At 64.7% G+C, this 52873-nt stretch carries 43 protein-coding genes; 20 read left to right on the forward strand and 23 right to left on the reverse strand.

What is annotated here, in order from left to right:
• Positions 1-314 precede the first annotated feature (314 nt).
• From CAG44_RS19270 to CAG44_RS19285, 4 genes are all read left to right on the forward strand, one after another.
• The gene (locus tag CAG44_RS19270) at positions 315-632 is read left to right on the forward strand and encodes a hypothetical protein (protein WP_025338810.1); all 318 of its coding nucleotides are present in this window, start codon (positions 315-317) and stop codon (positions 630-632) included.
• Between the two features lie 8 nt (positions 633-640).
• Positions 641-841, forward strand: a complete 201-nt coding sequence (locus CAG44_RS19275) for a DUF1289 domain-containing protein (protein WP_012271937.1) — start codon at positions 641-643, stop codon at positions 839-841.
• A 50-nt stretch (positions 842-891) separates the two neighbouring features.
• A complete protein-coding gene (locus CAG44_RS19280; protein ID WP_025338811.1) occupies positions 892-1533 on the forward strand; it encodes a LysE family translocator in 642 nt (213 codons plus the stop codon).
• 166 nt (positions 1534-1699) lie between these two features.
• Positions 1700-2488, forward strand: coding sequence for an ABC transporter substrate-binding protein (locus CAG44_RS19285; RefSeq protein WP_085591573.1), 789 nt, complete (start codon positions 1700-1702; stop codon positions 2486-2488).
• A gap of 132 nt (positions 2489-2620) precedes the next feature.
• Here the strand turns inward: CAG44_RS19285 and CAG44_RS19290 are convergent, their stop codons facing one another.
• The 4 genes from CAG44_RS19290 to CAG44_RS19305 form a co-directional block, all read right to left on the reverse strand.
• Complete coding sequence (locus CAG44_RS19290) at positions 2621-3640, reverse strand: XdhC family protein (RefSeq protein ID WP_085692796.1); 1020 nt, start codon at positions 3638-3640, stop codon at positions 2621-2623.
• Between the two features lie 146 nt (positions 3641-3786).
• Positions 3787-5130, reverse strand: a complete 1344-nt coding sequence (locus CAG44_RS19295; protein ID WP_075044980.1) for a cytochrome c — start codon at positions 5128-5130, stop codon at positions 3787-3789.
• A gap of 17 nt (positions 5131-5147) precedes the next feature.
• Positions 5148-7397 carry a molybdopterin cofactor-binding domain-containing protein gene (locus CAG44_RS19300; protein ID WP_085692797.1) on the reverse strand — a complete coding sequence of 750 codons (2250 nt, stop codon included), beginning with the start codon at positions 7395-7397 and terminating at the stop codon, positions 5148-5150.
• On the reverse strand, positions 7397-7852 hold the full coding sequence (locus tag CAG44_RS19305) for a (2Fe-2S)-binding protein (protein ID WP_003259224.1): 456 nt from the start codon (positions 7850-7852) through the stop codon (positions 7397-7399). The genes CAG44_RS19300 and CAG44_RS19305 overlap by 1 nt, the downstream gene beginning before the upstream one ends.
• A 347-nt stretch (positions 7853-8199) precedes the next feature.
• Between CAG44_RS19305 and CAG44_RS19310 the strand changes: the two genes are divergently transcribed.
• Both CAG44_RS19310 and CAG44_RS19315 read left to right on the forward strand, forming a co-directional pair.
• Positions 8200-10386: an OsmC domain/YcaO domain-containing protein gene (locus CAG44_RS19310; protein WP_085692798.1), complete on the forward strand. Its 2187-nt coding sequence runs from the start codon at positions 8200-8202 to the stop codon at positions 10384-10386.
• A 368-nt stretch (positions 10387-10754) separates the two neighbouring features.
• Positions 10755-11567: a class I SAM-dependent methyltransferase gene (locus tag CAG44_RS19315; RefSeq protein WP_085591563.1), complete on the forward strand. Its 813-nt coding sequence runs from the start codon at positions 10755-10757 to the stop codon at positions 11565-11567.
• Positions 11568-11584: 17 nt separating this feature from the next.
• On the opposite strand, the gene CAG44_RS19320 is transcribed toward CAG44_RS19315, so the two are convergent.
• The gene (locus CAG44_RS19320) at positions 11585-11884 is read right to left on the reverse strand and encodes a hypothetical protein (RefSeq protein ID WP_085591561.1); all 300 of its coding nucleotides are present in this window, start codon (positions 11882-11884) and stop codon (positions 11585-11587) included.
• A 166-nt stretch (positions 11885-12050) separates the two neighbouring features.
• Positions 12051-14183, reverse strand: a complete 2133-nt coding sequence (locus CAG44_RS19325) for a TonB-dependent siderophore receptor (protein WP_178076939.1) — start codon at positions 14181-14183, stop codon at positions 12051-12053.
• A 226-nt stretch (positions 14184-14409) separates the two neighbouring features.
• Here CAG44_RS19325 and CAG44_RS19330 point away from each other — a divergent pair, with 226 nt between their 5' ends.
• Positions 14410-14991, forward strand: a complete 582-nt coding sequence (locus tag CAG44_RS19330; protein WP_025338820.1) for a hypothetical protein — start codon at positions 14410-14412, stop codon at positions 14989-14991.
• A gap of 4 nt (positions 14992-14995) precedes the next feature.
• Here CAG44_RS19330 and CAG44_RS19335 read toward each other — a convergent pair whose 3' ends face one another.
• On the reverse strand, positions 14996-15760 hold the full coding sequence (locus CAG44_RS19335) for a hypothetical protein (RefSeq protein WP_085692800.1): 765 nt from the start codon (positions 15758-15760) through the stop codon (positions 14996-14998).
• A 204-nt stretch (positions 15761-15964) separates the two neighbouring features.
• Here CAG44_RS19335 and CAG44_RS19340 point away from each other — a divergent pair, with 204 nt between their 5' ends.
• Positions 15965-16483, forward strand: a complete 519-nt coding sequence (locus CAG44_RS19340) for a DMT family transporter (RefSeq protein WP_025338822.1) — start codon at positions 15965-15967, stop codon at positions 16481-16483.
• On the opposite strand, the gene CAG44_RS19345 is transcribed toward CAG44_RS19340, so the two are convergent.
• On the reverse strand, positions 16484-17392 hold the full coding sequence (locus tag CAG44_RS19345; protein ID WP_085692801.1) for a LysR family transcriptional regulator: 909 nt from the start codon (positions 17390-17392) through the stop codon (positions 16484-16486).
• A gap of 450 nt (positions 17393-17842) precedes the next feature.
• On the opposite strand from CAG44_RS19345, the gene CAG44_RS19350 reads away from it, so the two are divergent.
• Positions 17843-18817, forward strand: a complete 975-nt coding sequence (locus CAG44_RS19350; RefSeq protein ID WP_085692802.1) for a quinone oxidoreductase — start codon at positions 17843-17845, stop codon at positions 18815-18817.
• A gap of 41 nt (positions 18818-18858) precedes the next feature.
• Positions 18859-19779: a LysR family transcriptional regulator gene (locus CAG44_RS19355; protein WP_085692803.1), complete on the forward strand. Its 921-nt coding sequence runs from the start codon at positions 18859-18861 to the stop codon at positions 19777-19779.
• Between the two features lie 171 nt (positions 19780-19950).
• Here CAG44_RS19355 and CAG44_RS19360 read toward each other — a convergent pair whose 3' ends face one another.
• Positions 19951-20280 (reverse strand): hypothetical protein, encoded by a 330-nt coding sequence (locus CAG44_RS19360; RefSeq protein ID WP_023660807.1) that lies wholly within the window; start codon positions 20278-20280, stop codon positions 19951-19953.
• A 203-nt stretch (positions 20281-20483) separates the two neighbouring features.
• Between CAG44_RS19360 and CAG44_RS19365 the strand changes: the two genes are divergently transcribed.
• On the forward strand, positions 20484-21233 hold the full coding sequence (locus CAG44_RS19365) for a FadR/GntR family transcriptional regulator (RefSeq protein WP_024087290.1): 750 nt from the start codon (positions 20484-20486) through the stop codon (positions 21231-21233).
• Between the two features lie 169 nt (positions 21234-21402).
• Here the strand turns inward: CAG44_RS19365 and CAG44_RS19370 are convergent, their stop codons facing one another.
• The 11 genes from CAG44_RS19370 to CAG44_RS19425 all read right to left on the reverse strand — a co-directional run bounded on the left by CAG44_RS19370 (position 21403) and on the right by CAG44_RS19425 (position 34059).
• Positions 21403-22983 carry an aldehyde dehydrogenase (NADP(+)) gene (locus CAG44_RS19370; protein WP_085692804.1) on the reverse strand — a complete coding sequence of 527 codons (1581 nt, stop codon included), beginning with the start codon at positions 22981-22983 and terminating at the stop codon, positions 21403-21405.
• A gap of 165 nt (positions 22984-23148) precedes the next feature.
• Positions 23149-24702 (reverse strand): galactarate dehydratase, encoded by a 1554-nt coding sequence (garD, locus tag CAG44_RS19380; RefSeq protein WP_085692805.1) that lies wholly within the window; start codon positions 24700-24702, stop codon positions 23149-23151.
• A 77-nt stretch (positions 24703-24779) separates the two neighbouring features.
• Positions 24780-26141 carry an MFS transporter gene (locus CAG44_RS19385; RefSeq protein ID WP_085692806.1) on the reverse strand — a complete coding sequence of 454 codons (1362 nt, stop codon included), beginning with the start codon at positions 26139-26141 and terminating at the stop codon, positions 24780-24782.
• Positions 26142-26245: 104 nt separating this feature from the next.
• Positions 26246-27157, reverse strand: coding sequence for a 5-dehydro-4-deoxyglucarate dehydratase (gene kdgD, locus CAG44_RS19390; RefSeq protein ID WP_025338830.1), 912 nt, complete (start codon positions 27155-27157; stop codon positions 26246-26248).
• A gap of 386 nt (positions 27158-27543) precedes the next feature.
• Positions 27544-28353 carry a gamma-glutamyl-gamma-aminobutyrate hydrolase family protein gene (locus tag CAG44_RS19395; protein ID WP_015270696.1) on the reverse strand — a complete coding sequence of 270 codons (810 nt, stop codon included), beginning with the start codon at positions 28351-28353 and terminating at the stop codon, positions 27544-27546.
• A gap of 420 nt (positions 28354-28773) precedes the next feature.
• Entirely contained in the window at positions 28774-29556 is a 783-nt protein-coding gene (locus CAG44_RS19400; protein WP_025338831.1) for an amino acid ABC transporter ATP-binding protein, read from the reverse strand.
• Positions 29557-29578: 22 nt separating this feature from the next.
• Complete coding sequence (locus CAG44_RS19405; protein ID WP_085692807.1) at positions 29579-30823, reverse strand: FAD-binding oxidoreductase; 1245 nt, start codon at positions 30821-30823, stop codon at positions 29579-29581.
• A 16-nt stretch (positions 30824-30839) separates the two neighbouring features.
• A complete protein-coding gene (locus tag CAG44_RS19410; protein ID WP_025338833.1) occupies positions 30840-31550 on the reverse strand; it encodes an ABC transporter permease in 711 nt (236 codons plus the stop codon).
• On the reverse strand, positions 31547-32266 hold the full coding sequence (locus CAG44_RS19415; RefSeq protein WP_004376260.1) for an ABC transporter permease: 720 nt from the start codon (positions 32264-32266) through the stop codon (positions 31547-31549). Before CAG44_RS19415 ends, CAG44_RS19410 begins: the two co-directional genes overlap by 4 nt.
• Positions 32267-32411: 145 nt before the next feature.
• Positions 32412-33164 (reverse strand): transporter substrate-binding domain-containing protein, encoded by a 753-nt coding sequence (locus CAG44_RS19420; protein ID WP_085692808.1) that lies wholly within the window; start codon positions 33162-33164, stop codon positions 32412-32414.
• A 22-nt stretch (positions 33165-33186) separates the two neighbouring features.
• Positions 33187-34059: a MurR/RpiR family transcriptional regulator gene (locus CAG44_RS19425; RefSeq protein WP_085692809.1), complete on the reverse strand. Its 873-nt coding sequence runs from the start codon at positions 34057-34059 to the stop codon at positions 33187-33189.
• 143 nt (positions 34060-34202) lie between these two features.
• Here CAG44_RS19425 and CAG44_RS19430 point away from each other — a divergent pair, with 143 nt between their 5' ends.
• The 9 genes from CAG44_RS19430 (at position 34203) to CAG44_RS19470 (ending at position 50511) form a co-directional block, all read left to right on the forward strand.
• Positions 34203-35228 carry an Ldh family oxidoreductase gene (locus tag CAG44_RS19430; RefSeq protein ID WP_085692810.1) on the forward strand — a complete coding sequence of 342 codons (1026 nt, stop codon included), beginning with the start codon at positions 34203-34205 and terminating at the stop codon, positions 35226-35228.
• Positions 35229-35391: 163 nt separating this feature from the next.
• The gene (locus CAG44_RS19435) at positions 35392-36588 is read left to right on the forward strand and encodes an amino acid aminotransferase (RefSeq protein ID WP_085623421.1); all 1197 of its coding nucleotides are present in this window, start codon (positions 35392-35394) and stop codon (positions 36586-36588) included.
• A gap of 295 nt (positions 36589-36883) precedes the next feature.
• Complete coding sequence (locus CAG44_RS19440) at positions 36884-38164, forward strand: serine/threonine transporter (protein WP_085692811.1); 1281 nt, start codon at positions 36884-36886, stop codon at positions 38162-38164.
• Between the two features lie 166 nt (positions 38165-38330).
• On the forward strand, positions 38331-38831 hold the full coding sequence (tpx, locus tag CAG44_RS19445) for a thiol peroxidase (RefSeq protein WP_025338839.1): 501 nt from the start codon (positions 38331-38333) through the stop codon (positions 38829-38831).
• 348 nt (positions 38832-39179) lie between these two features.
• The gene (locus CAG44_RS19450; RefSeq protein WP_085665643.1) at positions 39180-40502 is read left to right on the forward strand and encodes an MdtA/MuxA family multidrug efflux RND transporter periplasmic adaptor subunit; all 1323 of its coding nucleotides are present in this window, start codon (positions 39180-39182) and stop codon (positions 40500-40502) included.
• Positions 40499-43597, forward strand: coding sequence for an MdtB/MuxB family multidrug efflux RND transporter permease subunit (locus tag CAG44_RS19455; RefSeq protein ID WP_085591522.1), 3099 nt, complete (start codon positions 40499-40501; stop codon positions 43595-43597). Before CAG44_RS19450 ends, CAG44_RS19455 begins: the two co-directional genes overlap by 4 nt.
• Positions 43594-46701, forward strand: a complete 3108-nt coding sequence (locus CAG44_RS19460; protein ID WP_085692812.1) for an efflux RND transporter permease subunit — start codon at positions 43594-43596, stop codon at positions 46699-46701. Before CAG44_RS19455 ends, CAG44_RS19460 begins: the two co-directional genes overlap by 4 nt.
• Positions 46698-48185 carry an efflux transporter outer membrane subunit gene (locus tag CAG44_RS19465; RefSeq protein ID WP_085692813.1) on the forward strand — a complete coding sequence of 496 codons (1488 nt, stop codon included), beginning with the start codon at positions 46698-46700 and terminating at the stop codon, positions 48183-48185. The genes CAG44_RS19460 and CAG44_RS19465 overlap by 4 nt, the downstream gene beginning before the upstream one ends.
• 247 nt (positions 48186-48432) lie before the next feature.
• On the forward strand, positions 48433-50511 hold the full coding sequence (locus CAG44_RS19470) for a bifunctional diguanylate cyclase/phosphodiesterase (protein WP_085692814.1): 2079 nt from the start codon (positions 48433-48435) through the stop codon (positions 50509-50511).
• Here the strand turns inward: CAG44_RS19470 and CAG44_RS19475 are convergent.
• The 3 genes from CAG44_RS19475 to CAG44_RS19485 form a co-directional block, all read right to left on the reverse strand.
• Positions 50508-50768 (reverse strand): DUF1652 domain-containing protein, encoded by a 261-nt coding sequence (locus CAG44_RS19475; protein WP_013972974.1) that lies wholly within the window; start codon positions 50766-50768, stop codon positions 50508-50510. The genes CAG44_RS19470 and CAG44_RS19475 overlap by 4 nt on opposite strands.
• Positions 50769-51046: 278 nt before the next feature.
• Positions 51047-51847, reverse strand: a complete 801-nt coding sequence (locus tag CAG44_RS19480; RefSeq protein ID WP_085692815.1) for an RHS repeat-associated core domain-containing protein — start codon at positions 51845-51847, stop codon at positions 51047-51049.
• Between the two features lie 79 nt (positions 51848-51926).
• Positions 51927-52574, reverse strand: coding sequence for a DUF1345 domain-containing protein (locus tag CAG44_RS19485; RefSeq protein WP_085665637.1), 648 nt, complete (start codon positions 52572-52574; stop codon positions 51927-51929).
• Positions 52575-52873: the final 299 nt, after the last annotated feature.

Genomic DNA, 52873 nt, shown 5'->3' on the forward strand with positions numbered 1-52873 from the left:
AATGATGAGGCCCCTTTCTGGCTTACCTGCAGGTGCAGGCTTGTTGTTGTGTGGGCTACCGAGTTCGATGACTGCCTCGGCCGGGAGATTGCTGGCGGGATTATCCTGTGCACGAAACGGCGGCTCCTGTCCCGATAACGCCCCGGGGCGTCCATTACGCGACCTGCCAAATACTTTTAGTTCTGGGGGCGATGGCCCTTTCTGCTTCGCGTTCTGGTACCCTGATGGGCATTCCCCGGGCCTGCACATCCGAGCACCGTAGAAGCGCTGCTGCTTGTGGGCCTGGCCGTACCAGGAAACGGAGATTCGTCCAAATGGCCACTGACCGTGTGAGCCTGATTCATTTCGATAAATTGAGCATGAGCCCTGCCGCTGCCGATCGGTTCCAGAAAGCCCTCGACGCGCTGGAAGCGCTCAAGCTGCAGGACCGTTACGTGTATCTCATCGCTCCTTATCTGGGTGATATCGCTGACGCCTCCGACCCCGAGCAACTGGCCACCGCCCTGGAACAGGGCTTGCGTGTGGTCGACGAGCTGCTGGCCGCCAGGTCGGTCAGCAAGGTCAAGGCCGAGGAAGTGCGCCAGGTGTTCCACGGCGCCGCCGAGCGTGCGCGGGCAGAAATGCCCGGCTGAGTGGCGGCATGGCCAAAGACATCGACAACCCTTGCGTCTCGCTGTGCCAGCTCAATAGCGAGCTGTGCGTGAGCTGCGGCCGCACCCGTGACGAAATCCGCAAATGGCGGGGCATGAAACGCCCCGAGAAGATGGCCACCGTGCAGCGGGCGGCAACGCGGATGAAGGCTATCGCCAAGAAGGCGGCCAAGCGGCAGAATGCCGACTGAACCTGCGCACCCTGTGCGCGGCCTTTCCTGATTGTCTGACGAGCCTGAAAATGGATTCTCACTCGCTGTTTGCCTTTACCCTGGTCGCTGCCATCGCGATCGCCAGCCCCGGCCCTGCCACCCTGATGGCCATCAACAACAGCCTGGCCCATGGCCAGCGCAGCGCGATCTGGTCGTCGCTGGGCAATGGTTCGGGCCTGTTCTGCCTTTCTGCTGCGGCCATGCTGGGCTTGGGCGCGCTGCTGGCCAGTTCCGAAATGCTGTTCAACGCCGTGAAGATCCTGGGGGCGGGCTACCTGTTCTACCTGGGGGCGCGGCAATTGCTGAAAAAGAGCCCGATGCTGGCGCAGGGCGCCGCAGAGGGTGTGGCCAAGGTCCGGCCCACGCCGCTGAAGCTCTACAAGTCGGCCTTCCTCACGGCAGTGACCAACCCCAAGGCGACCATGTTCTTCACCGCACTGTTCCCGCAGTTCATCGACCAGGGGGCGGCGCTGCTGCCGCAGTTCCTGATCCTGACCGGGATATTCGTGGCGTTGTCGCTGGTTTCGCTGAGCCTGTATGCCGCGCTGGCGGCGCGGGCCAAGGGCGTGCTGACCCGGCCGTCGCTGTCGCGCTGGGTCAGCCGGGTGGTGGGCACCACCTTCATCGGTTTTGGCGCGGCGATCCTGGCGATGCGCCGGCAGGGGGCCTGAAGTACGAGGGCCGCTCCTTCTGGCCGATAAAAGGCCAACCTGATGGCCATACATGGTCCAGACTGTCTACAGCACGCACAGATGGGTGCTGCAGTCGACCACAGGATGTGGCAGCCTTTGGCCACCGCTCCGGGTCTGCGGATGTTACATGTGCCGAGGGTTGTCGATGATCGAGCGCTGCTTTCGCCACGCCTTGTTGCTGTTGCCGTGCCTGCTGCTGCCGCTGGCGGCGGTAGCGCATGAGGAATGCCGGCGGCTGACTGCCACCGGCAACCCGGAATACCCCCCCTACCTGTGGCGCGACCCGCAGAACCCCGAGCAACTGATCGGTGCCAATGCCGACCTGCTCAAGTACCTGGGCAAGCAGTTGGGGCTGGAAATCGAGGTGGTCTACGGCGGGCCGTGGTCGCGCGCCCAGGAAGAAGTGCGCACGGGCCGGATCGACCTGATGGCTGGGTATTTCCTGACCGAGGCCCGCCGGCAACAGATGGACTTCATTGCCCCGGCATTCCTGCATACCCCCAGCGTTGTCTGGGTGCGCCAGGACAATACCTTTGCGTACAAGCAATGGGCCGACCTGAAGGGGCGCAAAGGCGGCACGCTGGTCAACAACAGCCACGGCCAGCAGTTCGACGACTACGCCAGGACCAACCTCACCCTCGAAGCGGTACCCGGTGCCAGGCAGGCATTCGAGAAGTTGATGCACAAGCGCAGCGATTATGTGGTGTACGAGCAGTATCCCGGCTTGGCGCTGGCGCGCACATTGGGGATTGCCGACACTTTGCAGGTGCTGGAGCCACCGATATCCAGCGAAGGGCTGTACCTGGCGCTGTCGCATGACTCGCCCTGCAACCAGCCGCAGCTGCGTGAGGCGCTGGCGAGGGAGATGGAAAAGATCGTTGCCGGGGCGTTGCCGGAGCAACTGCTGCAGCAAAACCTGGAGCGTTGGCAATAAATAGCAGCCTGGTATGCGGTCCTTGTAGGAGCGGCCTTGTGTCGCGATGGGGCGCGCAGCGCCTCCTGTTTTCAGCTTCGCCGCAGATATCGCCGGGGCCGCTTCGCGCCCCATCGCGACACAAGGCCGCTCCTACAAGGACCGGGCCAGCTGCTCGGCTTCCTTGGCCCGGGTCACGCTGACTGCGCCGGGCAGGGTGACATCGTTCTTCGCCGCTAGGATTTCGGCCATGACGCTGACGGCAATCTCGGCCGGGGTCTTGCTACCGATATAAATGCCGATAGGGCCGTGCAGGCGCTGCAACGACGCTTCGCTTTCGCCAAAGTGTTCGATCAGCCGCTCGCGGCGCAGCTGGCTGTTGCGCCGTGAGCCGATGGCACCGATATAGAACGCCGGGCTGTGCAGGGCTTCGAGCAGGGCCAGGTCGTCCAGCTTGGGGTCGTGGCTGACGGCGACGATGGCGCTGCGCAGGTCTGGGGCGAAGGCGCGGACCACGTCGTCCGGCATGCCGGCCAGGTGGTTGACGCCGGCAACGTTCCAACCTGCCGTGTACTCGGGGCGCGGGTCGCACAGTGAAACGCTGAAGCCATTGAACAGGGCCATGGTCGCCAGGTATTCGGCCAGCGCGCCGGCACCGATCAGCAGCAGGCGGTAGCCGGGGCCGAGGGTGCTGAGCATGTGCTGGCCATCGAAGCTGAACAGTTCGGGCGTGGTGGTGGCGGTGAGGCTGGCCTCGCCGCTGCGCAGGTCAAGCCCACGGCGTACCAGATTGCCGCCGTCGAGGCCGGCGAGCAGTTGCTCGAGGTGTGGCAGCGACGGGGCGAATTCCAGCACCAGTTCGAGGGTACCGCCACAGGGCAGGCCAAAGCGGTGGGCCTCGTCGGCGCTGACGCCATAGCGCACCACCTGGGGCAGGCCGCCGGGCATACCGGGGCCGCCGTAGGCACGGGTGTAGCGGTGAATGAGGTCGTCCTCGATGCAGCCGCCAGAGACACTGCCGACCACACGGCCGTCGCTGCGCAGGGCCATCATCGAGCCGACCGGGCGGGGGGAGGAGCCCCAGGTGCGGGCGACCGTGGCGAGCAGGGTGCGGTGGCCGGCGGCGAGCCAGTCTCGGGTGGTGCGCAGGACCAGCAGGTCGATGCTTTCCATGGGTACTCCATTAAACCTGATGTTGGCTGTGCCGGCCTCTTCGCGGGCTTGCCCGCTCCCACAGGGACCCCACAGTCCTGAAGAGCGGCGCCATACCTGTGGGAGCGGGCGTGCCCGCGAAGAGGCCGGTACAGCCACTACCCATTTCAGCGCATGTGCAAAATGATCGGGCTACTGCTGGCCGGGTCGGTATGCCCACGCAACTTGCCCACCGCCTGCGCATTCACCGCGCCGCCATTGTTCCCCCAGGCACTGCGCACGAAACCCAGCACATCAGCAATTTCCTGGTCACTCAACTGCTCACGGAAGGCCGGCATGCGATAGGCATCGGGCAACCCGGCCGTCACCACCCGCTGCGAACCATTGAGGGTGATATTGATCGCCGAGGCGTCTTCTTTGGCCAGTGCCGAAGTAGCGCCGGCCAAAGGCGGCATCCATTCGGCCTGGCCCTTGCCGTCCAGGCCGTGGCACGACGCACAGCGGGTTACATAAGTATGCGCCCCAGGGCTGTCGAGCCGCGCCGCCGTCGTTTCGGCCTGGTACTGCCACGGCTCACCGTCGCGTTGCGGGTCGCCGGGCAGCGACTTCAGGTAGCGGGCAATGGCGGCCAGGTCGTCGTCACTCATGAACTGCGTGGAGTTGTTGAATGCCTCGGTCATCGAGCCGAATACCACCGCATGCCGGTTGCGCCCGGTCTTGAGGAACTGCGCGATCTCGGCCTCGCTCCAGCGCCCCAGCCCGGTGTTGGGGTCGGCACGCAGGCTCGGTGCATACCAGCCATCGAGCAGGGCACCAGCGAGGAACGGCTTGCCGCTGTCATCCAGGGCCTTTTCGTTGAAGGCCAGGCCGCGCGGCGTATGGCAGCTGCCACAGTGGCCAGGGCCCTGGACGATGTAGGCGCCGCGATTCCACTGGGCATCCTGCCCGGCCTGGTCGGCGTATGGCGTGGTGGCGGCGAACAGGCCGTTCCACATGGCAATGGGCCAGCGCCAGTTCAGCGGCCAGGGAATGTCGCTGGCAAGGTTGGCTTGCTGCACGGGTTGTACGCGGTGCATGAAGAAGGCGTACAGCGCCTTTACATCGTCATCGCTGAGCTTGGCGTAGGACGGGTAGGGCATGGCCGGGTACAGCCGCCGGCCACCGGGCGCGACGCCCTGGCGCACGGCACGGTCGAAGTCGGCCAGGCTGTAGCCACCGATGCCGGTGTCGCGGTCGGGGGTGATGTTGGTGGCGTGGATCGCCCCCAGCGGGGTGGCCATTTCCAGCCCGCCGGCGAACGGTTTGCCGTCCGGCAGGCTGTGGCAGGCCACGCAGTCGCTGAGGCGGGCCACGTACTCGCCACGGCTGACCAGCGCCGGGTCGGCAGTGGTGGCCTGCGCATCGGCAAATGGCGAGGCGGGCTCGCGGGTGACGTACCAGGCCAGCAGGCCTGCCGCGACCAGGCACGGCAGCGCCAGCCAGCCAGCGGTTCTTGCGAAACGGTGGGTCATGGGGCGTCCTTGTGTGCTCAGCTGAAGGTATGGCGGCTCAATGGCAGGCTGCGCACGCGCTGGCCGGTCAGCTGCGCGACTGCGTTGGCCACCGCCGGTGCCACGGCGGGCAACGGTGGCTCGCCGATGCCGCCCATCTTCGCCCCGCTTTCGACAATGCGCACATGCACCCTGGCCATGCGCGACGGCGGCAGGATCGGGTACAGGTCGTAGTTGCGCGCGCGCGGCTTGCCATCCACGTACACCGCTTCTTCCAGCAGCGTCTGCGACAGGCCGAGGGCGACGGCGCCGTTGACCTGGTGCTCGATGATCGCCGGGTTGACGATGCTGCCCGGGTCGATGGCCTGCCAGATGTCGTGCACCTTGACCTGGCCATTCTCGATCGATACCTCGGCAATGACCGCTGCCTCCGAGCCGAACGGCGAGGCCATGGCCACGCCACGCGCTCGCTTGCTGCCATCCTCGGCGGTGAACGGCCCACGTTTCCAGCCGCCGGACAGTTCGGCGACGGCCTGTAACAGGTTGGTCAGGCGCTGGTTGTCGCGCAGCAGGTGCAGGCGTAGTTCGAACGGGTCCTTGCCGCCTTTGTCGGCCAGTTCGTCGAGGAACGACTCATAGAAGAAGTCGTTCAGCGAGTTGCCCACCGAGCGCCAGTAGCCGAGCATGGCCGGGCCTTTCACGTAGATCTGCGCGATGCGCTTGTTGGCGATGGCGTAGGACTTGCCCGACAGCCCTTCGAGCGCGGTCGGGTCGAGCTTTTCGCCTTGCTTGCCGGCGATGGCTTCGGTCGGGCCTTCGGTGGCGCTCACGGCTTCGAGGGCCACCGGCAGGCCGTCGGCATCCAGCCCGGCGCGGAACTTCACCACGGCGACCGGGCGCAGCACATCTCGGAGGAATTCCTCTTCGCGGCTCCAGATAAGTTTCACCGGCCGGCCGACCGCCTTGGCCAAGGCAATGGCCTGTGGGTAGGGGTTGGCCGAGTCGTACAGGAAGTGGCGGCCAAAGAAACCGCCCAGCAACGGCGAATGCAGGGTGATCTGCGCCGGGGCCAGGCCGGTGCGCTTGGCAATGTCGTCACGGAACATGTCCGGTGCCTGGTTGGGCAGCCACACCTCCAGGGTGCCGTCCGGGTTGAAGCGCGCCAGTGCCGACGGCGGTTCCAGCTGGGCGTGGTTGAGGTACTGGTTGTGGTAGGTTGCCTCGACCCGGGTCTTGGCACTGGCCAGCATGCCGGCCACATCGCCCTGGTTTTCGTCGTCGCGCGCCGGGCCCGTGACCGTGGCCAGGTGCTCGCGCCAGCCATCGCTGGAGAAGTCGGCCGGCATTGGCCGTACCGGGCTGTCGGCTGCGGGCTCCTTCCAGTCCACCTGGATGGCTTCGACCGCGCGCTTGGCGTGCCACCAGCGTTCGGCAACCACGGCCACGGCACCCGGCAGCTGATGCACCGAATGCACGCCCTTCATGGCCTTGACCTGGTCTTCGTTGCGCAGGCTGCCGACGGTCATGCCCAGGCGGGGCGCGTGCTGCACGGCAGCATGGAGCATGCCGTCGACCTTGATATCGATGCTGTACACAGCCTTGCCGGTGGACTTGTCGTAGGCATCCAGGCGACGTACCGGCTTGCCGATCCAGCGAAACTGGCTGGGGTCGCGCAGCTTGACGCTGGCCGGGTCCGGCACCGGCAGGTCCATGGCCCGCCCGGCCAGTTCACCGTAGGGGATGGAGCGGCCAGTCGTGGTATGTACCACGTGACCCGGCGTGGTGGAGAGTTCTTCGACCGGCACGCCCAGCTGCTCGGCGCCCGCCTGCAGCAGCATGGCCCGGGCGAGGGCGCCCAGGCGGCGCATGGTCGGGTAGCTCATGCGCACCGACATGCTGCCGCCAGTGATGCGCATGCCATTTTCCATCACTACATAGGCTTCGCCGGGCGGCGCGCTGTCGACCACGAAATTGGCCGGGTCGACGTCCAGCTCTTCACCAACGATCTGCGCCATGGCGGTGAAGGGGCCTTGGCCACCTTCCATGAACGGGCTGAGCAGGCGTACTTTGCCGTCCGGGCGGATCTCCAGAAACGCCGGCACCTGGGTACCGCGCTCCGGGGTTGCTGCGGCGGCTGCCTGTACGCGGGCCGACCCCATGGGCAGGCCGAAGCCCAGCACCAGGGCACCGACAGCCGTGCCGGCAAGAAAGCGCCGACGCGACAGGTTGACCGTTTCGCCCAGTTGCAGCTTGAGCAGTTCGGCGGGGGTATCGACAGGTGTGTTCATCAGGCCTTCTCCCCTTGGGCCAGCTCATGCACGGCGGCATGGATGGCGTTGTAGGTGCCGCAGCGGCACAGGTTGACCATGGCTGCCTCGATCTGCGCGTCACTGGGCTTGGGCGTGTGCTTGAGCAGCGCCGTGGCCGCCATTACCTGGCCGGACTGGCAGTAGCCGCACTGGGCCACCTGGTGCTCGACCCAGGCCGCGACCACCCGTTTGCCGACGGCATCGGCCTCGATCGCCTCGATGGTGGTCACCTCGCGCCCGACCACGCCGGCCACCGGGGTGACGCAGGCGCGCACCACGTTGCCGTCCACCAGCACCGAACAGGCGCCGCACTGGGCCAGGCCGCAGCCATACTTGGTGCCGGTCAGCCCCAGGTCATCGCGGATCACCCACAGCAGGGGCGTGTCGGCGTCTGCCTCGACCTGGTAGGTCTTCTGGTTGATGCGTAGTTCCATGGTTCACCTGCCCGTCAACGGTTGCTGTCGCTTGGTTTCTTCTGATCGGGGAATACGGTGCTCCCCAGTGCAGAAACGCTAGCACAGCGGGGTGACCGCTGGTCTGCTGGCGGGGGCAGGTTCAGAGGATCAGGCAAGCAATTCGGTGAAATGCGCAAGTCTGTGTCGGCCCTATCGCCGGCAAGCCGGCTCCCACCTCGCCCGTATCGACCGCAAGTCATGTGCAGTTCCTGTGGGAGCTGGCTTGCCGGCGATAGGGCCGGTACAGGCAAACAGGACTTCCGGCAGAAAAACCCGGATAATGCCGGCCAATTTCGTTTTGCACGCTTAAATCACGGTAATCCCGCATGGAAATCAAGGTCAATTTTCTCGACAATCTCCGTCTCGAAGCCAAGTTCGACGACTTCACGGTGATCGCCGACCAACCGATCCGCTACAAGGGTGATGGCTCGGCCCCGGGGCCGTTCGACTATTTCCTGGCGTCTTCGGCCTTGTGCGCGGCTTACTTCGTCAAGCTGTACTGCCAGACCCGCGACATCCCTACCGAAAACATTCGCCTGTCGCAGAACAACATCGTCGACCCGGAAAACCGCTACAACCAGGTCTTCAAGATCCAGGTCGAGCTGCCCGAGGACATTTCCGAGAAGGACCGCCAGGGCATCCTGCGCTCCATCGACCGCTGCACCGTGAAGAAGGTGGTGCAGACCGGCCCCGAGTTCGTGATCGAAGTGGTCGACAACCTTGATGCCGATGCCCAGGGCCTGCTGATGCCGGTGGCGGACACCAGCACCTACATCCCCGGCAAGGACCTGCCGCTGGAGCAGACCATCGCCAACATGTCGGGCATCCTCGCCGGGCTGGGGATGAAGATCGAGATCGCCTCGTGGCGCAACATCGTGCCCAACGTGTGGTCGCTGCATGTGCGCGACGCCCAGTCGCCGATGTGCTTCACCAACGGCAAGGGCGCGACCAAGGAGGCCGCGCTGGCCTCGGCGCTGGGCGAGTTCATCGAGCGGCTGAACTGCAACTTCTTCTATAACGACCAGTTCTGGGGCGAGGACCTGGCCAACGCGTCGTTCGTGCACTACCCGAACGAGCAGTGGTTCAAACCCGGCCCGCGCGATGCGCTGCCGGCCGAGATCCTCGATGAGCACTGCCTGGCAATCTACAACCCGGACGGCGAGCTGCGGGGCTCGCACCTGTACGACACGAATTCGGGCAACACCGCGCGCGGCATCTGCTCGTTGCCGTTCGTGCGCCAGTCCGACCAGCAGGTGGTGTACTTCCCGTCCAACCTGATCGAAAACCTGTTCCTCAGCAACGGCATGAGCGCCGGCAACACCCTGGCCGAGGCGCAGGTGCAGTGCCTGTCGGAGATCTTCGAGCGTGCCGTGAAGCGCGAAATCCTTGAAGGCGAGCTGTGCCTGCCGGATGTGCCGCAGGAGGTGCTGGCCAAGTACCCGGCCATCGTCGCCGGCATCCAGGGCCTGGAAGAGCAGGGCTTCCCGGTGCTGGTCAAGGATGCGTCGCTGGGTGGCGAGTTCCCGGTGATGTGCGTGACCTTGATGAACCCGCGCACCGGCGGCGTGTTCGCTTCGTTCGGCGCCCACCCGAGCCTGGAAGTGGCGCTGGAGCGCAGTCTCACCGAACTGTTGCAGGGGCGCAGCTTCGAAGGCTTGAACGACCTGCCGCAACCGACCTTCGAAAGCCACGCGCTGACCGAGCCGAACAACTTCGTCGAGCACTTCATCGACTCCAGTGGCGTGGTGTCGTGGCGCTTCTTCAGTGCCAAGGCCGACTTCGAGTTCGTCGAGTGGGACTTCTCCGGCCACGGCGAGGATTCCAACGTGCAGGAAGCCGCGACCCTGTTCGGCATCCTCGAGGACCTGGGCAAGGAAGTGTACATGGCGGTGTACGACAACCTTGGCGCCACCGCCTGCCGCATCCTGGTGCCGGGTTACTCGGAGATCTACCCGGTCGAGGACCTGATCTGGGACAACACCAACCGCGCCTTGTCGTTCCGCGCCGACATCCTCAACCTGCACAGCCTGGACAACCGTTCCCTCAAGCTGCTGCTCAAGCGCCTGGACAACTGCGATGTGGATGACTACACCACCATCACCACGCTGATCGGCGTGGAGTTCGACGAGAACACGGTGTGGGGCCAGCTGACCATTCTCGAGTTGAAGCTGCTGATCTGCCTGGCGGTACAGCGCTTCGAGGACGCCAAGGAGCTGGTCGAGGCGTTCCTGCAGTTCAACGACAACACCGTCGAGCGCGGCCTGTTCTACCAGGCGCTGAATGTGGTGCTGGAAGTGCTGCTGGACGACGAACTGGAAATGGACGACTACGAAGCTAACTTCCGCCGCATGTTCGGTAACCCGCGCATGGACGCGGTGCTGGGTTCGGTGGACGGCAGCGTGCGCTTCCATGGCCTGACCCCGACCAGCATGAAGCTCGAAGGCCTCGATCGCCACCTGCGCCTTATCGAAAGCTACAAGAAGCTGCACGCGGCCCGGGCCAAGTTCGCCTGATAGCCGCAGTGCTCCAATTCTGGCCTCATCGCCGGCAAGCCAGCTCCCACAGGTACAGCACATGACTTGAGGTCGATGCTGTCGAGGTGGGAGCAACTGTCTTGTGTTGTTCATCAGGGCCTTATCGCCGGCAAGCCAGGCTCCTACAGGTACTGCGGATGGTTTGAGGTGAATGCGGTCGAGGTGGGAGCTGGCTTGCCGGCGATTGGGCCGGTAGCCTTCATATAGCGCTTTGTTCTTGCCACTATCCCCAATCTGTCTTGCCGCTTTGCCTGCCAGGCGCGTAGCGTTTTGCTCCCATCCCCTCGATCCGTGGCGCGTTGACCGCCAGAAGGACCTCGGCCGCGCACAACAAGAAGGCGCAGACCATGAGCACCCCTTTGGATACCAATGCCCTCAAAGCCCGCCAGCAAGCCGCGTGGGCCAGTGGCGACTACGCGGTAATCGGCACCACCCTGCAACTGGTTGGCGAGCGCCTGGCCGAAGCCTGTGACCTGCGCTGGGACGAGCAGGTGCTGGATGTCGCCGCCGGCAACGGTAATGCCACCTTGGCTGCTGCCCGGCGCGGCTGCCGTGTCACCTCCACCGACTATGTGCCCGAGCTGCTCAAGCGCGGTGAAGAACGTGCGCGGGCCGAGCACCTCAATGTGGTGTTCCAGACCGCCGATGCCGAAGCGCTGCCATTTGGCGATGGAACATTCGATGCGGTGCTGTCCACCTTCGGCGTGATGTTCGCGCCCGACCAGGCCCAGGCCGCGCGTGAACTGGGCCGGGTGTGCCGACCCGGTGGCCGGATCGGCCTGGCCAACTGGACCCCGCAAGGGTTCGTCGGGCAGATGTTCAAGACCCTCGGGCGGCATGTACCGCCACCAGCCGGGGCTCTGCCGCCTTCACGCTGGGGTGATGAAGAACAGTTGCGCGTGATGTTCGAGGGGGCGCTGGGCGAATTGAAGGTCAGCCGCCAGCACTTCAATTTCCGCTATCGCTCGGCGGCGCATTTCATCGAGGTGTTCCGCACCTGGTACGGGCCGGTGCACAAGGCGTTTGCCTCGCTGGAGCCGGAGGCGGCCGGGGCGCTGGAGCGGGATCTGGCGCAACTGTTGAATGAAAGCAATGTGGGCGGCACGTCGTCGTTGGTGGTGCCGAGTGAGTACCTTGAAGTGGTGATCATTCGAGGTTGAGCCCACGGGCCAAGTGCTCAGTTCTTGCACTTGGCCATCACCACCTGGCACGTCTTCGGTGTGCCCCCTGACCGGCTTGCATAACGCACGCAGTTGTTTAGCGATTTCTGCCGGGCAATGCTCAGCGTATTGCCCCACGCGAGGCCGCCTTCGCCGGTGGTGGGGACGGCTTTGGCGAAGCAGTTGGAGCCCGTTGCGGGCGTCGCATACCTGGCCTTGCTGGCTTTGCTGGAGCAGCCGGCGGTGAGTGCCAGGCTGAAGGCGAGCAGGGTGGTCAGCGCCCAGGACATGTAGGGGCGAATCGGTTTACTGCTCATATGCTCTCCTTACCGAGGCGCATGACTCCCCGCCGCGAACACCGGCAAGGCCGGTGCCATACTCTGCACAGGATATTGCATTCAAGCGAAGCGGTGAACGCTTGCGTTGCACCAGATGCAGCGCAAGGCCTTGCACCATGGCAAGGCCTTGCGCCTGGGGCAACGATCAGAAGCGGTAGTTGAAGCTGGCTTCCAGCGTACGCGGTGCACCCGGGGTGATCAGGTCCACCGAACCGTGCGCGGAGGCATAGTAGTCGCGGTCGAACACGTTCTTCAGGCGCAGTGCGGCGTCCCACTGCGGCACGCTGTACAGCAGCGCGGCGTCGAAGGTGGTGTAGCCCGGCATCACCACCACGTTGTCGAGTGCGGTGTAGCGCTCGTCGACGTAGTTGGCGCCGGCGGCCACGCGCCATTCCGGGGTCAGGGTACGCACCAGCCAGACGTTGGCACTGTTACGCGGCGTCAGGGTAGGGGTCTGGCCTTCGTTGGCAATGTCGTTGGTCTTGCTGTTGGACTTGGTGATCTCGGCATCCAGGTAGGCATAGCCGGCGTAGATCTGCCACTTGTCCGTGAGCTGCCCGCTGACGGTGGCTTCGAAGCCGTCGGTGCGCTGCTCGCCGGCCAATATCGTCAAACCTGGGATGGTTGGGTCTGGGGTCTTCACATTGGTGCGTTCTAGGCGAAAGATGGCCGCAGTGATCGAGAGGCGACTATCAAGCAAGTCCCATTTGGCGCCCAACTCGTAGTTGGTGGTTTCCTCGGGTTCCAAGTCTGCGTTACCGGCGGTGACTGCAAACATCTCTCCTGAAGGTTGATAGCTGCGGCTGACCGAAACGTAGTAGGACTGGATAGCGTCCGGTTGATAGACCAGACCGGCGCGGGGACTCCAGGTTTTGTCGGTGCGGTCAAGGTCGACATTGTCTACGCGTTCGTCGTCATACTCCTGACCAAAGATGTCGTAACGTATGCCTACAAGAGCCTTCCAATGTTCAGCCAGCTCAATCATATCCTGTGCATACAGGCCGGTGGTCTGCTGGTAGTTGGTACCTTTCAGACGAAGCGTAGATGCGTGGTCGGGTACCGGCACTAATGCATCGCGGTAAACGGGAACACTGGCCACATTGTCTTGACTGAAAGAGCGCTGGTGCTTGTCCTGGAAGCCCACTTCCACGCCATACAGCAGGTTGTGCTGCATGCCGGCAAGCTGTGCCTGTTGCTTGAGTTCGGTCTGGTTGAATATGCCGTACTCGTCGCGGGCGACGTTGCCACGGTTGAGCTTGACCAGCAGTTCGCCGTCAGGCGCGGTGACGAAGCGCTTCAGGCTGCTGTCGGCCAAGGTGTTGTTGCGGTCCAGGTCGTAGCGGTAGTACCGGCTGGTGTTGGTCAGGGTGAAGTCGTCGTTGATGCGGTAGTCCAGGCTGGCTGTCAGCGAGAACACTTCGCTGCGGGCGTAGTCCTGGTCGGCATCGCCGGAGCCGAAGCGCTTGTCGCGGTCCACATCTACCGGGCGGTTGCCCAGCGCCGGGATGCCGAAGTCGATCAGGCGCTTGTCGTACAGGTAGGTGGCGCCCAGGTTCAGTTCCAGGTCGTCGGAGAGGCGGAAGTAGGCCGACGGCGCGATGGCCTTGCGGTCGATGTAGCCATCGTCGCGGAAGGTGTCGCTGTCTTCGAAGGCACCGGTCACGCGGTAGGCCTGGTTGCTTTGCGGGTCGGCCCAGCCGGTGTCGAACTGGGTACGGCGCTTGCCTTCGCTGTCGAAGCTCATGCCGACTTCGCGCTTGGGCGTGAAGCTCGGCTTCTTGCTGATGCTGTTGATCAGGCCGCCCGAAGAGCCACGGCCATACAGCACGGCGGCAGGGCCCTTGATCACCTCGACCCGCTCGATGTTGGACAGGTCGCGGAAGTACAGGGCGTCGTCGCGCACGCCGTCGATGTACATGTCGCCAATGGCGCTGAAGCCGCGAATGGTCACCTGGTCACGCTGGCCGTCGCCGTTGGACAGGCCGACGCCGGGCACGTTCTTCAGCACGTCTTCCATGGACTGCGCACCCTGGTCCTTGATCACGCTTTCGGGCACGACGTTGACGGTTTGCGGGATGTCGCGCAGCGGGGCGTCGATCTTCATGGCGCTGCGGCTTTCGCTGGCCTTGTAGCTTTGCTGCTCGTAGGCGCTGGTGACGGCAGTGGCGGGCAAGGCGAGGGAACCCTGCGATTCAGGTTGGACAGCCGCGTGAACAGCAGGCACAACCAGCAGGCCCAGCATGGAAATGGATGCTGGTGCAACAGACTTTTTTGCCATTACAGGTGACTCTTTGTTGTATTTGAAGGTCACGAATAGTAATGATTTGTAAATGTAAAGCAAGTGTAAAGAGTTCGCATTTGCTGTTGCAAGGGCGCTCGTGGCAAAAAAACGACAAAACGCGTCGCAAGGGGGAGGGCCGGCAATGTGCCAGGCAAGGGCTATGCTTGTTGGCGCGTGAACATTTCACGCCCCCATCCGGTCTTGATCACATGGAAGCAGGCCTATGAATCCAATTCGCTCTCTCGCTCGTGCTGTTGCCCTTGCCACCCTGGCGTCCGCCGCCAGCTTCACGGTGCAGGCTGCCGGTATTCCCATTGGTAGCGAGGCGCTGGAAAGCCACGTCACCACGCAGGTCACGGCCATCGACCTGGCCAGCCGCCAGGTCACGGTGAAAGGCCCTGACGCCAAGAAGGATGTGACCTTCCAGCTCACGGAAAAGGCCAAGGCGCTGCCCAACCTCAAGGTGGGTGACCAGGTCGACATCTACGTGACCCGAGCGGTGGCCTATGTGCTGAATCCCGAGGTGGGCGGTGCACCGAAGGCGACTGAGGAGTCCGGTACCATTCGCGCCACGGCAGACAACCCCAACCCGGGCGGCGAGGCGTTCCGCCAGGTCAAGGTGACCTCGCAGATCAAGAAGATCGACCTCGAGACGCATGAGGTGAGCCTGTTGCCGCCGGAGGGCAAGCTGCAGGTGGTCAAGGTCGAGAACCCTGACCTGCAGGCACGCATGAAGAACCTCAAGGTCGGCCAGACGGTCGACGCGATCTACACCGAAGTGCTGCGCGTCGAAACCTCGCGCTGACCCTTCATTGGGGCAGGCTACGGGTTGCCCGCGCATGGATCCGCCGTGATGCCTTGCATGACGGCGGATGTCGTTCGAACAGCTGCATCACCCAATCGGGCCGAGTCTTGCTGGCATCGTTGAGCCAATTGGCAACCGAGTCCTGGGCATACTTGTCTGCTTCGGCCAGGCGCGGCACCAACAGTGGCTCGGCCACTTCGGGCGCTTGCTTGAGTGCGGCGATGTGCTCGCACCAGACGCCACGTGGGCGCAGCACCTCGATACAGAAGCGTCGTACCAGTGGGTTGCTGTCGCCGGCATGTCGGGCAAGCAGGGCCAGGGCATCATCCAGCGCTTGAGCCAGGCGCGGGCGCAGGGCTATCCAGGCCCATTCGCGCACACCAAAATGTTCATCGCGAGCAAAACGCAGCTGGGCCAGCAATGCGGCTTCGAGATCGAGCGTGCGCGACAGGTGCGCCTGGGCGAAGGCCGCCCAGCTGCGCACCGTATCGGAGCTGTGTGCGCTGCACTGCTCCATCACCTGCTGGCGCTGGGGCGCAGGTACGGGTTCCAGCCACTGCCCAAGGGCAAGGCCGATTCCCGTGATTTTTTTTGACAGGCCCTGCGAGCATGTTTCTTCGGCGCAGGTAGCCAGCTGTTCGATCAGCTTGTCGGGCAACTGGCCCGCCAGTGCACGGACCAGGGTCCTTTGATCCACTGCCAGGCATTCGGCCAGGTTGCGGGTGGGCAACTGCCCATGGTCGATCAGGGTTGTACGTTCATCTGTCATCGAATGTGCTCCATCACATACGGTTTGGTCTGGCCTCAGCCGTGAAGCCGCCGGCTTAGGCCGCGGGCGCCGAGGCTGCGCAGCATCCTAGCCCAATTGGCTGGTATCCATGTGGCGAATAGCATGCGTGCACACTTTCGATTTCCATGGATAAAGGGAATTTTCCGATCATCGCCTGAACATCTGTCACGAATGAGGACTGCCATGTTCAGCAAGACCTTGTGCCTTCTGGTGCTTCCCTTTGCCCTGGCGTTGCTTGCCGGTGCCGTGCTGCCGTTCCAGGCTGCGGGTAATGCCGCCGTCGGCCGGGCGCTGGGGCACTGGTTGTGGGGTGCGTTCACGTCATTGACGGTAAGTTCGCTGGTAGTGATCGCCGCGCTGCTGATCCTCAGGGTGCCGGCGCCGGACATGGGCAAGGCCTTGCAGGGGCCCTGGTGGCTGTGGGTTGGCGGTGTGCTCGGGGCGTTGTACGTGGCCGGTGCCGCGGCGCTCACCCCCAGGCTGGGCGCCGCGGGTTTCCTGGTGCTGGTGGTGGCGGGGCAGATCATCACGGCGGTGGTCGCAGACCACTTCGGGGTGATGGGGTTGGGGGGCAAGCCGCTCAACCTGGCCAGGTTGGCGGGTGTGGTGCTGATCCTCTGCGGCGTGCTGCTGGTGCAGGGCACCTGGGCAGCAGGCACGCCGGCCAGTGCCACTGCTGTGGTGAAACAGCCGGAAGGCTGATCAGCGCCCCGGCTGGCTGCACGCCCACACGGTTTCCCGCAGCCAGCGATGCCCGGGGTCGTCGTCCTTGCGGCTGTGCCAGGCTTGTTGGTAATCAAACGAAGGAATCGCCAGTGGCGGCTCGAACTGGCGCAATGTCCTGTGCTGGTGCAGCGAGCCCACCGCGCGGCTGGCCACGGTCAGGATCAGGTCGGTGCCGGCCAGCACCTCGACCGCCGCACTCCAGTGCGGCAAGGCCAGGGCAATCCGCCGACGCAGGCCTTGCGCTGCCAGGGCGCGTTCGATTTCATCGAAGGCATCCGGGTGCATGGCCATCAGCACATGCGGGCGGGCCAGCCAGTCGGCCAGGGCCAGGCCGCCGCTGGCCGGCAGCACCTGGCGGTCGGCAACGCTGATGAAGCTGTCGGTGAACAGCGGCTGCGCAGTGATGGCCTGGGGCAAATCCGGGAAGATGCCCAGGGCCAGGTCCAGTTCACCATCGAGCAACTGGGCCAGCATGGTTTCGCGGCTGGCCTGGCTGATGGCCAGGTCCACCCCGGGCGCGACCTGGCGCAGATGGCGCAGCAGGGGTGGCAGGATGATCCGCGAGGAATAGTCGGACAGCGAGAGCCTGAAGCGACGCTGGGCCTTGGCCGGTTCGAACTGTGGGGCGGCCAGCAGGCCGTTGAGGTTGCCCAGGGCGTCGTGCAGCGGTTTGGCCAGCGATTGGGCGCGGGCGGTCAAGGCCATGCGGCCGTTCTGGCGCACCAGCAAGGGGTCGTCGAAGTGCTTGCGCAACTGCGCCAGGGCGTGGCTTACCGCCGGTTGGCTGCGGTGCAGGCGCAGGGCGGCGCGGGTCACGTGCTTTTCGCTCAGCAGGGCGTGCAGGGCGAGCAGCAGGTTGAGGTCGATCTTGCGTAGTTCATCCATGGTGTGAATGGTCTTGGTTGTGTCTGGCAGTTTTCATCAGCTTAACAAATGCCCAAGGCTGTCGAGGCCCCAGGATTTCGGCATCATGGCTGACATTGTCGGGGCCGCGTTGCGGCCCATCGCGACACAAGGCCGCTCACAAGGACCGTGTCAGTCGTTGGGGTTATACTCCCCACCCGTTTCACTGTTATCCGAGTATTCCTATGGGTCTTTCCGCAACCGCAACACCCGAGCCGCGTAGCCTGGGCGCCCCTATGCCGGCAACCTGATCGGCGTGCGCCTGCGTCCGCTGTTCTTTGCCGGCGAGCGTCGGCCTGTAGCGCTGACCGGGAGCTGAGGCACTGAGCGAATTGCTGCAAGGGGTGCAGAAATCATCTGCATCCCGCCTGATTGTTCAACTTTCCCCGCCTGATTAGCCTGACTCGAACACCCATCCAACAGGATTCGATCATGGCTACCCGCATCGTTCTCAACAGCACCGGCACCGCCGATGTCATGCAGCTTGAACACTTGCAAGCACAAGCCCCAGGGCCCGGCCAGGTCTGGCTGGAACAGACGGCCATGGGTGTCAACCCGCTCGACCTGTTGCAGCGCAAGGGCGGTGCCCCACTGGACTTGCCTTCCGGGCTGGGGCTGGAAGGGGCTGGGCGGGTCGCCGCCGTCGGCGAAGGGGTACATGACGTGCAGGTGGGCGACCGGGTCGCCTATGCCATGGGCCCGGTTGGCGGTTACGCCAGCGGCCGCCTGTACCCGGCCGAGCGCCTGATCAAGCTGCCGCCGCAGCTGGATGACCAGGCCGCTGCCGCCGTGCTGTTCAAGGGCATCACGGCGCAGTACTTGTTGAAGACCACCTATGCCGTGGGCCCGGGTAGCCAAGTGTTGTTGTACGGAGCCGCCGGTGCCTTGGGCCAGCTGATGGCGCCCTGGGCGCGGCACCTGGGGGCGACGGTGATCGGCGTGGTATCACGCCCGCAGAGTGTGGCAAGGGCGCAGGCAGCGGGTTGCCACCATGTGCTGGTGTTCGACGCGGCAACCTTGGCCGGCCAGGTCCGCGAGTTGACCCAGGGCCAGGGCGTGGACGTGGCCTATGACTGTGTCGGCAAGGTGTCGCTGCAAGCCTCGCTGGACAGCCTGCGGGTGCGTGGCTTGCTGGTGTCGTTCGGCGGCACCTCCGGCGCACCGGCGGCCATCGAGGTTGCCACGCTCAACGCCAAGGGCTCGCTGTACCTGACCCGGCCCTCGCTGGCAGCACACACCCGCACGGTCGACGAGTACCAGCAGCGCGCCGCCGATGTGCTGGCGGCGGTCGCCGAGGGTATCATCCAGCCTCGGGTCTGGCGTGCCTACCCGCTGGCCGACGCGGCCAGGGCCCACGGGGACCTGGAGCAAGGGCAGTCGGAGGGCGCGCTGGTCCTTACTGCCTGATACCCGACTTCCACCCCTACTGCCTTGTGCCGAGCCTTGCCATGGATGCCTTCGACAGCCGCCGCGCCGATGAACTTGCCACCTTGCTGGCGCTGCACGAGCAGGGCTCGTTTGCCGCTGCCGGGCGGCAGCTGGAGCGCCACCCCACGGTGCTGTCGAAGCGCCTGAGTGCACTGGAGGTGCGCCTGGGCATTCGCCTGGTGGAGCGCAGCACGCGGCAACTGCGCTTTACCGATGAAGGCGAGCGGCTGGTGGCCAAGGTGCGCGAGGCCAGCCGGCTGATCGCCGAGGCCGAACAGGAAGCGGCCGAAGGGGCGGCGACAGTACGTGGACGCCTGCGCCTGGCATTGCCGGCAGCCATGGGCCGGCGCTGGTTGAGCGGGATGCTGGCCGATTTCGTGCTGGCCTACCCGCAGGTGATGGTGGAGGCCGAGTATGCCGATCGTTTCGTCGACCTGATCGGCGAGGGTTTCGACGCCGCCATCCGCATTGGCGAGCTGGCTGACAACCGCCTGGTGGCCAGGAAGCTGTGCGATCACCTGCGCATCCTGTGTGCGTCGCCCGAGTACCTGGCCCGGCATGGCGCACCTGGGCAACCGGAGGATCTTGCTGGGCACAATTGCTTGGGTTTCAGTGGCTTGCGAAGCTTTCCTGAATGGCGACTGATGAGTGGTGGGCAGCAGGTGAGTGTCAAGGTTGCCGGCAGCCTGCGCAGCAATGACAACGAAGCCCTGCTGGAGGCGGCGCGGCGTGGCGTTGGCATCCTGGCGGGAGGGGACTGGCTGATGGGCGAGGACCTCGCCGCCGGGCGCTTGGTGCGGGTGCTGCCGCAATGGCAGCTGGATGTGGCGGCAGGCATTTACCTGGTACGGCCGACCGCGCGCCTCAACACTGCCGCCCTGGTGGCTTTCAAGGCGTGGCTGGAAGCACGCTTCGAGGCCGGCGCACCATGGCGGCTATAGAATTGCACATAACCAATTGAATTAGCAGGGCACCTGTGGGAGCGGGCATGTCGAGGCGTCGAACCGCCGCGAACACCGGCGGAGCCGGTGCCATACACCGCGTTGTGGCATTCGCGGGCACGCCCGCTCCCACAGCGTACCCCAAAGGGCTGGGCAATCTCCTGCAGAGCTTTATCGCCTTGCTACAGCATGCTGCACGCATTGCTCGTAATAGGTCTGCTTGATCGCTGCAGGCTTGAGCCGCGAGCGGCTGTTGTAGGTTTGTTCGGTAATGCCGAAGGCGGTCATGCGCATCCACGGTTTGGGGAATTTGCGCGCCTGCAGCTTCTTGCGCGTGGCATACAGGGTTACCCCGGAAAGCTTGGCCTGCTGCGCCTCGGCGGCTATCTGCGCGCCCCAGCCGCAAGTGTGGCGATCGTTCTGGCTCAGCGCCCGTGCCTGGGCGCCGAAAGCGAGCGTGGCCAGCAGGCAGCCTGCCATCGTTGCTAGAAGTACTCGCATGTTGCTGTCCTAAGCATCTGAAGGAAAACGAAGTTTGCCTTCACAAGCAGGCACTGGGGGCCAGCAATTTGCCGTCAGACCATGGTCGCTCGCAATCGACTGGTGGCGTGCAAACCAGCGAATAAATACCGCACTGCGTGTATGTGATCGTACAACCGCTTGCGCTATGATGAGCGCTGTCTTTCAAGGTGAAATACAGGGCAATGACAGAGCAGCAGGTACAGGCAAAGACCCGGCGCAAGCCGCGCAGTCTGGCCCAGGAACTGGTCACGGTGCTGACCGAGCGCATTCGCAGCGGCCAGCTCAAGCGCGGCGACAAGCTGCCGACCGAATCGCAGATCATGGCCGAAGAGGGTGTCAGCCGCACGGTGGTGCGTGAAGCGATCTCGCGGCTGCAGGCCGCCGGGCAGGTCGAGACCCGCCACGGCATTGGCACCTTCGTGCTGGACGCGCCGGCCACGGGTGGTTTCCGTATCGACCCGGCGACCGTGGTCACCCTGCGCGAAGTATTGGCGGTGCTGGAGTTGCGCATTGCCCTGGAGATCGAATCGGCGGGCCTGGCGGCGCAGCGGCGCAGCGATGAAGAGCTGACCGGCATGCGTGCGGCGCTGGACGAACTCAACGAAGGGGCTGCCCACGCCACGGATGCGGTGTCGGCGGATTTCCAGTTCCACCTGCGCATTGCCCAGGCCAGCGGCAACCACTACTTCGCCGACATCATCAACCACCTGGGCACCAGCATCATCCCGCGTACCCGGTTGAACTCGGCGCGGCTGGCCCATGATGACCAGGCGCACTACATGAGCCGGCTGATGCATGAGCACGAGGCGATCTACGAAGCCATCGCCCGGCGGGACAGTGAAGGCGCGAAGATGGCCATGCGCATGCACCTGAGCAACAGCCGCGAGCGCTTGCGCCAGGCGCATGAAGAGGCCGAGGCGCAGGGGGCCTGAGGCCTTCGTCGCTTGTGCCGGCCTCTTCGCGGGCGCGCCCGCTCCCACAGGGATCACCTTATCTTGAGGGTGCAGCAATACCTGTGGGAGCGGGCGTGCCCGCGAAGAGGCCGGTACAGCCAAAAGAAAAGCCCCGCCATGTGCGGGGCTTTCTGGTTTCAAGGGGCGATCAGATCGCGCCCTCATTCCACTGGCCATTCACCAGACGACGCAGCCCAAGCGGGTTGCCGTCGCGCAGTGCTTCAGGCAACAGCGCCTGCGGGTAGTTCTGGTAGCACACCGGGCGCAGGAAGCGGTCGATGGCCAGGGTGCCGACCGACGTGCCGCGCGCATCCGACGTGGCCGGGTAAGGCCCGCCGTGCACCATCGCATCACACACCTCGACACCGGTCGGGTAGCCGTTGACCAGGATCCGCCCGACTTTCTCCTCCAGCAGCGGCACCAGCCAGGCGAAGGCCTGCAGGTCTTCCGGCTCGCCGATCAGGGTCGCGGTCAGCTGGCCACGCAGGCCGAGCAGGGCGGCGCGCAACTGGTCGTTGTCCTGCACTTCCACGGCAACAGTGGTCGGGCCGAACACTTCTTCCTGCAGCAGCGGGTCAGACTCCACCAGCAGGCGGGCATTGGCCTTGAACAGTTGGGCGCGCGCCTGGCTGCCTGCCTGCGCCTGGCCGGCCAGGTGCTCGATACCGGCATGGGCGTGCAGGTGCTCCAGGCCACCAACGTAGCTGCGCAGGCCACCGGCGTTGAGCATGGTCTGGCCGGCTTGCTGGCTCAGGTGCTGGCCAAGCTCGGCCAGCAGTTGGCTGTACTGCGGCGACTGCAGGCCGATCACCAGGCCCGGGTTGGTGCAGAACTGGCCTGCGCCCAGGCACACCGAACCGGCCAGTTCTCGGGCGATGGCTTCGCCACGCTTGGCCAGGGCGCCCGGCAGGATGATGACCGGGTTGATGCTGGACATCTCGGCGAACACCGGGATCGGCTGCGGGCGCTCGGCGGCCATGCGGCACAGGGCGTCACCGCCTTTCAGCGAGCCGGTGAAGCCGACGGCCTGGATGGCCGGGTGCTTGACCAGCCACTCGCCGACGCCGCCACCGAACACCATGTTGAACACGCCCTTGGGCATGCCGGTGCGCTCGGCGGCGCGCTGGATGGCGCAGCCGACCAGGTCGGCGGTGGCCATGTGGCCGCTGTGGGCCTTGAACACCACCGGGCAACCGGCGGCCAGGGCCGCGGCGGTATCGCCACCGGCGGTGGAGAAGGCCAGCGGGAAGTTGCTGGCGCCGAACACGGCGACCGGGCCGACGCCGATGCGCATCTGGCGCAGGTCTACGCGCGGTAGGGGCTGGCGCTCGGGCAGGGCCAGGTCGATGCGTGCACCGAGGAAGTCACCACGGCGCAATACCTGGGCGAACAGGCGCATCTGGCCGCTGGTGCGGCCGCGCTCGCCCTGGATACGGGCGGGGGGCAGGGCGGTTTCACGGCAGACGATGGCGACGAAGGCGTCGTCCAGTTCGTCCAGCTCGGCGGCGATGGCGTCGAGGAATTCGGCGCGCCGCGCCGGGGCCAGCTGGCGGAATTCGGCGAAAGCGGCGGCCGCGGCCTTGGCGGCCTGGTCCACTTCGCTTTCGGTGGCTTGGGCGAAGCTGTAGGGCAGGGCCTCGCCGGTGCTGGCGTCCAGGCTCTGCAGGCGCTGCGGGCCAGCGGCGCTGCGCTGGCCGGCGATGAAGTTGTGGCCGAGGATTTCAGGCATGGGGTGCTCCTGTAGGTTGAGAGAAAATCTGGCAGGTTGTCGCATGACCTGTGGGAGCGGGCGAGCCCGCGAACACCGGCGCAGCCGGTGCCATACACCGGGTTGCCTGCTTCGCGGGCTCGCCCGCTCCCACAGGGATCGCGACACTGTCGAGAAGCCGGGTCATCAGGTAATCGGTGCCGGGTTGAACAGGGTGATGTCGTTGTGCAGGCGATGCTGTTCGGCCCAGGTCTGCTTGCGGCCGCTGGCCACGTCCAGGTAGTAGTGGAACAGCTCCCAGCCCAGCTCCTCGATGGTCGAGCGGCCGCTGGCGATGCGCCCGGCGTCGATGTCGATCAGGTCGGGCCAGCGCTGGGCCAGCTCGCTGCGGGTGCATACCTTGACCACCGGCGCCATGGCCAGGCCGTACGGGGTGCCGCGGCCGGTGGTGAACACATGCAGGTTCATGCCGGCAGCCAGTTGCAGGGTGCCGCAGACAAAGTCGCTGGCCGGGGTGGCGCAGAAGATCAGGCCTTTGCGGTTGACCCGCTCGCCCGGGCCGAGCACGCCCTGGATGGCGCCGCTACCGGACTTGACGATCGACCCCAGGGACTTCTCGACGATATTCGACAAGCCGCCTTTCTTGTTGCCCGGCGTGGTGTTGGCGCTGCGGTCGGCGGCGCCTTGCTGCAGGTAGCGGTCGTACCAGTCCATTTCGCGCACCAGGGCGTCTGCGACCTCCTGGTTTTCCGCCCGCGAGGTGAGCATGTAGATGGCGTCGCGCACTTCGGTCACTTCCGAGAACAGCACGGTGGCGCCGGCGCGTACCAACAGGTCGGCGGCGTAGCCCAGTGCCGGGTTGGCGGTGATGCCCGAGAAGGCATCGCTGCCCCCGCACTGCATACCCAGGATCAGTTCGCTGGCCGGCACGCTTTCGCGGCGGCGCTGGTCGAGTTTCTTCAGGCGGGTCTCGGCCAGCTCCATGATCTGTTCGATCATTTCCACAAAGCCCAGGCTGGCGTCCTGCAGGCGGTACAGCCACGGGTCGCTGAGGTCCACCGACGGGTCGTTGTCGTGCATCACCTGGCCGGCCTGCAGCTTTTCGCAGCCCAGGCTGATGACCAGGGCCTCGCCGCCCAGGTTGGGGTTGCGCGCCAGGTTGCGTACCGTGCGGATCGGGATGTAGGCATCGCGCGCGTTGATCGCCACACCGCAACCATAGCTGTGGGTGATGGCCACCACGTCATCGACATTGGGGTACTTGGGCAGCAACTCGCTGCGAATGCGCTTTACCGCATGCTCCAGCACGCCGGCCACGCACTGCACGGTGGTGGTGATGCCGAGGATGTTGCGGGTGCCGACGGTGCCGTCGGCGTTGCGGTAGCCTTCGAAGGCGAAGCCTTCGAGCGGCGGCAGCGGCTGCGGGACGGCGTCGCAGCGTGGCAGGCTGTCCAGCTCCGGCGCGGCCGGCATGGCCAGCTGGCTCTCCTGCACCCAGCTGCCCTGGCGCAGGTCTTCCAGCGCGTAGCCGATGATCTGCCCGTAGCGGCGCACCGGTTCGCCCTTGGCGATGGCTACGGTGGCCACCTTGTGGCTCTGTGGCACGCCTTCGACCAGGGTCAGGCCGTCGGCGAAGCGGGCGCCTTCGCCCAGGCCGCCATCGTTGACCACCACCACGACATTGTCGTCGTCGTGCAGGCGGACGTAGCGGGGCGAGTCGGAATGTTCGATCAACTGCATGTTCGGGCCCTACTTGTCAGGTTCTCAGGCTTTTGTACATCCGCCCGCGGCGGGTTGGCCGACGCGGGCGTGTTCACTCAGTGGCGCGAGCCGGCCAGTTCGCTGCCGGCCGCTGGCTCGGCGTCAGGCTTTGGGCTTTCACGCAGCTCGATGCGCTTGATCGGGCCGACGATCACCAGGTAGCTGAACACCGCCACCAGGGCGTTGGCGCCGACATACACCAGGGCCCACTTGAACGAGCCGGTGGCACTGATGATGTAGCCGATCACGATCGGCGTGGTGATCGAGGCGATGTTGCCGAAGGTGTTGAACAGCCCGCCCGACAGCCCGGCGATCTGTTTCGGCGAGGTGTCGGCGACTACCGCCCAGCCCAGTGCGCCGATGCCTTTGCCGAAGAACGCCAGGGTCATGAAACCGACCACCATCCACTCGGCGTCGACGTAGTTGCAGAACACCATGGTGGTCGACAGCAGCAGGCCGCAGACGATCGGCAGCTTGCGCGAGAAGGTCAGCGAGTTGCCGCGGCGCAGCAGCCAGTCGGAGATCACCCCGCCCAGCACACCACCTATGAAGCCGCAGACCGCCGGCAGCGAGGCGATGAAGCCGGCCTTGAGGATGGTCATGCCGCGCTCCTGCACCAGGTACACCGGGAACCAGGTGAGGAAGAAGTAGGTGATGGCGTTGATGCAGTACTGGCCCAGGTACACGCCCAGCAGCATGCGGCTGGTCAGCAGTTGCTTGATGTAGCCCCATTTCGGGCCGTCGTTGCTGCGCTTCTGGTCCATGTCCACCAGGCCGCCGTTCTGCTCGATGTGCTCGAGTTCACCTGGGCTGATGCGTGGGTGTTGGCGCGGGTTGTAGATGGTCTTCAGCCACACCATGGAGAACACGATGCCCAGTGCGCCCATGACCACGAACACGTGCTCCCAGCCGAAGCTGAATACGATCCAGCCCATGATCGGTGCGAACAGTGCGGTGGCGAAGTACTGCGCCGAGTTGAAGATGGCCGAGGCGGTGCCGCGTTCCTGGGTCGGGAACCAGGCCGCGACGATGCGCGCATTGCCCGGGAACGACGGGGCTTCGGCAAAACCGACCAAAAAGCGCAGGGTGAACAGCGTCACCACCGCCCAGGCCACCGGCAGGCCACCGACAAAGCCCTGCAGCAGGGTGAACAGCGACCAGGTGAAGATGCTGAAGGCGTAGACGTTCTTGGAACCGAAGCGGTCGAGCAGCCAGCCACCAGGAATCTGGCCAGCCACGTATGCCCATCCGAAGGCGGAGAAGATGTAGCCGAGGGTCACGGCATCGATGCCGAGGTCTTTCTGCAGGCTGGAGCCCGCGATTGCAATGGTGGCGCGGTCAGCGTAGTTGATCGTGGTCACCAGGAACAGCATGAACAGGATCAGGTAGCGCACATGCGTCTTCTTCGTCGCTTGCATGCTGGTAGTACTCCCACTAGTTATTTTTGTGCGGGCTCACGAATTGTAACCGGAGTGGGGCTGGCCCACTCCGGGCGCGGCATCTGGCAGGCCGCGGGCGGCGCTTACTGCGGGCCCATCTTGTCCATCAGCGCGGCGAGTTTTTCGTACTCGTCGGCGGTGAGGTCGGTAAGCGGAGTACGCACCGGGCCGGCGTCGTAACCGGCGATCCTGGCACCGGCCTTGACGATGCTCACGGCGTAGCCGGCCTTGCGGTTGCGGATGTCCAGGTACGGCAGGAAGAAGTCGTCGATCAGCTTGGCCACGGTGGCGTGGTCGTCACGGGCGATGGCGTTGTAGAAGTCCATGGCGGTCTTCGGCACGAAGTTGAACACGGCGGAGGAGTACACCGGCACGCCCAGGGCCTTGTAGGCAGCAGCATACACCTCGGCGGTCGGCAGGCCACCCAGGTAGCTGAAGCGGTCGCCCAGGCGGCGACGGATCGACACCATCAACTCGATGTCACCGAGGCCGTCCTTGTAGCCGATCAGGTTCGGGCAACGCTCGGCCAGTTTTTCCAGCAGGTCGGCGTTCAGGCGGCAGACGTTGCGGTTGTAGACGACTACGCCGATGTTTACCGATTTGCACACTGCTTCGACGTGGGCGGCGACACCTTCCTGGCTGGCTTCGGTCAGGTAGTGCGGCAGCAGCAGCAGGCCCTTGGCACCCAGGCGCTCGGCTTCTTGCGCGTATTCGATGGCCTGGCGGGTGGAGCCGCCGACGCCGGCGAGGATAGGTACCGACTTGGCGCAGGTGTCGACTGCGGTCTTGATTACCTGGCTGTATTCGCTGGCAGCCAGGGAGAAGAACTCACCGGTGCCGCCGGCGGCGAACAGGGCGCTGGCGCCGTACGGGGCCAGCCATTCCAGGCGCTTGACGTAGCCAGCCGGGTTGAAGTCGCCCTGGGCGTTGAAGTCGGTGACCGGGAAAGACAGCAGGCCGTGGGAGAGGATGGATTTGAGTTCTTGTGGAGTCATTGTTGTTGGCATCCTGTGGCGCTTGGGTGAAGGGTGTTGTTTTGCGTTGGAGGTAAGTTATCGTACAACTTGTACGATGACTAGTCCCTTTGGGAGATTTTTTTGTGGAGGGGCTGAAGGAATGTTATTGCCTGGCCCGGCCTCTTCGCGGGCGTGCCCGCGAAGAGGCCGGCACAGGCGACAACAAGAGATGTATAAGACACAGATGGCAGACTAGCTGCGATCAGTCATCGTATCTCTTGGTGAGGTAGGAAAAAACGATCGCGGAGACAGGCACAAGCCCGCCGCCCGTTTCCACGGGAAGTGTTCTGGGACCAGCAGAGGGTGACCGGGGAAAACGGGGGCGGCCTTGCGCCGCCCCGCGATCAAAGCAGAGGAAACTGGGGTCAGGCAGCGTGCTGGCGCTTGATCTGCGCCTTGCGTACCTGGGCCCGGCAAGCGTCGCCGAAAGCCTGGAAGATCTTGATCGAATCCGGGTTCTTCGCCGCTTGCCACTCCGGGTGCCACTGCACGGCGAACAGGAACGGCGAGATGCTCGGGGCATGGATCGCCTCGACCAGGCCGTCTTCGGCGTGGGCGATGGCCTCGATGCCGGCGCCGAGCTTGTGCAGGCCTTGGCCATGCAGCGAGTTGACGCGAATCTCGTCGGTACCCAGGGTGTCGCGCAGCCAGCTGTCCGGCTTGATCTTCACGCCGTGCACCTGGGCGTATTGCACCTCGACCGGGTCTTCCGGGTTTTCCCGGTGGTCGTTGAAGCCAGGCTCGGCGTACACCTTCTGGTAGATGTCGCCACCCAGGGCCACGTTGATTTCCTGCATGCCACGGCAGATGCCGAAGATCGGCAGGCCACGCTTGATCGCGGCCTTGACCAGCGGGATGTCGAACAGGTCGCGGTTCTGGTCCTGGCCTTTGCCGGGGGTCTCGTTCTCCTGGCCGTACAGGGCCGGGTCGATGTTGCTGCCGGCGCCGGTCAGGTACACGCCGTCGGCCATGTCCAGATAGGTCTCGAGGTCTTCGATGCCGCAGCAGGTGGGCACCAGCACCGGGACGCAATCGGAAAACTCGACCAGCGGGGTGATGTATTTGTGGGTCATGACCTGGTAGTCATGGCCTTTGCGCTCTTGGCTGCCCATGGTCATCAGGACGACGGGTTTGCGCAGGGAGGGTTGCTTGTTGCCAATGTTGCTGTTGGACATATGTCACCTTGGGACAGGTTCGGCCTGTCGTTGTTGTGCAGGTGCACGGCGCGGGGCCATGGGTGCAACCTGTAGCCCCGAGCACTGCCGGCTCGTCGGAGGCGACGATTCCGGTCGGGGCTTGTAGATAGCTTGCCAGAGCCGTTCGATATGTCAAACGACGGAGCAGGGCTTGATGGCCGGGAATGTACCGGTTTTTGGGGGCTGAAACCGATGCGGGCCTGTGGTGGCGTGGGTTTGGCGGGGGTTAAGGTCAATAATATTTAACGATGCAGTTGGGTCTTTGCAGCGGTGCAATGAAGGTGTCGCCTGTTCCGGCCTCTTCGCGGGCATGCCCGCTCCCACAGGTTGATCACCGGTCCCGAAGGCCGAGGTGATCCTGTGGGAGCGGGCGAGCCCGCGAAAAGGCCGGAACAGGTGTCAGTGCAGTATCTGCGCCAGGAACCCCTTGGCCCGCTCGGTACGCGGCTGGTTGAAGAACACCTGCGGCGGGCTGTCTTCGATGATCTGCCCACCCTCGAGGAACAGCACCCGCTCGGCCACCTGGCGGGCAAAGCCCATTTCATGGGTGACGCAAAGCATGGTCATGCCGGTGCCAGCCAGCTGCACCAGCACATCCAGCACCTCGGCGACCATCTCCGGGTCCAGCGCCGAGGTGGGCTCGTCGAACAGCATGATCCGCGGCTTCATGCACAGCGCCCGGGCAATCGCCACGCGCTGCTGCTGGCCGCCGGACAGCTGGCTGGGGTACTTGTGCGCCTGGCTTTCGATACCGACCTTGCTCAGGTACATGCGCGCCCGCTCCTCGGCGTCCTTGCGCGACAACCCGCGCACGCTGGTGGGGGCCAGCAGGCAGTTGTCGAGCACGCTCATGTGCGGGAACAGGTTGAAGTGCTGGAACACCATGCCGATGTCGCTGCGCACCTGCGCCGCTTCGCGGGTGGTGGATGCCAGGTCGATGCCATCCACCTTGATGCTGCCCTGCTGGGCCACTTCCAGGCGGTTGATGCAGCGGATCAGGGTCGACTTGCCCGAGCCGGACGGCCCGCACAGCACGATGCGTTCGCCTTCGCGCACCTGCAGGTCGATGTCGCGCAGCACGTGGAACGCGCCGTAGTGCTTGTTCAGGCCTTCGATGCGGATCAGCACCGGGCGTGGGTCGGGTTCGGGGGCAAGGGTGGCAAGGCTCAGTGGTGCGGTCATCTTGTTGTTCTCCCGCAGGGGTTCAGTCGAAACGAGTCGCGCTGTAGGGCGCGGGGTCGGTGAAGGGGCGTTCGCCGGTGACCAGTTCGGCCACCAGCCGGCCGCTGACCGGGCCCAGGGTGAGGCCGTGGTGGGCGTGGCCGAAGTTGAACCACAGCCCCGGGTGGCGCGGCGCCGGGCCGATCACCGGGCGCATGTCGGGCAGGCACGGGCGGCGGCCCAGCCAGGGGGTGTCGTCCAGGCGCTCGCCCAGGGCCGGGAACAGCTTGCGCGCCAGGGCTTCGCAGCGGCCCAGCTGGATCTGGTTGCCCGGCGCGCTGCTGGCGTCGAACTCGATGCCGGTGGTCAGGCGCACGCCGCGGGCCATTGGCGCCAGCACGTAGCCGCCCTGGGTGTCGCAGATGGAATGCTCCAGTTGCGCGCCGTCACGGGTGCTGTAGTGCATGTGGTAGCCACGCTTGATCGCCAGCGGGATCTGGTAGCCCAGGCCGCTGAACAGGTCAGCCGACTGCGGGCCGAGGCAGGCCACCACCTCGTTGGCGGTGATCGGGCCGCGGCGGCTGTCTACCCGCCATTGGCCGTCGACCTGGCGCAGGCTGCGCGCATCGCCATGCAGGAACTGCCCGCCGCGCTGCGTGAACAGGGTGGCGTAGCCGCGGGTGAGGGCGCCGGGGTTGTTCACGGTCTTGGGGTCGAGCCAGTGAATGCCGCCGACCACGCTGGCGTCCAGCTGGTGCTCGCGGGCCTGCAACTGCCCGCATTCGAGGATTTCGAACTGCAGGCCATAACGGCTCAGGCCCTTGGCGTCGGCCTTGGCCTGCTCGAACAGCGTCGGGTCACGGAACACTTCGATCCAGCCTTTGGCCTGCACCAGCCCTTCCAGGCCGGCGGCAGCAATGAATGCGTCGTGCTCCTCGACGCAGCGCTGCACCAGCGGCAGCATGTCGGCGGCGGCCCCGGCCAGGCGCCCGGGGGCCGACTGGCGCCAGTAGCGCCATAGCCAGGGGGCGGCCTTGGGCAGGTGCAGCAGGCTGTAGCGCACATCGGGCTGGCGGTTCAGGCCGTAGCGCAGCAGCGCGCCCAGTTGCCGCGGGAAGGCATAGGGGATCACGCTGGAGCGCTCGATCAGCCCGGCGTTGCCGTGGCTGGTGCCGCTGCCCGGTTCGTCGCGGTCGATCAGGATCACCTGGCGCCCGCGGGCCTGCAGGTGCAGCGCGGTGCTGACGCCGACGATGCCGGCGCCGAGGACAAGGGTCTGGCAATGCATGGAACGTATCCTTCGGTCAGTTCAGGTGGCGGCCCAGGCGGGCTTCCAGGTGTTTCAGCAGGCGCCGCACCAGTTCGACGATCAACAGGTAGAGCACGGCGGCCCACAGGTAGATCTGGAAGTCGAAACTGCGCGAGAAGGCCAGTTTGGTCACGCCCATCAGGTCGTAGATGGTCACCAGCGAGGCGATCGCGCTGGCCTTGATCATCAGGATCAGTTCGTTGCCCAGCGGGCCGATGGCCACCAGCAGCGACTGCGGCAGGATCACCTTGAAGAAGGTGGTCGAGCGCTTCAAGTTCAGCGCCCGCGCCGCCTCATGCTGGCCGGGGGCGACGGCCATCAGGCTGCCGCGGAAGATCTCGGCCTGGTAGGCGGCGGTGTTCAGAGTGAACGCCAGCAGGGTGCAGAACCACGCCTCGCGGAAGAACCACCACAGGCCGACGTCCTGCCAGAAGCCCTTGAGCGAGCCCAGGCCGTAATACAGCAGGAACAGCTGGGCCAGCAGCGGCGAGCCGCGGAAGAAGTACACGTAGCCGGCGGCCATGCGCTGCAGCAGCAGGCTGCGCGACATGCGCGCCAAGGCCAGCAACAGGCCGAGCACGGCACCCAGGCTGAAGGAAATCGCCACCAGCTTGGCCGTTACCAGCAGGCCATCGAGGAAGCGCGGGCCGTAGCGGTCCAGCAGGTCGGGGTCGAGGACCAGCGCCAGCAGTTGTTCGAAGCTCATGCGCGTGCTCCTTGCAGGTGGCGGTTGCTGCGCCGTTCGATGAAGGCGAACACACGCCCGGAAATGGCGGCGAAGAGCAGGTAGCCCAGGCAGGCCACGCCATAGAAGAACATCGGCTCCTTGGTCACGCTGACGGCCAGGTTGGTCTGGCGCATCAGGTCGACCAGCGAGATGGTGGAGACCAGCGAGGTGTCCTTGAGCAGCGACAGCCAGTTGTTGGACAGGCCGGGCAGGGCGATGCGGGTCAGTTGTGGCAGCAGCACCTTGAAGAAGCCGGTGCGCTTGCTCAGGCCCAGCGCCGAGCAGGCTTCCAGTTGGCCCTTGGGCAGGGTCTTGAAGGCTGCCAGCCAGATCTCGCTGGAGAACGCGGCGAACACCAGGCTGAAGGCGATCATTGCGGCGAGGAAGGTATTGATCAGGAACTCACCCTGGTAGCCCATGGCTGCGAGAATCTTCTGTGCGGCGATCTGGCAGCCGTAATAGATGATCAGCAGCGTCAGCAGTTCGGGCAGGCCACGGAACACGGTGGAGAAGGTGGTGGCCCAGGCGCGCGGCAAGCGCTTGCGCGAGCGCGCTGCAAGGGCGACGACCAGGCCCAGCGGCAGGCCGATGGGCAGGCAGGCCAGGGCCAGGGAAACGGTGACCAGCGCGCCGGCCAGCAGCGCCTGGCCCCAGCCTCCACTGGCGAAGGACAGCAAGGATAATTGATCGAGCATGACGAACACCTTGTGTTGACCTCACCGGCCTCATCGCCGGCAAGCCAGCTCCCACAGGTACACCGCTGTTCTTCAGGTCAGTGAGCAACCTGTGGGAGCTGGCTTGCCGGCGATAGGGCCCGGTCAGGCAATGAGGGCTTGAAGATCAGTTGTAGATATCGAAAGCGAAGTATTTGCTGGCGATCTTCTGGTAGGTACCGTTGGCGACGATCTGCTGCAGCGCGGTGTTCAGGCGCTGGCGCAGGGCTTCGTCGTCCTTGCGCACGGCAATGGCGGCATCGGCCTTGGTGTCGGCCACGTCGCCGAGGATCTTGCAGCAGTCCCCGCCGTTCTTGGTCATCCACTCGTTCAGTGGGAATTTGTCGGCAATCACGCCATCCAGGCGGCCCGCGGCCAGGTCGGCGTTGGCTTCGTCCATGGTCGGGTACAGCTTCACGTCGGCACCGGCCTTGGCGTAGACGTCTTCGGCGTAGATGGCCTGGGTGGACGACGACTGGGCGCCAACGGTGTAGCCGTCGAAGTTGGTCTGGGCGTCGTTGATCTTGCTGTCCTTGGCCACGGCAACGGTCAGCGGGGTGCGGTAATAGTGGTCGGTGAAGGCGATTTTCTTGCGCCGTTCTTCGGTGTTGATCATCGACGCGACCACCGCGTCGTACTTGCGTGCCATCAGCGCCGGGATGATGCCTTCCCAGTCCTGGGCCACCAGCGTGCACTCGACTTTCATCTGCTCGCACAGGGCGTGGGTGATGTCGACGTCGAAGCCGTGCAACTGGTTATTGGCGTCGACATAGTTGAAGGGCGGGTAGGCGCCCTCGGTGGCGAAGCGCAGGGTTTCGGCACTGGCGGCACCCGACAGCAGCAGGGCGCACGCACCCACCAAGGCCATGGTCTTGTTCATCTCGCACCTCATTGCACTCTTGCTATTGTTGTTTTCCCGTCGACCACGAGGTGTAGCCGACGAATTCGTTATGTAGAGCGGCAGTTGCTTCCAAGCGTTTTTCAACATCCGGTCCGAGCTTCTTGCAGACCTCGTTGACCATCAGGTGCACCCACGACAGCATGGTCGAGGTGGACTCCCAGAACAGGTTGAACTCGGTGGGGATGCGGAACACCTCGTCGGCGTTGGCATCGGCCCAGTCACAGAAGGGGTCGGTCACCAAGGTGACCGCAATGCCAGCCTCGCGTGCCTTCTGGCACAACAGCAGGGCATGGCGGGAATAACGGCGGGCTTCGAACACCACCAGGGCGCTGTCTTCGGCGCGGCCCAGCAATACTTCGCCAAAGTGCCCGGCACTGATATCCACCAGCTGCACGCCATCGCGCAGGTACTGCAGCAGGTGGCTCATGCACATGGCAATGCCGCGCTCGGTCTGGAAGCCGGCGATGAACACCCGCTGCTTGCTCGCCAGGCGCTGGGCGACGCTGTGCCAGGCGCTGCTCTGGCGATACTCGTGCACGCGCACCAGGGCGGCGATTTCCAGTTCCAGGCTGCCGGCGTTGTCGCTGGCGTCCTGGTTCTGGCGGTAATCTTGCAGGCGGTCGCCGACCAGCCACGGGCCATCGCCCAGGTCGTTCTGCAGGTCTTGCTTCAACGCCTTGAGATGGGCATAACCCAATGAGCGGCAGAAACGGCCGACGCTGGATTCGCTGACGCCCAGCTTGACGGCAATGCTGGCCGAGGTCTGGAACGGCAGTTCATGCAGGTTGGCGAGCATGTAGCTGGCGATCTTGCGGCCCGAAGCAGCGGCCCCTTCGAGGCTGTTTTCCAGGCGTTGCTTGATCAGTTGGCTCATGCTGCGGCTCCAGGGGTAAGGCTTGCGAAAGAAAATGGCTGTTTTCTGTCATCAAGTCAACATTTGACAGATAGCTGTCACATGCAGGAAAGTTTTTGTCGTTGCAACGCTGTAGCCATTCCAATTCCAACAAGGAGCTTCAGATGTCCGCACTTTCCACCGGCACCGTCGTGCGTGTGCCTTTTACCGAGCTGCAGGGCCTGTTGCAGAGCATTTTCCAGCGCCATGGCTGCAGCGAAAACGTGGCGCGGGTGCTGGCCCACAACTGCGCCAGCGCCCAGCGCGATGGTGCCCATAGCCATGGGGTGTTCCGCATGCCTGGCTATGTTTCGACATTGGCCAGTGGCTGGGTCGACGGCCAGGCCACGCCGAAGGTCAGCGATGTGGCGCCCGGTTATGTTCGCGTCGATGCCGCAGGCGGCTTCGCCCAGCCGGCGCTGGCGGCGGCCCGTGAACTTCTGGTGGCGAAGGCGCGCAATGCTGGTATCGCCGTGCTGGCGATCCACAACTCGCACCACTTCGCCGCGCTGTGGCCGGATGTGGAGCCATTCGCCGACGAAGGCCTGGTAGCCCTGAGCGTGGTCAACAGCATGACCTGCGTGGTGCCGCACGGCGCCCGCAAGCCGCTGTTCGGCACCAACCCCATCGCCTTTGCCGCACCTTGCGCCGAACATGACCCGATCGTCTTCGACATGGCCACCAGCGCCATGGCCCATGGCGACGTGCAGATTGCCGCGCGCGCTGGCCAGCAATTGCCGGAGGGCATGGGGGTGGATGCCAATGGTGAGCCGACCACCGACCCCAAGGCGATTCTGGAAGGCGGCGCCTTGCTGCCATTTGGCGGGCACAAGGGCTCGGCCTTGTCGATGATGGTCGAGTTGCTGGCGGCGGCGCTGACCGGCGGGCATTTTTCCTGGGAGTTCGACTGGTCGGGGCACCCGGGGGCGAAGACGCCGTGGACCGGGCAGTTGATCATCGTCATCGACCCGAACAAGGCCGAGGGCGAGCGGTTTGCCCAGCGCAGCCGCGAGCTGGTCGAGCAGATGCAGGCGGTAGGGCTGACGCGCATGCCGGGCGAGCGGCGTTACCGCGAGCGCGAGGTGGCCGAGGAGGAGGGGGTGGCGGTGACCGAGCAGGAGTTGCAAGGCCTGAAAGAGCTGCTTGGCTGACCCGGCCTCTTCGCGGGCGCGCCCGCGAAGAATCCAGCGCCAATCCTCAGCCATGCAATGTTGCATAGACAACCTTGCACAATAGTTGATGTTCCTGAGCCCGCACTCCGGGTATGCTCAGGGCTGCCTTTTCGAACTGTCCTGATCCAAGGAGCTGCACGCTGTGTTCAAACATGTCGATGCCTATGCCGGCGACCCGATCCTCTCGTTGATGGAAACCTTCAAGGCCGACCCGCGCGCCGACAAGGTCAACCTGAGTATCGGCCTGTACTACGATGAGGCCGGCGTGGTGCCGCAACTGGCGGCTGTGGATGCGGTGGAAAAACGCATCGCCGGCCAGGACCACGAAGCCTCGCTGTACCTGCCGATGGAAGGCCTGGCCAGCTACCGCCAGGCGATCCAGGCACTGCTGTTCGGTGCCGATCACCCAGCCGTGACCGGCGGGCGCGTGGCCACCGTGCAGACCGTGGGTGGTTCCGGCGCCCTCAAGGTCGGTGCCGACTTCCTCAAGCGCTACTTCCCGCAGTCCGAAGTCTGGGTCAGCAACCCGACCTGGGACAACCACCGCGCCATCTTCGAAGGCGCCGGCTTCAAGGTGCACACCTACCCGTACTTCGACCAGGCCACCCGCGGCGTGGACTTCGACGGCATGCTGGCCACCCTGCAGACCCTGCCGGCCAACAGCGTGGTGCTGCTGCACCCGTGCTGCCACAACCCCACCGGCGCCGACCTGGAACAGCACCAGTGGCAACAGGTGGTTGAAGTGGTCAAGGCACGCCAGCTGATTCCGTTCCTCGACATCGCCTACCAGGGCTTCGCCGAAGGCCTGGTGGAAGACGCCTACGCCATCCGTGAAATGGCCCGCGCCGGCGTGCCGTGCCTGGTCAGCAACTCGTTCTCGAAGATCTTCTCGCTGTACGGCGAGCGTGTCGGCGGCCTGTCGGTGGTCTGCGACGATGACGCCACTGCCCAGAGCGTGCTCGGCCAGCTCAAGGCTACCGTGCGCCGCAACTACTCCAGCCCGCCCAACTTCGGCGCCCAGCTGGTTGCTGGCGTGCTCGGCGATGCCGCCCTCAATGCCCAGTGGGCCGAGGAAGTCGAAGTGATGCGCAAACGTATCCTCGACATGCGCCAGGCGCTGGTCGATGCCCTGGCAGTGCTGCTGCCAGGCCAGGACTTCCAGTTCTTCCTGCGCCAGCGCGGCATGTTCAGCTACACCGGCTTCAGCGTCGAGCAGGTGCGCCGCCTGCGTGACGAGTTCGGCGTGTACCTGATCGACAGCGGCCGCGTATGCATGTCCGGCCTGCGCCCGGCCAACCTGCAACGGGTTGCCGAAGCGTTCGCTGCCGTCCAGAAGTAACACCGCACGGGGCCGCTTTGCGGCCCTTTCGCCGGCAAGCCGGCTCCCACAGAGATAGCGCAAGGCTCAAGCGCTGCGCGGTCGGTGTGGGAGCCGGCTTGCCGGCGATCAGGCTGCATGCAGCCTCTGGTTGCAATCCGCTTGTAAAGACAAGTGCAACCGCTCCTCGGAAAAGGGCTTCGCAAGTGCAACCTTTCCGTGCACAATCGCGCTCCCTTTTTCGGTTGAGTTGGGCGAAACGTCTATTTCGCCATTCTCAGCCTGTTGCAGTCTTGCGAGTGGAGCTTCACCCGGAATGAATGAGCAGGCCCCAAGCGTTGAACAACGCTTTGCAGAATCGACCCCCGCCACCCTCGGCAGCTGGTCGCGTCACGACACCACCTGGATGCTGGGCCTGTTCGGCACAGCGATCGGCGCCGGAACCCTGTTCCTGCCGATCAACGCCGGCCTTGGCGGCTTCTGGCCGTTGCTGATCCTGGCCATACTGGCCTTCCCGATGACCTATTTCGCTCACCGCGGGCTGACCCGTTTCGTCCTTTCCGGGCGCAATGACGGCGATATCACCGAAGTGGTCAAGGAGCACTTCGGCATTACCGCCGGCGCCTCGATCACCGTGCTGTACTTCTTCGCGATCTTCCCGATCCTGCTTATCTATAGCGTGGCGCTGACCAACACCGTGTCCAGCTTCATGGAGCACCAGCTGCACATGGAGCCGCCGCCACGGGCCATCCTGTCGTTCGTGCTGATCCTCGGCCTGCTGGCCATCGTGCGCTGCGGCGAGCAGGCCACGGTCAAGGTCATGAGCCTGCTGGTCTACCCGTTCATCGTCGCCCTGGCATTGCTGGGCCTGTACCTGGTGCCGCACTGGACCGGTGGCATTCTCGACAGCGCCACCCAGGTGCCACCGGCCTCGGCCTTCCTGCACACCCTGTGGCTGGCGATTCCGGTGATGGTGTTCTCGTTCAACCACTCGCCGATCATCTCCGCCTTTGCCGTCGACCAGAAGCGCCGCTACGGCGAGCATGCCGATGAGCGTAGCGGCCAGATCCTGCGCCGTGCCCACCTGCTGATGGTGGTGATGGTGCTGTTCTTCGTGTTCAGTTGCGTGCTCACCCTGAGCAGCGCCCAGCTGGCCGAGGCCAAGGCGCAGAACCTGTCGATCCTGTCGTACCTGGCCAACCACTTCAGCAACCCGACCATCGCGTTCGCTGCACCGCTGATTGCTTTCGTGGCCATCGCCAAGTCGTTCCTCGGCCACTACATCGGCGCCAGCGAAGGCCTGAAGGGCATCATCACCAAGGCCGGTGCTCGCCCGAGCGCCAAGGCCCTGGACCGCGTGGTCGCCGCGCTGATGCTGGTGGTGTGCTGGATCGTCGCCACCCTCAACCCAAGCATCCTCGGCATGATCGAGTCGCTCGGTGGCCCGATCCTCGCGGTGCTGCTGTTCCTGATGCCGATGTACGCCATTCGCCGCGTGCCATCCATGCGCAAGTACAGCGGTGCTGCCTCCAACGTGTTCGTGGTGGTAGTCGGCCTGGTTGCGCTGACCTCGGTGGTATACGGCCTGCTGGGCTGATACGCCATCTGCAACAGTAATGCCCGGGTCGCTTGTTGCCACCCGGGCATTTTTTTGTCCACAAGAATTGTCCGGCAACAGAACAATTTCACCTGCCCCCATAGGCACCCGGCCGCCTTCATGCTTAACTCAGTGTCCTTTTCAAACCCCGCATAAGGATTTCGTCATGGCTCAAGTGACTCTCAAAGGCAACCCGGTTCAGGTCAACGGCGAACTGCCGAAAACCGGCGCCCAGGCTCCGGCTTTCTCCCTGGTAGGTGAAGGCCTGGCTGACAAGTCGCTGAAAGACTACGCCGGCAAGCGCAAGGTGCTGAACATCTTCCCGAGCGTCGACACCCCGACCTGCGCTACCTCCGTGCGCAAGTTCAACGCCCAGGCCAACGATGTGGCCAACACCGTGGTGCTGTGCATCTCCGCTGACCTGCCGTTCGCCCAGGCACGCTTCTGCGGCGCCGAAGGCCTGGACAACGTGAAGAACCTGTCGACCCTGCGTGGCCGCGAGTTCCTCGAAAACTACGGCGTGGCCATCGCCGATGGCCCGCTGGCCGGCCTGGCTGCCCGTGCCGTGGTGGTGCTGGACGAAAACGACAAGGTGCTGCACAGCGAGCTGGTTGGCGAAATTGCTGATGAGCCGAACTACGATGCAGCGCTGGCTGTGCTGAAGTAAGGGTTGTGTGGGGCAGGGCGGGCGTCTATCGCCTGTACCGGCCCCTTCGCGGGCTTGCCCGCTCCCACAGGGATGTCACAGCCTTTGAAACCTGTGCTGTACCTGTGGGAGCGGGCAAGCCCGCGAAGAGGCCGGCACAGGCAACCGAAACCTTTCAGCCCGCCACCGCTCCAAGCAACACCCTGTAAACGGCCCGGAACGCGTTCCGGGCCGTTTTCATTTAAAGTTCAACCCCTTGGCAACGTCAGGCAAAGGTAAACCTCTGGTAAAGGCGCTTTGCTAAAACGATGCCAGTGCTTATCGTTCATCCTCCCCAAGTCGTCATTCCGAACAAGGTTCGTTCAACCCATGCAAGCGTCCAATTCCCGTTCCCCTCGTCGCTGGCTCGTAGGCCTGCTGATCCTGCTGCTGGTGGCTGCACTGGCCTGGTGGCTGTGGCCCGCAGCAGCGCCTGCGCCTAAAGAAGCCGGTGGCGGGCGCGGTGGCAAGGGCATGGGCATGATGGGCGGTCGCCCGGGCTTCGGCGGCTCCAGCGACCCGGTGCCGGTGCGCGTCGAGCCGGTGCGGGTGGGTGACTTCCCGCTGTACTACAAGGCCCTGGGCACCGTCACCGCGACCAACACCGTCAACGTGCGCAGCCGCGTGGCTGGCGAGCTGGTCAAGATCCACTTCAAGGAAGGCCAGCAGGTCAAGGCCGGCGACCTGCTCGCCGAGATCGACCCGCGCTCGTACCGCATCGCCCTGCAACAGGCCGAAGGCACCCTGGCGCAGAACCAGGCGCAACTGAAGAACGCCCAGGTCGACCTGGCCCGCTATAAAGGCCTGTACGCCGAGGACAGCATCGCCAAGCAAACCCTCGACACCGCCGAAGCGCAGGTGGCGCAGTTCCAGGGGCTGGTGAAGACCAACCAGGCGCAGGTCAACGACGCCCGCCTGAACCTCGACTTCACCCAGATCCGCGCGCCGATCAACGGCCGCGTGGGCCTGCGCCAGCTCGACCTGGGCAACCTGGTGGCCGCCAACGACACCACCGCGCTGGTGGTGATCACCCAGACCGAGCCGATCAGCGTTGCCTTCACCCTGCCGGAAACCGAGTTGAGCACCGTGCTGGAACGCTACCGCAGCGGCGCCAGCCTGCCGGTCGAGGCCTGGGACCGCAGTGACAGCAAGCTGCAGTCCACCGGCGTGCTGGGCAGCATCGACAACCAGATCGACACCACCACCGGCACCCTCAAGTTCAAGGGCCGCTTCGAGAACAAGGACCTGGCCCTGTTCCCCAACCAGTTCGTCAACGTGCGCCTGCTGGCCGACACCCTCAAGCAGGTGACCATGGCCCCGGCGGCGGCCATCCAGTTCGGCAATGACGGCTCCTTCGCCTACGTGGTCAATGACCAGAACACGGTCAATATCCGCAAGCTCAAGGTTGGCGCCAGCGACGGCGAGAACAGCGTCATTCTCGAGGGCCTCAAGGCCGGCGACCGCCTGGTGCTGGAAGGCACCGACCGCCTGCGCGAAGGCACCAAGGTGGAAGTGGTCGAAGACAGCTCGCAGGTGCCGACCACCCCGGGCCAGCACCTGCAAGGCCAGGAAGCCAAGGGTTCGGCAAGCACTGGTGATGTGCAGCCCGGTAAAGCACAGCCTGGTAGCGCAGCAGGCAAGGCGGGCGCATGAACCTCTCGCGTCTGTTCATCCTGCGGCCGGTTGCCACCACGCTGAGCATGCTGGCCATCGTCCTGGCCGGCCTGATCGCCTACAAGCTGCTGCCGGTTTCCGCCTTGCCGCAGGTGGATTACCCGACCATCCGGGTCATGACCCTGTACCCCGGTGCCAGCCCGCAGGTCATGACCAGCGCCGTTACCGCGCCGCTGGAACGCCAGTTCGGCCAGATGCCGGGCCTGGAGCAGATGGCTTCGACCAGCTCCGGCGGCGCCTCGGTGCTGACCCTGCGCTTCAACCTCGACATGAACATGGACGTTGCCGAGCAACAGGTGCAGGCCGCGATCAACGCCGCCAGCAACCTGCTGCCCAGCGACCTGCCGGCGCCGCCGGTGTACAACAAGGTCAACCCGGCCGACACCCCGGTGCTGACCCTGGCCATCTCCAGCAAGACCATGCCGCTGCCCAAGCTCAACGACCTGGTCGATACCCGCGTGGCCCAGAAGCTCGCGCAGATCAGCGGTGTGGGCATGGTCAGCATCGCCGGCGGTCAGCGTCAGGCGGTGCGGATCAAGGTCAACGTCGATGCCCTGGCCGCCAACGGCCTGAACCTGGAGGACGTACGCACCCTGATCGGCGCCTCCAACGTCAACCAGCCCAAGGGCAACTTCGATGGCCCGACCCGGGTGTCAATGCTCGATGCCAACGACCAGCTGCGCTCCCCTGAGGAATACGCCAACCTGATCCTGGCCTACAACAACGGTGCACCGCTGCGCCTGAAGGACGTCGCGGAAATCGTCGACGGCGCGGAGAACGAGCGCCTGGCTGCCTGGGCCAATGAAAACCATGCGGTGCTGCTGAACATCCAGCGCCAGCCGGGCGCCAACGTCATCGAAGTGGTCGACCGTATCAAGGAACTGCTGCCGTCGATCACCGACAACCTGCCGGCCGGCCTCGATGTTTCGGTGCTCACCGACCGCACCCAGACTATCCGCGCCGCGGTCAAGGATGTGCAGCACGAACTGCTGATCGCCATCGCCCTGGTGGTTATGGTCACGTTCGTGTTCCTGCGCCGTTTCAGTGCCACCCTCATTCCGTCGATCGCCGTGCCGTTGTCGCTGATCGGCACCTTCGGCGTGATGTACCTGGCCGGCTTCTCGGTCAACAACCTGACGCTGATGGCCCTGACCATCGCCACCGGTTTCGTGGTCGACGACGCCATCGTCATGCTGGAGAACATCTCCCGGCACATCGAGGAGGGCGAGACGCCCATGCAGGCTGCGCTCAAGGGCGCCCGGCAAATCGGCTTCACCCTGATCTCGCTGACCTTCTCGCTGATTGCGGTACTGATCCCGCTGCTTTTCATGGCCGATGTGGTCGGCCGCCTGTTCCGCGAGTTCGCCATTACCCTGGCGGTGGCCATCCTGATTTCCCTGGTGGTATCGCTGACCCTCACGCCGATGATGTGCGCGCGCCTGCTCAAGCGTGAGCCCAAGGAAGAGGAACAGGGCCGGTTCTACCGCGCCAGTGGCGCCTGGATCGACTGGCTGATCAGGCACTACGGCAGCGCCCTGCAGTGGGTACTCAAGCGCCAGCCGCTGACGCTGCTGGTGGCCGTGGCCAGCCTGGCGCTCACCGTATTCCTGTACATGGTGGTGCCCAAGGGCTTCTTCCCGGTGCAGGACACCGGGGTGATCCAGGGCATTTCCGAAGCGCCGCAGTCCACCTCGTTCGCCGCCATGAGCGAACGCCAGCAGGCCCTGAGCAAGGTGATCCTGCAGGACCCGGCGGTGCAGAGCCTGTCGTCCTACATCGGTGTCGATGGCGACAACGCCACGCTCAACAGCGGCCGCCTGCTGATCAACCTCAAGCCCCATGGCGAGCGTGATGTCACTGCCAGCGAGGTGATCAACCGCCTGCAGCCGCAAGTCGACCGGCTGGTGGGTATCCGCCTGTTCATGCAGCCGGTGCAGGACCTCAGCATCGAAGACCGGGTCAGCCGTACCCAGTACCAGTTCAGCCTGTCGTCGCCGGACGCCGACCTGCTGGCGCAGTGGAGCGGCAAGCTGGTGCAGGCGCTGCAGCAGCGCCCGGAACTGGCCGACGTGGCCAGCGACCTGCAGGACAAGGGCTTGCAGGTGTACCTGGTGATCGACCGCGACATGGCCAGCCGCCTGGGCATCAGCGTGTCGCAGATCACCAACGCCCTGTACGACGCCTTCGGCCAGCGCCAGATCTCGACCATCTACACCCAGGCCAGCCAGTACCGCGTGGTGTTGCAGTCGCAGGATGCGGCGGTGATCGGCCCGCAGGCGCTGGAGTCGATCCACGTCAAGGCCACCGATGGCGGCCAGGTGCGCCTGTCGGCGTTGGCGCGCATTGAGCAGCGCCAGGCCCAGCTGGCCATTTCCCACATCGGCCAGTTCCCGGCGGTGACCCTGTCGTTCAACCTGGCCCACGGCGCTTCGCTGGGCGAGGCGGTGCAGGTGATCGAGCAGGTGCAAAAGGACATCGGCATGCCGCTGGGCGTGCAAACCCGCTTCCAAGGTGCGGCGGAAGCCTTCCAGGCATCGCTGTCGAGCACCTTGCTGTTGATCCTGGCGGCGGTGGTGACCATGTACATCGTGCTGGGCGTGCTGTACGAGAGCTACATCCACCCGGTGACCATTCTATCGACCCTGCCGTCGGCGGCGGTCGGCGCCTTGCTGGCCTTGCTCATCAGCGGCAACGACCTGGGTATGATCGCCATCATCGGCATCATCCTGCTGATCGGCATCGTCAAGAAGAACGCGATCATGATGATCGACTTCGCCCTCGAGGCCGAGCGCCAGCAGGGCATGAGCCCGCGCGATGCCATCTACCAGGCGGCGCTGCTGCGCTTCCGGCCGATCCTGATGACCACCCTGGCCGCGCTGTTCGGCGCTGTGCCGCTGATGCTCGCCACCGGTTCCGGCGCCGAGCTGCGCCAGCCGCTGGGCCTGGTGATGGTCGGCGGGTTGCTGGTCAGTCAGGTGCTGACGTTGTTCACCACCCCGGTCATCTACCTGTACTTCGACCGCCTGGCCCGCCGCTGGCGCCCGGCCACTGACGTGAAGCAGGCCGAGGCATGAACCTGTCCGGTCCTTTCATCCGTCGCCCGGTGGCGACCATGCTGTTGAGCCTGGCGATCATGCTGCTGGGCGGGGTCAGCTTCGGCCTGCTGCCGGTGGCGCCGCTGCCACAGATGGACTTCCCGGTGATCGTGGTGTCGGCCAACCTGTCCGGCGCCAGCCCGGAAGTGATGGCCTCCACCGTGGCCACGCCGCTGGAGCGCAAGCTGGGCAGCATTGCCGGGGTGACCACCCTGACCAGCAGCTCCAACCAGGGCTCCACACGGGTGATCATCGGCTTCGAGATGGGCCGCGACATCGACGGTGCGGCGCGCGAGGTGCAGGCGGCGATCAACGCCACCCGCAACCTGCTGCCCAGCGGTATGCGCAGCATGCCCACCTACAAGAAGATCAACCCGTCGCAGGCACCGATCATGGTGCTGTCGCTGACTTCGGACGTGCTGCAGAAGGGCCAGTTGTACGACCTGGCCGACACCATCCTGTCGCAGAGCCTGGCCCAGGTGCCCGGGGTAGGGGAGGTGCAGATCGGCGGCAGTTCGTTGCCGGCAGTGCGCATTGCCGTGGAGCCGCAATTGCTCAACCAGTACGGCCTGTCGCTGGATGAAGTGCGCACTGCGGTGTCCAACGCTAACCAGCGCCGGCCGATGGGCTTTGTCGAGGACGCCGAGCGCAACTGGCAGGTGCGCGCCAATGACCAGCTGGAAAGCGCCAAGGACTACGAGCCCGTGGTGATCCGCCAGCAGAACGGCACCATCCTGCGCCTGTCCGACGTGGCGACCATCACCGATGGTGTCGAGAACCGCTACAACAGCGGCTTCTTCAACGACCAGAGCGCGGTGCTGCTGGTGGTCAACCGCCAGACCGGCGCCAACATCATCGAAACAGTCGACCAGATCAAGGCGCAGTTGCCGGCCCTGCAGTCGCTGCTGCCGGCCAGCGTGCAACTGAACGTGGCCATGGACCGCTCGCCAGTGATCAAGGCAACCCTCAAGGAAGCCGAGCACACCCTGCTGATCGCCGTGGTGCTGGTGATCCTGGTGGTCTACCTGTTCCTCGGCAGCCTGCGGGCCTCGCTGATCCCCAGCCTGGCGGTGCCGGTGTCACTGGTGGGCACCTTCGCGGTCATGTACCTGTGCGGGTTCTCGCTCAACAACCTGTCGCTGATGGCGCTTATTCTTGCCACCGGCCTGGTGGTGGACGACGCCATCGTGGTGCTGGAGAACATCTCCCGGCACATCGAGGACGGCCAGCCGCCGATGAAGGCGGCCTTCCTGGGTGCCAAGGAAGTGGGTTTCACCTTGCTGTCGATGAACGTGTCGCTGGTGGCGGTGTTCGTCTCCATCCTGTTCATGGGCGGCATCGTGCGCAACCTGTTCCAGGAGTTCTCCATCACCCTGGCGGCGGCGATCATCGTGTCGCTGGTGGTGTCGCTGACCCTCACGCCGATGCTGTGCGCCCGCTGGCTCAAGCCGCACCAGGCCGAGCAGAACCGCCTGCAGCGCTGGAGCGGCCAGTTGCACCAGCGCATGGTCGATGCCTATGACCGCAGCCTGGGCTGGGCCTTGCGCCACAAGCGCCTGACGCTGATCAGCCTGCTGGCCACCATCGGCATCAACATCGCCCTGTACGTGGTGGTGCCCAAGACGCTGATGCCGCAGCAGGATACCGGCCAGCTGATGGGCTTCATCCGTGGCGACGACGGCCTGTCGTTCAGCGTGATGCAACCGAAAATGGAGATCTATCGCCGCGCATTGCTGGCCGACCCGGCAGTGCAGAGCGTTGCCGGCTTCATCGGGGGCAACAGCGGGACCAACAATGCCTTTGTGCTGGTGCGCCTGAAACCGATCAGCGAGCGCAAGCTCGACGCCCAGAAGGTGATCGAACGCCTGCGCAAGGAAATGCCCAAGGTACCCGGCGGGCGCCTGTTCCTGATGGCCGACCAGGACCTGCAACTGGGCGGCGGGGGCCGTGACCAGACCTCCTCGCAGTACCTGTATTCCCTGCAGAGCGGTGACCTGACGGCGTTGCGCGAATGGTTCCCGAAAGTGGTGGCGGCGCTGCGTGCACTGCCGCAGCTGACTGCCATCGACGCCCGCGACGGTGCCGGCACCCAGCAGGTGACCCTGGTGGTCGACCGCGACCAGGCCAAGCGCCTGGGCATCGACATGGACATGGTCACCACGGTGCTGAACAACGCCTACAGCCAGCGCCAGATCTCCACCATCTACGACAGCCTCAACCAGTACCAGGTAGTGCTGGAGATCAACCCGAAGTACGCCTGGGACCCGAGCACCCTCGAGCAGGTACAGGTGATTACCGCCGACGGTGCCCGCGTACCGCTGTCGACCATCGCCCACTACGAGAACAGCCTGGCCAACGACCGGGTCAGCCACGAAGGCCAGTTCGCCGCCGAAAGCATCGCCTTCGACGTCGCCGAAGGCTACAGCCCCGACCAGGCCATGGCGGCGCTGGAGCGTGCGGTGGCCAAGCTGGGCTTGCCCGAGGAAGTGATCGCCAAGCTTGGTGGTACCGCCGATGCCTTCGCCAAGACTCAGGAAGGCCAGCCGCTGATGATCCTTGGCGCGCTGGTGCTGGTCTACCTGGTGCTGGGCATCCTCTACGAAAGCTACATTCACCCGCTGACCATCCTCTCGACACTGCCCTCGGCCGGCGTCGGTGCCTTGCTGGCGCTGTACGTCACCGGCGGCGAGTTCAGCCTGATCTCGCTGCTGGGGCTGTTCCTGCTGATCGGCGTGGTGAAGAAGAACGCCATCCTGATGATCGACCTGGCCTTGCAGCTGGAGCGCCACCAGGGCCTGACACCGGAAGAGTCGATCCGCCGGGCCTGCCTGCTGCGCCTGCGGCCGATCCTGATGACTACCCTGGCGGCCATCCTCGGTGCCTTGCCGCTGCTGCTGAGCCGCGCCGAAGGCGCGGAAATGCGCCAGCCACTGGGCCTGACCATCATTGGCGGCCTGGTGTTCAGCCAGATCCTCACTCTTTACACGACACCGGTGGTCTACCTGTACCTGGACCGCCTGCGTCACCGTTTCAACCGTTGGCGTGGCGTGCGCACCGACGCCGCCCTGGAAACCCCGCTATGACTTTTGCCCAGACCCCACTTCACCGCGCCCTGCAGACGCTGACCCGTGGGCGTGGCTCGCGCCTGCTCGGCGCCGGGTTGTGCGTCGCCTTGCTCAGCGCCTGCACCCTGAGCCCGGACTACCACCGCCCGGAGCTGAGCAGCACGGCGCAGTTCAAGCATGCCGAAGGCTGGACCCAGGCCACGCCGTCCGATGCCATCGCCCGCGGCGCCTGGTGGGAAATCTACGGCGATGCCGGGCTCAATGCGCTGGTCGAAGAGCTCAACCGCAGCAACCAGACCGTGGCGCAATCGGAGGCCCAGTACCGCCAGGCCCAGGCGCTGGTGCGCAGCAGCCGAGCGGCACTGTTCCCCAGCCTGGACCTGAGCGTTGGCAAGAACCGCTCGGCCCAGGGCACCGGTAGCTCCAGCTCGAGCCTGTCCAACAACAGCAGCGGCATTCGCAACACCTACAACGCCCAGCTCGGCGTCAGCTGGGAAATCGACCTGTGGGGCAAGCTGCGCGAAACCCTCAATGGCAACGAAGCCAGTGCCGAAGCCAGCCTGGCCGACCTGGCCTCGATCCGCCTCAGCCAGCAGTCGGAACTGGTGCAGAACTACCTGCAGCTGCGGGTGATCGACGAGCAGAAGCGCCTGCTGGAAGCCACCGTGGCAGCTTATGAACGGTCCTTGCGGATGAACGAAAACCAGTACCGCGCCGGCGTCGCCGGCCCGGATGCGGTGGCCCAGGCGCGTACCCAGCTCAAGAGCACCCAGGCCGACCTGATCGACCTGATCTGGCAGCGCGCGCAGTTCGAGAACGCCATTGCCGTGTTGCTCGGCAAGGCCCCGGCGGACTTCGCCCTGGCCGACAGCAAGGCAATTCCGGCGCTGCCGCAAATTCCGGTGGCCTTGCCTTCGCAGTTGCTGGAGCGGCGCCCGGACATCGCTGCGGCCGAGCGCAACGTGATGGCTGCCAACGCCAACATCGGCGTGTCGCGGGCGGCGTACTTCCCGGACCTGAGCCTGAGCATGAGTGGCGGTTACTCCAGCAGCAGCTTCAGCAACTGGATCGAACTGCCCAACCGCTACTGGTCCGTAGGCCCGCAGCTGGCGCTGACCTTGTTCGACGCCGGCAAGCGCAGTGCCGAGGTGGACCGCACGGTGGCGGTGTATGACCAGACCGTGGCGCAGTACCGCCAGACCGTGCTCGACGGCTTCAAGGAAGTGGAAAACCTGCTGGTGCAGTTGAAGGTGTATGGCGATGAGGCGGTGGTGCGCCAGGAGGCACTGGATGCCGCCCGCGAGTCGCTGCGCCTGACCGAGAACCAGTACCGCGCCGGGCTGATCGGCTACCTGGATGTGGTCAACGTGCAGACCACGGCGCTGAGCAACGAGCGCAGTGTGTTGAACCTGCTGCAGGGGCGGCTGGTGGCAAGCGTGCAGCTGGTTGCCGCGCTGGGTGGTGGTTGGGATGCGGAACAGGCGTTTGCCGAGCAGGATTGATTGGGCCTTTAGTACAGCGAATTGCTGTACCGGCCTCATCGCCGGCAAGCCGGCTCCCACAGGTACTGTGCAAGCCCTGAGGTCGATGCGGTCGAGGTGGGAGCCGGCTTGCCGGCGATGGGCTGCGCAGCAGCCCCATGCGGGCTTTGGATCCATTCCCATTCGCAAAAACCCCGTGCGTTTCGCCTAAGCTTGAGTACAATCGTCAGCTTTTTCCGGGCCTCCCGTCCCGTCGCTGGAACTCCCAATGCTGACCGGTAGCTACTCCTCTTCGCTGGTGTTGATTTCGCTGTGCGTGGCGATCCTGGCGTCCTATACCGCCCTTGACCTGACCGGCCGCATCGCCACGGCCAAAGGTCGGGCTGCCTGCCTGTGGATGGGGGGTGGCGCGCTGGCCATGGGCATCGGCGTGTGGTCGATGCACTTCATCGGCATGCTCGCCTTCAGCCTGCCCATCGACCTCGGCTACGACCTGGCCCTGACCGCGTTCTCGCTGCTGATTGCCGTGTTGTCCTCGGGCTTTGCCTTGTGGCTGGTCAGCCAGCCGAGCCTGCCGTGGCAGCAGCTGGCGTTTGGCGCGCTGATCATGGGCGCCGGCATCGCCTGCATGCACTACACCGGCATGGCCGCGCTGCGCATGCTGCCGGGCATCGACTATGACCCGGCGCTGTTCGGGGCCTCGCTGCTGATTGCCGTGGGCGCCTCGGCAGCGGCGTTGTGGATCGCCTTCCGTCTGCGCGCGCACACCCCTTATGTACGGCAGATTCGCGGCCTGGCGGCGGTGGTGATGGGCTTTGCCATCGTCGGCATGCACTACACCGGCATGGCCGCGGCGAATTTCCCCGAAGGCAGCTTCTGCGGTGCGCTGGCCGGGGGAGGCCTGCAAGGCGATGGCCTGGTGTACCTGGTGCTGATCACCACCCTGGCGGTACTGGCGGTGGCCTTGCTCACCTCGGTGCTGGACGCCCGCCTGGAGGCACGCACCGCCGAGCTGGCCCGCTCGCTGACCCTGGCCAACCAGGAACTGACCCAACTGGCCCTGCACGACACCCTCACCGACCTGCCCAACCGTACTTTGCTGGCCGACCGCATCGAGCAGGCCATCGCCAAGGTAGCGGAGCAGGGCGGCTGCTTTGCCCTGATGTTCATCGACCTGGACGGTTTCAAGCCCGTCAACGATGCCTTCGGCCACCACGTCGGCGACTTGCTGCTCAAGGCGGTGGCGACACGCCTGCGCGGGCACCTGCACAGCCAGGACACGTTGGCGCGCATCGGCGGCGACGAATTCGTGCTGCTGGTGCAGCTGCGCGAGCCGAACGATGCCATGGATGTGGCGGTCAAGCAGGTCAACCTGGTATCACGGCCGTTCCGCGTGGCCGAGCATGACCTGCAGCTGACGGCGAGCCTGGGCATCGTCCTGTACCCGGGCAATGGCCAGGACCAGCACGAGCTGTTGCGCAATGCCGACGCCGCCATGTACCACGCCAAGAGCGCCGGCAAGAATGGCTACAGCTTCTTCGACGTGTCGATGAACAGCAACGCCCGCCAGCAATTGCAGCTACTGCAGGACCTGCGCCAGGCCCTGGAGCAGCGTCAGTTCCGCCTGCACTACCAGCCCAAGTTCGATGCCCAGAATTGCCAGCCGATCGGTGCCGAGGCCTTGCTGCGCTGGGAGCACCCGCAGCAGGGCCTGTTGCTGCCCGACCGTTTCATCGGCCTGGCGGAAAAGACCGGCCTGATCATTCCCATTGGCGAATGGGTGCTCAACGAGGCCTGCCGGCAGATGCGCCAGTGGCTGGACCGGGGGCACCACGGCTGGCGCATGGCGGTGAACCTGTCTGCCATCCAGTTCTGCCATGCCGGGCTGGTCGAGAGCGTGGCCCGGGCCCTGCAGCAGAACAGCCTGCCGGCCAACTGCCTGACCCTGGAAATTACCGAAACCACCGCCATGCACGACGCCGATGCCAGCCTGACGGTGCTGCAGCGGCTGTCCGACATGGGCGTGGACCTGTCCATCGATGACTTTGGCACCGGCTATTCCAGCCTGATGTACCTCAAGCGCCTGCCGGCCAACGAGCTGAAGATCGACCGCGGTTTCGTGCGCGACCTGGAGCAGGACAGCGACGATGCGGCGATCGTTTCGGCAATCGTGGCGCTGGGCCTGCGCATCGTCGCCGAAGGGGTGGAGACGGACAGGCAGCAGGACTTCCTGACCCGCCTGGGCTGCGATTCGCTGCAAGGCTACCTGCTGGGCCAGCCGGTGCCGGCCGAGCAGTTCATGGGCAAGTTGCAGGCCATGCGCCAGGAAAGTACCGCAGCGGGCTAGACCGCGTCGCGCAAGGTGAAGGCGGGCATGAAGGTATCCATCTCCGCCTCGACGGCCTCGATGATGCGCTCTACATCGGCGGCGGCCATGATCGCCGAGCAGGGGATGCCGGCAATCGCCAGCAGGGTTTCGCCGGTGGCGCGGTCGAACAGCCGCGCGACCATGCTGCGCGGCGCATCCATGCTGGCTTCGAAGCCCAGCGGGTGGAAATGCCAGCGCATCACCTGGCAGGCGTTGGGGAACGTCATCTTGTTCATGCCAGCCTCCTTGTCCGTACCTGGACGTGGTGAGCGGGTGGCCACATCGATGCGGCCGCCGGGAAAGTAACCATAGCACCTGCCACGGAGTATTCTCGGCTGCAAATACGACAAATGTGCTAATGCATGACAGCGGTCACATCCTTGTCATGGAGGGCATTTGGCGCAGGGCCGCAAGGCAAACGTTTTCCCGGCATGTTGTCGGAAGATAACCCGTCAGGTTCTGCCACTTTGATCGACACTCCCGCACGATGTTTTCGGACGAGCGGCATTGCCACTTAGCCCACGGGAGGAGGACGAGGTGAATAACCGGGCGAGTAGTTTGCCACCGCACGGGTAGTATCCATGGGATTCCTGATAGCTCCCGTCGTCATCCATGTAAAGGCCGTTTCCCCGGTTGAGGATGCTGCCATGACGAGCGCCATGACCATGAGAAACCCTTCAGAAGGGTGGATTTGTTGAGTGTTTATGGCTTGGCGGCCGATATTCCGTGCTTGCAACACGGCGTGATCCATCACTCGCACCAGTTGTGCAAGATTCATTTCCTGACCTTGGTGCGGTGGGGCCTCGCGATTATCTTGTGGCACTCTTTGGGGGCGATCTTGCGGACGTTGTCCTTGTTGGCGTCGTCGCTCGGCCCTTTGTTGAACCCTGCGAGGGCGTTGGCCATTAAAACCTTGGGATGCGCGGAAGCTATCTTGCGACACGCTATCTGTTCGAGTCTTTGCCATTGGTGGACGTGGCATTCTGAAACGGCCTGTCGGGTCTGTGAAATTTATAGGGTCATTTTGGCAATAGGCGTAACAGTTTATGCCGCCGTCATGAAAAGGAGAAAAGCTGTCTGGTTGGTAAAAGCACATAAGGGAAGGGCTATAAGCCCTATGGCCATTTCCCAGCAAATAGCTCTCGGAAACAGGGTCATAGATAAGCCCGGTAAAACCTAACATGTCTTCAAATGTACCCGGTTTACTGACCCCATAAGGTGAATACATCTGGCGGGAGGGGGTTGCAGCCGTCCCCAGGATACTGTTTGCGATATCAGCTTGAATGAGCAAACTTTTCGATCTAGCTGATTTCATGACTGAACCCTTTGATCCTGATGGCACCAAGAATCTGCTGATGGATCACAGGCTGCAACTAACAGATTTGATAGCTGCATCAGCCGAGCAACCCCGCAGCGATGTTGATGGTGAACCCCAGGATCGCCGTATTGAATACGAACCCGACCAGCGAATGCGCCAGCACCACCCGCCGCAGGTCCCGCCCGGCGACGCCCACATCGGAGGTTTGCACGGCCATGCTGATGGTGAACGAGAAGTAGTGAAAGTCCCAGTAATCGGGGTTGCGTTCGCCATCGGTGAAGCGCAGCGGCGGTTCGTGGTTTTGTCCGGTATAGAACAGCCGCGCGTAGTGCAGGCTGAAAATGCAGCCGATCAGCAGCCAGGAGCCGGCCACGGTCAGGCCGGTATAGAGGTAGTGCAGGGCCAGCGCCGTGCCTTGCAGGCCACGGCTGGACACCAGTTGCAAGGTGACGGCGGCGAGGCTGGCGATGGCGGCGATGCACACGGTAAGCAGGACCAGGCCGGCGTTTTCGTCTTCGACGCGGGCGATCTTGCGTACCTTTTCCGCATTGGCGCTCCAGCTCAGGTAGAGCACCAGCAGCAGGTATAGCCACACGCCAAGGTTCCAGCCGGCGAGGATGTGCTGAACGCTGTCGCCGGCAGGGATCAGCCAGGCGCCGAGCAGGCCGACCACAGTGGCGATGCTCAGGCGCGGGTGGGTGTGGGTCAGGCGGTGGAAAGCCATGGGGCCTCGTTTTCGAGTGTATGGGTACCACTCTAGTCGGACATTTCAGAGATGAGGGACATGCGCGGGTCCATTGTGGGAGCGGGCGAGCCCGCGAAGCAGGCACCGCGGTGGCTGGCAAGTACCCTGTGGGAGCGGCTTTAGCCGCGAACACCGGCGCAGCCGGTGCCATGCACCGCGTTGGGTTCTTCGCGGCTAAAGCCGCTTGTATGGTGATACTCGAAGGGGTGGTGGGACGAAAAAGCCGAATCTGACTGTTCACAGCAGTACAGACCGTGGGAGAACTCGCCCCACCCCTT

This window comes from Pseudomonas sp. B13(2017) (assembly GCF_002113245.1).
GTDB lineage: Bacteria > Pseudomonadota > Gammaproteobacteria > Pseudomonadales > Pseudomonadaceae > Aquipseudomonas > Aquipseudomonas putida_Z.

Excerpts from the sequence above, each read along its gene's own strand:
- CAG44_RS19270 (WP_025338810.1), top strand. The coding sequence starts at position 315 with ATGGCCACTGACCGTGTGAGCCTGATTCATTTCGATAAATTGAGCATG.
- CAG44_RS19275 (WP_012271937.1), top strand. The coding sequence starts at position 641 with ATGGCCAAAGACATCGACAACCCTTGCGTCTCGCTGTGCCAGCTCAAT.
- CAG44_RS19280 (WP_025338811.1), top strand. The coding sequence starts at position 892 with ATGGATTCTCACTCGCTGTTTGCCTTTACCCTGGTCGCTGCCATCGCG.
- CAG44_RS19285 (WP_085591573.1), top strand. The coding sequence starts at position 1,700 with ATGATCGAGCGCTGCTTTCGCCACGCCTTGTTGCTGTTGCCGTGCCTG.
- CAG44_RS19290 (WP_085692796.1), bottom strand. The coding sequence starts at position 3,640 with ATGGAAAGCATCGACCTGCTGGTCCTGCGCACCACCCGAGACTGGCTC.
- CAG44_RS19295 (WP_075044980.1), bottom strand. The coding sequence starts at position 5,130 with ATGACCCACCGTTTCGCAAGAACCGCTGGCTGGCTGGCGCTGCCGTGC.
- CAG44_RS19300 (WP_085692797.1), bottom strand. The coding sequence starts at position 7,397 with ATGAACACACCTGTCGATACCCCCGCCGAACTGCTCAAGCTGCAACTG.
- CAG44_RS19305 (WP_003259224.1), bottom strand. The coding sequence starts at position 7,852 with ATGGAACTACGCATCAACCAGAAGACCTACCAGGTCGAGGCAGACGCC.
- CAG44_RS19310 (WP_085692798.1), top strand. The coding sequence starts at position 8,200 with ATGGAAATCAAGGTCAATTTTCTCGACAATCTCCGTCTCGAAGCCAAG.
- CAG44_RS19315 (WP_085591563.1), top strand. The coding sequence starts at position 10,755 with ATGAGCACCCCTTTGGATACCAATGCCCTCAAAGCCCGCCAGCAAGCC.
- CAG44_RS19320 (WP_085591561.1), bottom strand. The coding sequence starts at position 11,884 with ATGAGCAGTAAACCGATTCGCCCCTACATGTCCTGGGCGCTGACCACC.
- CAG44_RS19325 (WP_178076939.1), bottom strand. The coding sequence starts at position 14,183 with ATGGCAAAAAAGTCTGTTGCACCAGCATCCATTTCCATGCTGGGCCTG.
- CAG44_RS19330 (WP_025338820.1), top strand. The coding sequence starts at position 14,410 with ATGAATCCAATTCGCTCTCTCGCTCGTGCTGTTGCCCTTGCCACCCTG.
- CAG44_RS19335 (WP_085692800.1), bottom strand. The coding sequence starts at position 15,760 with ATGACAGATGAACGTACAACCCTGATCGACCATGGGCAGTTGCCCACC.
- CAG44_RS19340 (WP_025338822.1), top strand. The coding sequence starts at position 15,965 with ATGTTCAGCAAGACCTTGTGCCTTCTGGTGCTTCCCTTTGCCCTGGCG.
- CAG44_RS19345 (WP_085692801.1), bottom strand. The coding sequence starts at position 17,392 with ATGGATGAACTACGCAAGATCGACCTCAACCTGCTGCTCGCCCTGCAC.
- CAG44_RS19350 (WP_085692802.1), top strand. The coding sequence starts at position 17,843 with ATGGCTACCCGCATCGTTCTCAACAGCACCGGCACCGCCGATGTCATG.
- CAG44_RS19355 (WP_085692803.1), top strand. The coding sequence starts at position 18,859 with ATGGATGCCTTCGACAGCCGCCGCGCCGATGAACTTGCCACCTTGCTG.
- CAG44_RS19360 (WP_023660807.1), bottom strand. The coding sequence starts at position 20,280 with ATGCGAGTACTTCTAGCAACGATGGCAGGCTGCCTGCTGGCCACGCTC.
- CAG44_RS19365 (WP_024087290.1), top strand. The coding sequence starts at position 20,484 with ATGACAGAGCAGCAGGTACAGGCAAAGACCCGGCGCAAGCCGCGCAGT.
- CAG44_RS19370 (WP_085692804.1), bottom strand. The coding sequence starts at position 22,983 with ATGCCTGAAATCCTCGGCCACAACTTCATCGCCGGCCAGCGCAGCGCC.
- garD (WP_085692805.1), bottom strand. The coding sequence starts at position 24,702 with ATGCAGTTGATCGAACATTCCGACTCGCCCCGCTACGTCCGCCTGCAC.
- CAG44_RS19385 (WP_085692806.1), bottom strand. The coding sequence starts at position 26,141 with ATGCAAGCGACGAAGAAGACGCATGTGCGCTACCTGATCCTGTTCATG.
- kdgD (WP_025338830.1), bottom strand. The coding sequence starts at position 27,157 with ATGACTCCACAAGAACTCAAATCCATCCTCTCCCACGGCCTGCTGTCT.
- CAG44_RS19395 (WP_015270696.1), bottom strand. The coding sequence starts at position 28,353 with ATGTCCAACAGCAACATTGGCAACAAGCAACCCTCCCTGCGCAAACCC.
- CAG44_RS19400 (WP_025338831.1), bottom strand. The coding sequence starts at position 29,556 with ATGACCGCACCACTGAGCCTTGCCACCCTTGCCCCCGAACCCGACCCA.
- CAG44_RS19405 (WP_085692807.1), bottom strand. The coding sequence starts at position 30,823 with ATGCATTGCCAGACCCTTGTCCTCGGCGCCGGCATCGTCGGCGTCAGC.
- CAG44_RS19410 (WP_025338833.1), bottom strand. The coding sequence starts at position 31,550 with ATGAGCTTCGAACAACTGCTGGCGCTGGTCCTCGACCCCGACCTGCTG.
- CAG44_RS19415 (WP_004376260.1), bottom strand. The coding sequence starts at position 32,266 with ATGCTCGATCAATTATCCTTGCTGTCCTTCGCCAGTGGAGGCTGGGGC.
- CAG44_RS19420 (WP_085692808.1), bottom strand. The coding sequence starts at position 33,164 with ATGAACAAGACCATGGCCTTGGTGGGTGCGTGCGCCCTGCTGCTGTCG.
- CAG44_RS19425 (WP_085692809.1), bottom strand. The coding sequence starts at position 34,059 with ATGAGCCAACTGATCAAGCAACGCCTGGAAAACAGCCTCGAAGGGGCC.
- CAG44_RS19430 (WP_085692810.1), top strand. The coding sequence starts at position 34,203 with ATGTCCGCACTTTCCACCGGCACCGTCGTGCGTGTGCCTTTTACCGAG.
- CAG44_RS19440 (WP_085692811.1), top strand. The coding sequence starts at position 36,884 with ATGAATGAGCAGGCCCCAAGCGTTGAACAACGCTTTGCAGAATCGACC.
- tpx (WP_025338839.1), top strand. The coding sequence starts at position 38,331 with ATGGCTCAAGTGACTCTCAAAGGCAACCCGGTTCAGGTCAACGGCGAA.
- CAG44_RS19450 (WP_085665643.1), top strand. The coding sequence starts at position 39,180 with ATGCAAGCGTCCAATTCCCGTTCCCCTCGTCGCTGGCTCGTAGGCCTG.
- CAG44_RS19455 (WP_085591522.1), top strand. The coding sequence starts at position 40,499 with ATGAACCTCTCGCGTCTGTTCATCCTGCGGCCGGTTGCCACCACGCTG.
- CAG44_RS19460 (WP_085692812.1), top strand. The coding sequence starts at position 43,594 with ATGAACCTGTCCGGTCCTTTCATCCGTCGCCCGGTGGCGACCATGCTG.
- CAG44_RS19465 (WP_085692813.1), top strand. The coding sequence starts at position 46,698 with ATGACTTTTGCCCAGACCCCACTTCACCGCGCCCTGCAGACGCTGACC.
- CAG44_RS19470 (WP_085692814.1), top strand. The coding sequence starts at position 48,433 with ATGCTGACCGGTAGCTACTCCTCTTCGCTGGTGTTGATTTCGCTGTGC.
- CAG44_RS19475 (WP_013972974.1), bottom strand. The coding sequence starts at position 50,768 with ATGAACAAGATGACGTTCCCCAACGCCTGCCAGGTGATGCGCTGGCAT.
- CAG44_RS19480 (WP_085692815.1), bottom strand. The coding sequence starts at position 51,847 with ATGAAATCAGCTAGATCGAAAAGTTTGCTCATTCAAGCTGATATCGCA.
- CAG44_RS19485 (WP_085665637.1), bottom strand. The coding sequence starts at position 52,574 with ATGGCTTTCCACCGCCTGACCCACACCCACCCGCGCCTGAGCATCGCC.